The following is a 55,745-nucleotide window of genomic DNA, read 5'->3' as shown; positions in this document are numbered from 1 at the left end:
GGTCGCGGGTGAACAAGAGTGCCGTGCCCGAAGGCCGTCCCGAGTCGTAGATCTGCCGCAAGATCACGCCGTGCCTGCTCACACCCGCAGCTGCCCAGGTGGCGCGGTTGCCGGCGACCGCGACCGAGATCGACTCGATGCGTCGACGGAGCGGCATGCGCCGACGATACCGGCGCCGCGGTGCTCAGGCGCATCACGGTCACCCAGCTCGATCGCGGCGCGACAGGCAGGGCTCGGAGCCGCGAGCCGGTGGTGACTCCCGGTACTCGGAGATAGGGGGCGGTGACACGCCGTTACGAAGAGCAGGGGGTGACTGCGGCGGAAAGAATGAAGGCGTCTCGTTCGGATGCGCGCTGAATTTGACAACGATTTTCATTATCGGCAGGATGCATGACCGGCGGCGGGTGACCGTGGGGCGTCGCCGGACCTCTACCGTGAAGGAAACGCGCATGTCCGACCGACTGAACAGACGAGCGTTCCTGGGGGTGGCCGGTGGACTGGGTCTGGCGGCACTGACCGGGTGTGGATCCGACGGCCAGGCAGCGGCCCAGCCCACGCAGGGTGGTCGGCTGCGGGCCGTGTACGCGGGTGGCGGCGCCAAGGAGGTGCTCGACCCCCACGTCCAGAGCCTGTTCGTCGACATCGCCCGGCACAAGGCGATGTACGACAAGCTGGTCGAGCTCGGCCCCGACCTGAAGCCGGTGCCGCGGCTGGCGGAGAAGTGGGAGAGCGACAAGCAGGCGACGACCTGGCGGTTCACGCTCCGGGACGCGACCTTCCACGACGGCAACAAGCTCACCAGCGAGGACGTCCTCTACAACCTGGCCCGGATCGCCGACCCGAAGGCGCCCGAACGCGTCGCCCAGTCGTCGCTGGCCACCGTGGATCTGCGTCGCTCGAAGGCGATCGACCCGCGAACCGTCGAGCTGACACTCTCCGCGCCGAACGCCGAATTCCCTGCCCTGCTGGCCGGAATCGGCACCCAGATCGTCCGCGACGGCTTCACCGATCCCACCAAGCCGGTCGGCACCGGCCCGTTCCGCTTCGTCTCCTTCGAGGCCGGCCGGTCGATGGTTGCCAGCCGGTACGGCGACTACTGGGAGGACCCGGCCCGGATCGAGGAGCTGCACATCCTCTCGGCCGACTCCGAGGCCCGCGCGAACGCCGTACAGGGTGGACAGGCCGAGTACGCGAACGACATGACCGCGACCTTCGCGCGTACGGCGGAAGCCGGCAAGACGGTCCGCATTGTCGCCGCGAAGGCCAGCACCATGCAGGCGTTCGTGATGAAGTGCGACCAGCCGCCGTTCGACAACCCGGACGTCCGGCTGGCGTTCAAGCTGCTCGCCGACCGGCAACGGCTCGTCGACGTGGTGCTGGCCGGTCGTGGTGCCGTCGGCAACGACCTGTTCGGCAAGGGCTACCAGTACTATCCCGACGGTCTGCCGCAGCGGGAGCGTGACGTCGAGCAGGCGAAGGCGCTGCTGAAAAAGGCCGGTCTGGCGAACAAGGAGGTCGAGATCTTCACCGCCGACGCGTCGGCCGGGTTCGTCGAGGCGGCCACGCTGTTCGCCGAGCAGGTCGCCGAGGCCGGGGTCAAGCTCAAGGTCATCACCGGCAGCCCGTTGACCTACACCAAGGATCTGCTGACCAAGGGCGTGATCGGCTGTCACCGGTCCGGTGCGATGCCGATCCCGCAGTACATCACCGACCGGTTGCTGACGAAGTCGCCGTTCAACGTCACGCACTGGCGCCGGCCGGGGTTCGACGCAGAGTTCGCCGCCGCGCAGGTGCTGACCGACGAGGCGGCCAGGTCGGCGAAGTACGGCGTACTGCAGAAGACGCTCCGGGACGAGGGCGGCATCCTGGCCTGGGGCCTGCCGGACTACCTGGTCGCGGTGTCGTCCAAGGTGCAGGGTGTCGACGCGGTGCCGCCGAACACCCTGGACTTCGGCCGGTTCGACAAGGTGTGGCTGGCCTGAATGCGGTCGTACGCCGCGCACCGTGCTGCGCTCGCCGTCGTCCAGCTCGCCGTACTGTCCGTTCTCGTCTTCGTCCTCACCGCGTTGCTTCCGGGTGACGCGGCCGAGATGCGGTTCACCGAGACGCTGACGCCTGAGCAGGTCGATCGGATGCGGGCGCAGCTGGGGCTGGATCAGCCCGCGGTCGAGCGGTTCACGCACTGGTTCGGCAACGTGCTGACGGGTGATCTGGGTACGTCGCTGATCAGTGGCGGGCCGGTGATCGACATCGTCAAGGCTTCAGTCGGGGCGACGTTGGTGCTGACGTTGGCGACGCTGGCCGTAGTGGTCCCGCTGGCCGTTGCCTTGGGCATCGTGATGGGGACGCGGGAGAACGGGCGGCTGGATCGGGCGATCACGTCGGTGACCCTGGCCTTGAGCGCGATCCCGGACTTCGTGATCGCGGTGCTGTTGGTGGCGGTGTTCTCGCTCAAACTCGGCTGGTTGCCGGCCACGTGGATCGGCGGCGATCTGCTGGCGAGTCCGGTGTTGCTGGTGCTGCCTGTCGCTGTGCTGCTTGGGCGGACGGTTTGTCTGCTGTCGCGGCAGGTGCGGGCCGGCACGATCACGGCTCTGCAGGCGGAGTACGTCGTACAGGCTCGGCGGCTCGGGGTGCCGCGGCGGCGGTTGTTGTTGCGGCATGTGTTGCCGAACGCGGCTGTGCCTGGGGTGCAGGAGTTGGCGCGGACCGGGGACACCTTGCTGGGTGGGGTTTTGGTGGTGGAGGCGATCTTCGCGATCCCTGGGTTTGCTACGGCACTTGTGGATGGGGTTGAGACGCGGGATGTGCCGGTGGTGCAAGGGTTGACGCTGGTGCTGGCGGTGGCGGCGTTGGTGATCAACCTTGGCGCCGACTTGGTGTGCAACCGGTTGGTGCCGCGCACGGAGTTGCTGCGATGAGGCGGCTTGCTGCGCGATTGCCGTTGGGGGTGTCGGCGGCGCTTGTTGTCGCGCCGCTCGTCGTGGCCGTGTTCGGGCCGTTCATCGACGTGCGGGCGACGCCTGGGCTGCCGTATGACTCGCAGGGTGTGTTGGGCACGGACGGGCTTGGGCGGGACGTTCTGCAGTTGGTGCTGAGCGGTGGGCGGACGGCGCTTGGGATGGCATTTGGTGCTGTGGCGATTGCCTATCTGGTCGGGGGCTTGATTGGGCTCGTCGCGGCCTCGACTCGGCATCGTTGGTTGGATGAGGCGTTGATCCGGCCGCTCGACGTACTGCTGCCGTTGCCGTCGTTGCTGGTGATCAGCGTGGTCGCAGTCGGGTGGCGGGCGTCGGCGTTCGCGATCACGCTGGCTGTTGCCATGGTCAACGTTCCGACCGTCGCGCGGCTGGTGCGGGCGGCGGCGCTGGACGCGGCGAGCAGCCCGGTCGTCGAGGCGCTCCGGATGCAGCGCGAGAGCTGGGTCGGCATTCAGTTCGGGTACGTCGGCCGCGCAGTCCTCGGCCCGGTCGCCGCCGACATCGGCACCCGCATCACCCTCGCCGTCTTCCTGGTCGCGTCAGTCAACTTCCTGGGCCTAGGCCTGAGCCCCACCGCCCCCGACTGGGCCGTCAGCATCTCCCGCAACCGAGAAGGCCTCCTCCTACAACCCTGGTCAGTCCTGGCCCCAGCATTCCTACTGGTCTCCTTCACCCTAGGCTTCAACCTCCTAGCCGACCGCCTGGTCCACCACACCCGCCGCCTCGCGGAGTTGGCCACATGAGCCCGCGCTTGTTCCAGACCCCGCCCGCAGGGCGGGGGCTTGTCCGGGTTGCTGGGCTTGAGGCGACTGCTGGGTCGGCGATTCTTGTTGATGGGGTGTCGTTTGAGGTTTGGGCGGGGCGGGTGACGGCTCTTGTCGGGGCCTCGGGGTCTGGGAAGACGACGTCTGCGCTTGCGTTGCTTGGTGAGCACACCAGTGGGGTGCAGCTGTCGGGGTCCGTTGAGGTGGATGGGCAGTTGGTTGTTGACGGCGACGGGCCTACGGCGGCGGCATCCGGGGTGCGGGGGCGGGTGGTGGCGTACATGCCTCAGCATCCGGGGAGTGCGCTTAATCCGGCGCGGCGGGTGGGGGCGACGTTGCGGGAGTTGGAGGGGTTGCATCATCCGGGGGAAGGGGTTGTCCGGGAGGCGTTGCGGGCGGCTCAGTTGCCGGACGACAGGGAGACCTTGCGGCGGTTTCCGCATCAGTTTTCGGGTGGGCAGCGGCAGCGGGTTGCGTTGGCTCAGGCGTTGACGTGCCGGCCCAAGGTGCTCGTGCTGGACGAGCCCAGCACCGGGCTCGACTCGATCACCCGGCAGCAGTTGGTCAACGAGCTGGAAGAGCTGGCGGCGAGCGGGTTCGGGATCCTGCTGCTCAGCCACGACCTCGACCTCGTCCGCGCGCTCGCCAAGCAGGTCGTCGTACTGTCCGCCGGCCAGGTCGTCGACTCCGGCGGCCCCGAGGTGCTGTCCGCGAAGCTGGAGCTCCCGCGGCCAAGCACCCCCAGCCCCGGCAAGCCATTGCTCCAGGCAACAAGCCTGACGGCATCACTCAAACCCCGTGGCCGGGACCCGATCCTGCACGACGTCGACCTCGCCGTGCGCCCGGGCCAATGCGTCGGCGTGGTCGGACGATCCGGCAGCGGCAAGACCACGCTCGCCCGCACCCTGGCCGGCCTCCACGAACGCCACACCGGCCAGATCCTCCTGGACGGCGAAGACCTCCCCGTCCTCCGGAAGCGATCACTCGAGCAGAACCGCCGCGTCCAGTACGTCTGGCAGGAAGTCCGCGGCTCGTTCGACGAACGCCGTACCGTCGACCAGCAAGTCGCCCGGACCGCCCAACGCCTCCGCGGACTGCCAGCCAAAGAAGCCCACACCGAAGCAATAGAGACCCTGGCCCGCCTAGGCGTCTCGGCGATCACCGCGGCACGGCCCCCGAGCCGATTGTCAGGCGGCGAGCTCCAACGCGCCGCACTCGCCCGTGCCGTCCTCGCGCACCCCGACGTACTGATCTGCGACGAGATCACCACGGCCCTCGACGACCGAGGTACGACGCTCGTCGTCGAGCTCCTGAACGAGTTGAAGGACCGCGGCACCGCGCTGGTCTGGATCGGCCACGACCTCGGCGTGGTCGCGGCGGTGTCCGACCACGTGCTCGTGATCGACGCCGGCCGCGTCGTCGAGGAAGGCCCGCCGGCGACCGTGATGTCCGACCCCACGTCCGAGCTGACCCGGCGGCTGGTGAGCGCCGCCGGGCTCGGGCGCCCCGATTCTCCGCCCGTGCCGACCCCCGACATGAGGAGCGAATCGCGCCGATGACGCGACTGCACGACCACCTGGCGGAGGCGATCAAGGACCCGGACCCGATCCGGGTCGGCGACGACCTGATCTGCCTGCGGTTCGAGACGATGAAGGTGTACTCCGCGCTCGGCGCCGTACGCCACCTGCTGGAGACCGGCGCGGTCCGGCCCGGCGACACCCTGATCGACAGCTCGAGCGGGATCTACGCGCACGCGCTGGCGCTGGCCTGCCACCGGTACGGGATGCGGTGCCACATCGTCGGCTCCACCACGGTCGACCGGACGCTGAAGATCCAGCTCGAGATCCTCGGCGCGACCGTCGAGCAGGTGCCGTCGTCGAACAACCTGCAGCTCGACCAGAACCTGCGGGTCCGGCGGATCGGCGAGATCCTGCGCGAGAACCCGACGTACCACTGGATGCAGCAGTACCACGACGACATCCACTACCTCGGGTACGGCGCGGTCGCCGACCTGGTGAACGACCTCGTGCCGGACGGGCCGCTCTGCCTGGTCGGCGGCGTCGGGACCGGGGCGTCGACCGGCGCGATCGCGGAGTACCTGCGCAACCGCGGCCGGGACGTGAACCTGGTCGGGGTGCAGCCGTTCGGCAGCATCACGTTCGGGGCCGGGCACACCCAGGACCCGGAGATGATCATCGCCGGGATCGGCAGCTCGATCGAGTTCCGGAACGTGCGGCACGAGCTGTACGACCGGCTGCACTGGGTCTCGTTCGACTACGCGATGTCGGCGGCTGTGGACCTGCTCCGGACGTCTGGTGTCTTCGCGGGACTGTCGGCGGGAGCGGCGTACCTGTCGGCGCTGTGGGAACACAACTGCGACAGCGGCCGCAAGCATGTCTTCCTCGCCGCCGACACGGGCACCCGGTACGTCGAGTCCGCTTTTGCCCGTCATGCCGAGGCGCGGCCGATGGCGTCGATGCGGCCGCGGGAGATCGCCTCGCTGGAGGAGCTGGCGGTGCCGTGGTCGGCGATGTCCTGGGACCGGCGGGAGTCGGCGCTGCTCCGGCGCGAAGAGTTCCCATCTGCGACCCCGTCGCATTAAGCTGGGTATGTGACGGGGTATGTGGTCTTGCGGGAGTTGTTCACGGCAACGGAAGTGGACCGGCTGCGGGATGTGGTCGAGCAGGTGCACGCGGACGTCGTCGCGGCAGCCGAGGCCGGGGAGACCGAGGTGACGGTCTGGCCGGACGGGCACCGGCTGGAGAAGGTGCACGGGACAACGATCCACTGGGAGCCGGGGCTGACGGGCAAGGCGGTTCGCAGCCTGTCGCCGGTGTCGCAGCTGCATCCGGCGCTGGATGCGTTGTGGGACGAGCCGCGGCTGACCGAGCCGATGTCGTCGCTGATCGGTGCACCGGCCGGGCGGTTCGTGGCCAAGCTCAACTTCAAGCGGGCCGGGGTCGGGTCGGAGTTCGCGTGGCACCAGGACTTCCCGTACTGGTACGGGTGCGCCGGTACGGCGGCGTACGACATCGCGACCGCGATCTTGATGCTCGACGACAACACCGTGGCCAACGGTGCGATGACGTTGATTCCGGGCAGTCCCGCGGAAGGCCCGGTACGCCGGGACCCGCAGGACCCGACCGGTCTGCTGGTGGATCCACTGGTCGTCGACGCGTCCCGCGCGGTGACGGTGGAGGCGCCGGCCGGGTCGGTCCTCATGTTCCCCGGGCTGATGGTGCACCGCTCGGCGCCGAACCGGACCGCGTCCGATCGCCGCTCGCTGCTGTACTGCTTCCAGCCCGCGGGTCGTCCAGAGTTGTCCGCCCTGACCTACGACCCCGAAAGGCTGGCCGATCTGCCATGACCGCTTCCGTGGCTGCCCTGACCTCCGACGTACTTGCCGGTTCGCTTGGCGTGCCTCCTGCCGAGTTGTCCGTCACGTCCGCTTTCTGGCTGCACCACACCACTCGGCTGCCGGGGGCCGATGTCACCTATCGGAACTACTACGTGTTGCTGCGGGTCGGCGAGGTCTTCGGTGCTTGCTCGTTCGAGGCGGGGGAGCTGGATCCGTCGTACTGCGCTGATACTTCGGGGTTGACTGTCGCGGAGTTGCTGTCGTCGGAGGGTGTTGCGCTGCCGGTGCGGATCGCGGCGCTGGATGCCTATCTGGCAGCGGTCGAGCCGCATCACGTGTCGGCGGATGCTGAGGAGATCGTGCTTCCCGCTGGTACGCCGGATGTGCGGGCGCGGGCCCGGGATGCGGCGGTCGCCGGGCTGCTGGATGTTGCCGAGGGCACCAAGGTTGCGCTGATCGGGGTGGTGAATCCCCTGGTCGACGCCATCACCGCGCGGGGTGGGGTCTGTTTGCCCTGTGACTTCAACCTTCGTGAGACCGCGTCCGGGTTGCCGGTTTCCCGCGACATGACGGCGGTAATCGACGCTGCCGATGCTGTCGTGGCGACCGGGATGACCTTGTCCAACGGGACTTTCGACGTCCTCCTTGATCGTTGCCGTCAGCAAGAGAAGCCGCTGGCGGTCTATGCTCAGACCGGAAGCGCCGTGATCCGGTCCTTCCTCGGCTCCGGCGTCACAGCCCTCTCCGCCGAGCCCTTCCCCTTCTCCCAGTTCAGCTCCCGCCCGAGCAGCCTCTACCGCTACCCCAGGACGGACACATGAGCAGCAGCACCCCAAACCCGGCTCCTGCCCCGACAGTCGCACTGCAGGCCGGCTCCTCTTCATCCTCCACCTCCGTGGATGCGCGTGGCGCGGGCGCGGAGGTGCCGGGGGATTGGTGGATGGCTCGGCGGTTGTGGCCGTTTTTGGTGGCTTCGGCGGTGAGCTTGATTCCGTTCACGGTGTTCGGGATGTATCTGGTGCCTATTGCCGCGGCGGCGGGCGGGAATGTGGCTGAGATCGGTGGGCTGCGGGGGCTCGGTGGTCTGGCGGCGTTGGTGGTGGGGTTCTCGTTGGCGCCGTTGATCGACCGGATGGCGCGGGAGTTGGTGGCTGCCGGTGGGCTGGCCTTGCTGGGGATCTCGGCGGCGTTGGGTGCTGTGGGCAACGTGTTCGCGCTGGCCGCGTTCTGCCTGTTGATCGGTGCGTCGACGTCGATCCTGGCGCCGTCGATCGGCGCCGCCGCGGCCGACCGGTTCAAGACCCCGGCGGCGGCCGGACGGGCGGCGACGCTGGTGTCCGCGACCACGTCGGCGACGGCGATGCTGGCGGCCCCGGTTCTCGCCGTACCAGGAATGCTGTGGGGCTGGCGTGGCAACCTGCTTGCCGCGGCAGTCGTCTCGCTGGCGTTGTCGGCGGCGTTCTTCTGGCGTGGCCGTGGCCGAAAGGCTCCACTCAGGACCGGTCAGCGGATGAGCTACCTCGCGACCTACCGCGAGCTGGCCCGGATTCCCGGCGCGCTGCCACTGCTCGTGATCGCGATGCTGCGGACAGCCGCCTTCATGGGCTACCTCGCCTACCTCGCAGCGTTCTACGACGAGAAGTTCGACCTCGCGCCGGGATGGTTCGCGCTGGTGTGGTCGCTGAGCGGCGCGTCGTTCTTTCTCGGCAACCTGCTGGCCGGCCGCTACATCGCCCTCGAACGCCCCTGGATCGGCCCCGAGAAGATGCTCCTGGTCGGTCTCGCCGTCGCCCTGACCAGCGTCTCCGCCTTCTACTTCTCACCGAGCCTCCCGCTGACCCTGCTGCTCACCGCGCTGATGGGCGCGAGCCACGCGACGGTCGCCGCCTGCGTCACCACCTTGCTGGTCCGCCGCAGTGGCGACCTGCGTGGTTCGGCGCTCAGCGTCAACGCGGCCGGCATGAGCCTCGGCACCTTCCTCGGCGCCGCTCTCGGCGGCCTGGGCCTCGGGCTCGGTGGATACCCGGGCACTGCCCTGACTTTCGCGTCGATCACCCTGATCGCGCTCGGATTTGCGCTGCGGGTGCGACGCTGAGCGAGTTATCGTTCGGTGCTATGGAGAACCTGCCCGACCGCCAGCACCCGCACGCGCACCTGCGTGCTTCCGACACCGATCGTGACCGCGTGGTCGACGTACTGCGGGATGCGCTGATGTCGGGGCGGTTGACGCAGGACGAGCACGCCGAGCGGCTCGAGCAGACCTTGCAGGCGCGGACCCTGGGCGAGCTCGAGCCGATCACGCAGGACCTCGTCATCCCGGCGCAGGCGATGCCGGCCGCCGCACCGTCGAACAGCCCGGTGCCGATCGAGGAGCCGGCCAACCCGTCGGACAGCTTCGACACCCTGTTCGCGATCTTCGGCGGCGGCGAGCGGAAGGGCCGGTGGCGAGTCAAGCGCCGGACCAACGCGGTCGCGATCTTCGGCGGGCACGACCTGGACATGACCGACGCGGTGTTCGAGGGCCGCGAGGTGACGATCTACGCGTTCGCGGTGTTCGGCGGGATCGACCTGACCGTCCCGGACTCGGTCGAGGTCCGCAACCAGGGCGTCGGCATCTTCGGCGGTTTCGGCGCCCGCGGCGGCGACTCACCCGACCCGAACGCCCCCGTGGTCATCGTCAAGGGCCTGGCCCTGTTCGGCGGCGTCGGCGGCCAGGTCTCCTCCAAGCGGCACAAGAAACGCTTCAAGAACCACGGCGGCCACGGCCGGCTCGACCACTGACCTGGCTCAGATCCAGGTCTTGAACCACATTCTCTGCAGCCAGTCGGGGTGCGGCAGGACCTCGTCGGTCAGGATCGGCCAGATGTAGGCGAAGTTCAGGACGACCAGGACGACGAAGGCGCCGACGACCGCGCTGCCGATCAGGCGGCGGGGGGTGGCCTGGCCGAGCGCCGTCCGGGCGGGGCCGAGGATCTTGCCGAGCACGAGGGACAGCGCCATCACCGTGAACGGGATCATCGTCACGGCGTAGAAGAAGAAGATCGGTCTGTCGTCGAACGCGAACCACGGCACCCAGCAGGTGACGAACCCGACGATGGGTATGCCGAACCGCCAGTCCCGCTGGGCGACCCAGAGCACCAGCGAGGCGAGCAGCGCCAGCGCGCCGCCCCACCACAGCAGAGGTGTCCCGAGCGCGGAGATCACCGACAGGCAGTTCGTCCCCGCCGGCGCGGTGCAGCCGTTGGTGCCGGGCTTGATGTCGTTGACCGCGTCGAACCCGATCGGCCGGGCGATGATCGGCCAGCCGGCCGGGTTCGAGGCGTACGGGTGGGTGGCGTTCTTGATGTAGTCGCCGGTGTGGAACGCCAGCACTTCCTGGTGGTAGTGGATCAGTGACCGGAAGTCGTCCGGGACCACCTTCATCACGCCGTGCGCAGGGTTCTTGGACGCGTAGTCGTGGTCGTAGGCGTTGTCGTGCAGCAGCCAGCCGGTCCAGGTCGCGGTGTAGGTGACGAGCGCGACCAGCACCAGGCTGAAGAACGCCGGGATGCCGTCGACCAGCGCCGACTTCACGAAGGCGTGCCGGACGCCGAGCGCCCGCCGCGCGCCGAGGTCCCAGGCGAAGGTCAGGATGCCGAACCCGGCGATCACCCAGACCGCCGACCACTTGGTCCCGAGCGCGAGCCCGAAGCACACGCCGGCCGCGAGCCGCCACGGCCGGATCAGCAACCAGCGGCCGAGCGTACGGCGCTCGCCGTCGGCCACCGGCTTGTCGAGGGACTCGGCGTGCCGGCGCCGGGTCCAGTCCCGGTCCGCGACCAGGCAGGAGACCGCCGCGACCAGCCAGAACGCCAGGAAGATGTCGAGCAGCGCGACCCGGGACATCACGAAGTGCAGGCCGTCGACCGCGAGCAGCAGGCCGGCCACTGCCCCGATCAGGGTCGACCGGGTCATCCGCCGTACGGTCCGGATCAGCAGCAGCACGGTGAGCGTGCCGCACAGGGCCGGCATGAACCGCCAGCCGAACGTGTTCATCCCGAACAGCTGCTCGCCGGCCGCGATCATCCACTTGCCGACCTCGGGGTGCACGGTCAGGCTCGGGGTGTCCTTGAAGACGTCCAGGTTGCCGGCCAGGATCGCCTTGTCCGCGGCGCCCTCCGGCTGGTCGATGAACTGCCGCGCGTAGCCGAACTTGAGCAGGCTGAACGCGTCCTTGGCGTAGTACGTCTCGTCGAAGACGAACTTCACCGGGTTGCCGAGGTCCCAGAACCGCAGGAACCCGGCCAGCGCGGTGATCGCCAGGGTCGCGATCCAGCCGCCGTCGAAGTCCCTCGGCATCGGCGGGTACAGCCGCTCCTTGAGCGGTGGCAGCCGCCTCCCGAGCACGTCCCGCCCGAGCGTTTCCCGCCCCTCGGCAGCGTCTCCCCGCCGAGCGGTACCGTCCTCGATCACAGCAGTCACGACCGCCATGGTACGGAGCCCCCAGTAGCACTGCGCCCCGCCGTGCGTCCCGGGACTGCGATGATGGGGCCCGTGACCGGGCGATTGGTACTGGCGGGGAGTCCTATCGGCGACGTTCTGGACGCGTCGCCCCGGCTCGGGAGAGTGCTCGGAGAGGCCGACGTGGTGGCCGCCGAGGACACCCGCCGGTTGCGGCGGCTGACCTCGGACTTGGGCGTCGTGGTCGCCGGCCGGGTGGTCAGCTACTTCGAGGGCAACGAGCGGGAGCGGACCCCGGAGCTCCTGGACGCGCTGACCGCGGGGCAGACCGTGGTCGTGGTCACGGACGCGGGCATGCCGAGCGTCTCGGATCCGGGCTACCGGCTGGTGGCCGCCGCGATCGAGGCCGGCGTCGACGTCACCGCCGTACCCGGGCCGTCTGCGGTGCTGACCGCGCTGGCGCTGTCCGGGCTGCCGGTGGACCGGTTCACGTTCGAGGGGTTCCTGCCGCGGAAGCCGGGGGAGCGGGCCCGGCGGCTGGGCGAGCTGGCCGACGAGCCGCGGACGATGGTGTTCTTCGAGGCGCCGCACCGGCTGGCCGCGTCCCTCGAGGCGATGGCGGAGGCCTTCGGCGCGGAGCGTCGTACGGCGGTCTGCCGCGAGCTCACCAAGACGTACGAGGAGGTCAAGCGCGGCCCGCTCTCGGAGCTGGCCGAGTGGGCGGCGGACGGCGTCCGCGGCGAGATCACCGTCGTCGTCGCCGGCGCGGATCCGCACAAGGTGCTCACCCCGGAGGACCTCGCCCGGGAGGTCGCGACGGACGAGGACGCCGGAACACCCCGTAAACAGGCCATCGCGGATGTGGCCAAGCGCTTCAACGTTCCCAAACGGACCGTGTACGACGCTGTGCTCGCCGCCCGGGACCCTGGTAAATAGCGCTGGCGCGCGGCACTACCCTTTTCCTATGTCCGAGAAGGCCTATTACGTCACCACCCCGATCTACTACGTCACGGCGGCGCCGCACATCGGCAGCGCGTACACCACCGTGGCCGGGGACGTCCTCACCCGTTGGCACGCGCAGCGCGGCGAGCGGAAGTGGTACCTGACCGGTACCGACGAGCACGGCGAGAAGGTGATGCGCAGCGCGCAGGCCCAGGGCATGTCGCCGAAGGAGTGGACCGACAAGCTCGTCGAGGAGGCCTGGAAGCCGGCCTGGGTCGACGTCGACATCGCGTACGACGACTTCATCCGGACCACCGAGCAGCGGCACACCGAGCGGGTCCGCGAGTTCTGGCAGACGCTGTACGACAAGGGCGACGTCTACCAGGGGCAGTACGAGGGCCTGTACTGCGTCGGCTGCGAGGAGTTCAAGCTGCCCGCGGACATCCGGGTCGACGAGGACGGCACCCAGCGGTGCATGATCCACGGCACCGAGCTGGAGACGGTCGCGGAGACGAACTACTTCTTCCGGCTCTCGGCGTACGCCGACAAGCTGATCGAGCTGTACGAGTCGCAGCCCGACTTCGTGGCGCCGGCGAGCGCCCGCAACGAGGTGATCGCGTTCGTCAAGCAGGGCCTGCAGGACCTGTCGATCACCCGGTCGACCTTCGACTGGGGCATCCCGGTCCCGTGGGACGAGGACCACGTCCTCTACGTCTGGATCGACGCGCTGCTCAACTACGTGACGGCCGCGGGCTACGGCACCGACCCGGAGCGGTTCGAGGAGCTGTGGCCGGTCGACGTGCACCTGGTCGGCAAGGACATCCTGCGGTTCCATGCGGTGATCTGGCCGGCGATGCTGATGGCCGCCGGCGTCGCGGTGCCGAAGCAGGTGTTCGCGCACGGCTGGCTGCTGGTCGGCGGCGAGAAGATGAGCAAGTCCAAGCTGACCGCGATCGCGCCGCACGAGATCACCGACCACTTCGGCTCGGACGCGTTCCGGTACTACTTCCTGCGCACGATCCAGTTCGGCTCGGACGGCTCGTTCTCGTGGGAGCACCTGAGCGCGGTCTACACCTCCGAGCTCGCCAACGGCCTGGGCAACCTGGCCAGCCGGATCGCGGCGATGGTCGGCAAGTACTTCGACGGCGCCCTGCCCGAGCCGACCGACCACGGCCCGGCCGAGCAGGCGCTGGCCGACAAGCTGACCCAGACCGTGGCGACCGCGGACAAGGCGATCGACACGCTGGCGTTCCACGACGCGCTGGCCGCGATCAACGACCTGGTCGGCGCGATCAACGGCTACGTCACCGAGCAGGAGCCGTGGAAGGTCGCCAAGGACGACTCGAAGCGCGACCGCCTCGCCACCATCCTGTACACGTCCGCGGAGGCGCTGCGCGCGGTCGCCGTACTGCACAACCCGACCATGCCCAAGACGTCGGCCAAGCTGTGGACCCTGCTCGGCGCCGAGGAGAAGCTCGGCTCGCTCAACGACCAGCGCGTCCAGGACGCGGCGACCTGGGGTCAGCTCCCGGCCGGCGCCACCCTCACGAAGGGCGACCCGCTGTTCCCGCGTCTCGAGGAGTCGTGACGTCCGGCCGCAGCCGCAGCACGGGGATCGTGCGGTCGGCCGCCCACCGGCGGTACCGGGTGAATCCGGCGAACACCTCTTCGCCGCGCCGGTAGTCCCGCTCGCGCTCCGCGCCATGGAGCTCGTACGCGACAACCTCCTGGCGCCGGCCGTCGACGACGATCGTGGCGTGCTGGTCGGCCCGGAGGTTGTAGTACCAGGCCGGGTGGCCGGGGCGGCCGTAGTTCGAGGCGATCAGGATGAACTCCTGGCCGTCCGGCAGCCCCAGCAACGGCGTCGTCCGGGGCAGGCCGCTGCGTGCGCCCGTCGTGGTCAGCAGGATGATCGGCAGCCCGGCCAGCCAGGACGTCGCGCTCGCCCGGCCGTGGCTCAAGCGATAGACAAGCCGGTCGAGAGGCGGCTGGATGATCCCGTAGAACCTGGCCATCGGCAGGCTGGCCGCCGACCGTTGCACGATCCGGTGGAGGCGTCTGGGTCGCCGATCGGGCCTCACCCCGGCCACGCTAACAAACGGCGGGCGTCCTAGAGCGCGGTTGCGTGGTAGAGGGCGGCGGCCTGGGTCCGGGAGGTGACGGACAGCTTGGTGAGGATGTTGGCCACGTGGAATTTGACCGTGGACTCGCTGATGTGAAGATCGTCGGCGATGGAGCGGTTGCGGTGCCCCTGAGCCAGCCGTTCGAGGACTTCGAGTTCGCGGGTGCCGAGCGGGGCCAGCGGGTCGGAGGTGACGGTCTGCGGCGCCGAGCCGGCGTGCAGGGTGATGCGAGCGGTGAGGCCCCAGCCAGGGACGGCGTCCAGGTCCAGGTCGCCCTCGTGCAGGCGGAGGCGTTCCGCCAGTTGGCCTAGGTCGAGCACGTCCTCGAGCCGGCCGGGGCCGTCGTCGCGGACGGTCGCCTCGAGGTCCGTGCCGTTCCACCGCCAGCCGACACGGATCCGCCGTACGGCGTCCTGCGTCAGCATCGCCAGCACGACCGAGCGGACCGCGACCCGGGCCCGGTGCGCGACCCCGGCCGGGATCAGCTTGTCGTTGCCCGGGGTGTCGAGCTCGAGCTCCACCGGACCGTGCCGGAGCAGCGCGCGCAGCGAGTCGGCGAGCCGGTCGAACGCCTTCCCGACCGGCTCCTCGCCACTGCACACCCGGTCCCGCTGGGTGTCGTTGCGCAGGTCGGACAGGCCGTTCAGCGCAATCTCGACCGCCATCGTCCGGGCCGAGGCGTCGTCGATCCGCTGGTTCCGCAGTACGCCGAGAATCGTGGCGAGCGTGGCCGCGTGCGCCTCACCGAGCTCGGCGGTGACGTCGTTCCGGGCTGCCGCGACCGCGCGATTCTGGGCAAGCGCACCGGGCTCGCGTTCGAGCGTGAGCCGGTACATGTGGATCGTGACCAGGTCCCACAGCTCCTGCAGGACCGCGGCCGCGGCGGTCGGCGTCTCGTCGTACCGGATGAAGACGACCACGGATCCGCGCGGCGCCCGGTCGCTGGACACGGCCAGGACCGGATACTCCGCGCCCGCGATCGGTACGACGCCCTGCCACGGCTGACCGGCCGTGACCGTGCCGAGCAACGCGGCCAGGTCGGCGCCGGTGATCGCCTCCGCGAGCGCGGGCTCGCCGTGCGCGGCGATCGGGGTCGACGCGCACTGGGAGGCTAGCTGCGCGACGGCGCGATGCGGAACGAGCTCCGCGGTCGCCGCCGACAGCCGCTCGAGAATCTCGTTCGGCGGTCCGTCGATGATCTGCGCCACCGCCGCGAGCACCTCCGCCGCGTCGACCACCTCGTCAGTCGTCAGCATGTCCTTCAGAGTACGTCGGTTGACGCGTCCACCCGAGTCCGTCCAGCCGGCGAAGCGTGCGACTGCGTGATCCGCCGCCGCCGAACCGGCATCCCGAGCATCGGGTTGACGACGCCCCAGGCCGCGCCCTTGCAGACCAGCTCCTTGTAAACGGCGGCCTTGCGACCCCGGAGCGAGAAGTTGAGGGTCTGGTCGTCCGCGGTCACGTACTGGATCAGGCCCTGCTTGCGGCCGAGGCTGATGCACTGGTTGAAGTAGCGCAGCGGCGCGTTCGGGCGCTTCGCGCCGGTCAGCCGCGCCACGATCGCTCCGGCGGCCTGCCACGCGGCCGGGGTGCCGGAGGCGCACGACATCCGCAGCGGCTTCCCGGTGTCGCCCATCGCGTAGGCGGCGTCGCCGATCGCGTAGACGTCCGGGTGCGAGACCGAGGCCATCATGTCGTCCACGACGATCTGGCCGGTCGCGGTGGTCTCGAGCGAAGTCGCCGCCGCGATCGGGTGCACCGCGAACCCGGCGGTCCAGACCGTGGTCCCCGACGGGATGACCGTGCCGTCCTTGGTGACGACCGCACTCGGCTCGACCCGGGCGACCGCGGAGTGCTCGTGGACAGTGATGCCGAGGTCCGCGAACACCTTCCGCAGGTGTTCCTGGCCCTTCGGCGAGACCCAATCGCCCAGGCCGCCGTCGGTCACGAGCGCCACGTTCAGGTCCGGCCGGGCCTCGGCGAACTCGGTCGCCGCCTCGATCCCGGTCAGCCCGCCGCCGACGACCGTGACCGTCTGCCCGGCTTCCAGGCCGGCCAGGCGTTCGCGCAGTTCCAGCGCTCCCGGCCGGCTCGCGATCTGGTACGCGTGCTCGGCGGCTCCGGGGACGCCGTGGTCGTTCCAGCGGCTGCCGAGCGCGTAGACCAAGGTGTCGTAGGTCAGCTCGTCCGAGCCGTCGGCGAGGGTGACGGTCTTGCGGTCGGGGTCGACACCGGTCACCCGGGCGAGTCGCAGTTCGACGCCGGTGCCCGCGAACATCTCGTCGAGCGGGCGCGGCGGCAGGTCCTGACCGCTGGCGAGCTGGTGCATTCGGACCCGCTCGACGAAATCCGGTTCGGCGTTGACGAGCGTGAGGTGGACGTCGTCACCGTGCAGCCGCCGGGCGAGCCGGCCCGCGGCGATGGCACCGGAGTAGCCGGCGCCGAGGACGACGATGTGGTGCTTCATATCGGTGCTCCTGTCTGCGTGGGTTCGCCTCCTGAACCGGACGGCGCACGCATTCCTGACAGGTCTGCGGTATGAAGCAGGTCACACCTGACTACCAGGCGGTCAGCAGCGGTTCCCCGTGCTCGGTAGCGTTCCACCGGGCGGTCGCGCGCTCGAGCTTGTCCGGGTTGGCTGCGCTGCGGACGGCGGTGATGCCCGCGGCGGTCACCTCGAGGTGCATGACCCCGACGACCCGGCCGTCCACCACGGCCACGATCGAGGGTTCGCCGTTGGCGAGCTCGGCGTACAGGCCGGGACTGCCGCCGAGGTAGCCGCGCTTGTTCTCGGACGGCTTGAACAGGCCGCGCAGGAACTTCGAGACCGCCACGGCGCCGGTGAACGGGCTGGTGCGGGCCGGGACCTTGCCGCCGCCGTCGCCGATCGCGATGGCGTCGTCCGTCAGCAGTTTCAGCAGCGGCTCGGTCTGGCCGGTGACGGCCGCGGCCAGGAACTCCTCGACGATGCGACGGGCCGCAGCTTCGTCGACCTCGATCCGGGCCTTGCCGCCGGCCAGGTGCTGCTTGGCCCGGTGGTAGGTCTGCTGACTGGACGCCTCGGTGATGTCGAGGATCTCGGCGACCTCGCGGTGCGGGTAGTCGAACGCCTCCCGCAGTACGTAGACCGCCCGCTCGTTCGGAGACAGCCGCTCCATCAGCGTGAGTACGGCGATCGACACGGACTCACGTTGCTCGACGGTGTCGGCCGGACCGAGGAGTGGGTCGCCGGCGAGCAGCGGCTCGGGCAGCCACTGGCCGACGTACGTCTCGCGGCGGGCCCGTGCCGAGGTGAGCTGGTTGAGGCACAGGTTGGTGAGCACTTTGGTCAACCACGCCTCGGGGACGTCGATCCGCTCGCGGTCGGCGGCCTGCCAGCGCAGGAAGGTCTCCTGTACGGCGTCCTCGGCCTCGGTCGCCGAACCGAGCATGCGGTAGGCGATGGCGCCGAGGCGGGGCCTGGAAGCCTCGAACAGGTCGACCTCGCTCACAGTCAGGGACACGCGACCACGGTAACCAGAATCCGGCGGCCGCCGCGCACCCTGGCCATCGGACGGGTGCACAACTGTCCGAACGGCCAGTACGGATCCGGCGCCGGGCCGGGACCATCGATTGAAGGATCAACCAATCGATGGAGGCACGATATGCAAGCGGTGGTGTTCGAGGAGTTCGGCGGCCCCGGGGTGTTGCGGACCCAGGACGTGGCCGAACCGCACGCCGGGCCGGGCGAGGTGCGGGTCCGGGTGCGGGCCGCCGGCGTGAACCCGATCGACTTCAAGATCCGCCGCGGCTGGACCCGGGGGTTCATCGACGTGACCTTCCCGGCCACGCCGGGGCTCGAGGTCGCCGGGGTGGTCGACCAGGCCGGCGAGGGCGCGAGTTTCGCGGTCGGTGACGAGGTCGTCGGCTGGGCCAAGACCGGGGCGTACGCCGAGTACGCGATCGTCGGGAACGTCGTACTCAAGCCGGCCGGGGTGAGCTGGGAGCAGGCGGTCGGCTTGCCGGTCGCGGGTGAGACAGCGCAGCGCGTGCTCGACGAGCTGAAGGTGAAGTCAGGCGAGACTCTGCTCCTGCATGGCGCCGCGGGTGCTGTGGGGTCGATCGCCGTACAGCTCGCCAAGGCGGCCGGCGTGACGGTCATCGGTACGGCGTCGCCCGCGAACCACCCGTATCTGCGGGAGCTCGGCGCGATCCCGGTCGCGTACGGCGAGGGGTTGCTCGACCGGGTCCGGGAGGCGGCGCCGCAGGGGGTCGACGCGGTGTTCGACGCCGCCGGTCAGGGTGGGCTGGAGGAGTCGATCGAGCTCCGCGGCGGCACCGACCGGATCGTCACCATCGCCGCGATGAACGCCGGTGAGCTCGGTGTCGCGGCGTCGATGGCCGCCTCGGCCAAGCCGGAAGAGATCGCCGCCGCCCTGTCCAAGCAGCTCCGGGCAGCGGCCGACGGCAACCTCCGCGTCCGGGTCGCCGAGACGTTTCCGCTGACCGACGCCCCCAAGGCCCAGGAGCTCAGCGAATCCGGCCACGCCCAGGGCAAGGTCGTCGTACTGCCGTAGCAGCGTCGGCCGAAAAACCTCGGGAATTCTCCGCCCGGCTGTCGAGAACAGCCGGGCGGCTCCGATGACGGGGCGAAGTCCACACCTCGAGAATCGGAGCAAGACCATGACTCAGATCGACATCCGGCCGACCGACCGCCCCGCGACGGCCGGCCGCGCGGCGCGAGCCCGGAGGGTGGCCGTGCTGGTCACCCGGGTGGCCTTGGCGCTGGGCATCCCGCCGGTCATGCCGTTGGCCTTCGGAGCCCTGGCGGCCGTCGTGGCCGCCAGCCGCCGGGTGCAGCTCGCCGCCGTCGTCCGTCGCCTCGTCCGCCGCTGACCGCCACGGCTCACTGGTCAGGAGAACTCTCATGTCCGAAAACACCCCCGCCACCGACCGGTCACCGGCCGAGGCACTGCAGGTCCTGGCACCGCTCATCGGCCACTGGAACGTCAGCGGCCCCGGCCACACCGGAACCGTCCACCTGGTCCCAGGAGCAGGTGGACGCTACCGGTTGGCCGCGGTGCGGGCGCATCTCCTCGAGCAGTCGGGTGACTTGCCGGCGGCGCTGGAGGCGTACGCCGAGGCCGCGAAGCGCACCACGAGTGCTCCAGAGCAGCGGTATCTCCGCAACCGCGCCGCCCGGCTGCAGTAAACCGATGGTCGTGCCGTCGGCTCGCTTCTACAGTCGGCAGCATGACCAGCATCCTGTCTGCCGTGGCCTGGCCGTACGCGAACGGTCCCAGGCATATCGGCCATGTCTCCGGCTTCGGTGTTCCCTCCGACGTGTTCAGCCGGTACCTGCGGATGGCTGGTCATGACGTGCTGATGGTGTCGGGGACGGACGAGCACGGGACGCCGATCCTGGTGCAGGCCGAGCGGGAAGGCGTCAGCCCGCGGGAGCTCGCGGATCGGTACAACCGGGTGATCGTCGAGGACCTGCAGGGGCTCGGGTTGTCGTACGACCTGTTCACCCGGACCACCACGCGCAACCACTACGCGGTCGCGCAGGAGCTGTTCAGAACCGTTCACCGCAACGGATATCTGGTCCCGAAGACCACGATGGGCGCGATCTCGCCGTCCACCGGACGCACTCTGCCGGACCGCTACATCGAGGGCACCTGCCCGATCTGCGGGTACGACGCCGCGCGCGGGGACCAGTGTGACAACTGCGGCAACCAGCTCGACGCGATCGACCTGCGCAACCCGCGCAGCCGGATCAACGGCGAGACACCGGTGTTCGTCGAGACCGAGCACTTCTTCCTCGATCTCCCGGCCCTGGCCGACGCACTCGGATCCTGGCTGCAGACCCGCACCGGCTGGCGGCCGAACGTGCTGAAGTTCGCAACCAACCTGCTCGACGACGTCCGGCCGCGCGCGATGACCCGCGACATCGACTGGGGCATCCCGGTCCCGCTGCCCGGCTGGGAGGACAACCCGAACAAGCGGCTGTACGTGTGGTTCGACGCCGTCATCGGCTACCTGTCGGCCAGTGTCGAGTGGGCGCGGCGGTCCGGCGACCCGGACGCGTGGCGCAAGTGGTGGTGCGATCCCGAGGCGCAGTCCTACTACTTCATGGGCAAGGACAACATCACCTTCCACGCCCAGATCTGGCCGGCCGAGCTGCTCGGCCACAACGCGTCGCCCGGGCGGTACGGCGTACTGAACCTGCCGACCGAGGTGGTGAGCAGCGAGTTCCTCACCATGGAGGGCCGGAAGTTCTCGTCGTCCCGGGCGGTGGTGATCTACGTCCGCGACGTGCTCGAACGGTACGGTCCGGACGCGCTGCGGTACTTCATCTCGGTGGCCGGGCCGGAGACCCAGGACACCGACTTCACCTGGGCGGAGTTCGTCCGCCGGAACAACGACGAGCTGGTGAGCACCTGGGGCAACCTGGTGAACCGGACCGCGTCGATGATCGCGAAGAACTTCGGCGCGATCCCGGCGGCCGGTGACCTCGCGCCGGCCGACCGCGCACTGCTTGCCGCCAGCAAGGAGGCGTTCGGGGCGGTCGGCGACCACCTGCGGCACCAGCGGCTGAAGCTCGCGATCGGCGAGGCGATGCGGAACGCGACCGAGGCCAACCAGTACCTCTCTCAGCAGGCGCCCTGGAAGGAGTCCGATCCGGAGCGCAAGGGCACGATCCTGCACGTCGCCGCCCAGGTGGTGGCCGACAGCAACCGCCTGCTCGCGCCCTTCCTGCCGCACTCGGCGCAACGCGTCCACGAGGCGCTCGGCGGCACCGGGGCCTTCCTGCCGCAGCCGGAGATCCACGAGGTGGACGACCTCGACGGCGGGCCGCCGTACCCGATCATCACCGGTGACTACTCAAACCAACCGCGGTGGGCCCAGGAGCCCGTCGTACCGGGCACTCCGGTGCGCGCACCGACCCCGATCTTCACCAAGCTCGCTCCGGAAGTAGTCGACGAGGAGCTTGCGCGACTCGGTTGACGCTTTTGTACAAGCGCGTAAGGCGGGGGCGTCGTACGGTCGGGGGAGAAAGGAGTTGAGGATGATGGCGAACTTCCTGGCCACGGCGGAGACCGATATCGAGGCCTCGCCCGCACGGGTGTGGGAGGTGCTGACCGACCCGGATCAGCTGAAGGCGATCTGGTTCGGGGCCGACGTGAAGACCGACTGGAAGCCGGGCAGCCCGGTCACCTGGAGCGGTGAGTTCGAGGGCAAGGCGTACGAGGACAAGGGCGAGATCCTCGAGGTCGACCCCGGCCGGCTGCTGAAGGTGACGCACTACAGCCCGTTGAGCGGGCAGCCCGACGTCCCCGAGAACTACCACACCCTCACCTACGAACTGGACGACCACGGCACGTCCACCCACCTGTCCCTGACCCAAGACAACAACGCCTCCGAAGAAGAAGCCACCCACTCCCAAGGCATGTGGGAGATGCTCGTCGCAAAGGTCAAAGAAACAGCTGAGAAGTAGTCAGTAACCTTGGGCGTATGTCTGGTGATGGTGTGGAGGTTGGCCGGCCTACTCGGGAGCGGGCCGCGGTGGGGGAGGACGGGCGGTCGCGGGACCGGACTCGGCCGGCGGTGCCTGATCCGTTGCCGATGAGTGTGGTCGACGCGCACTGTCATCTGGACATCGCCGACGGCGAGGACGGGGCCTGGTTGAGCCCGGCCGAGGCGATCAAGCTGGCGTCGTCGGTCGGGGTCACCCGGATCGTCCAGGTCGGCTGTGACCTGCCGGGCGCGCTCTGGGCGGTCGAGGCCGCGCAGCAGTACAAGAACGTCGTCGCGGGCGTCGCCCTGCACCCGAACGAGGCACCGAAGCTGAAGGCCGTCGGCGAACTGGACAGCGCACTGGCCGAGATCGAGCGGCTGGCGAAGAGCTCGGACAAGGTCCGGGTGATCGGCGAGACCGGGCTGGACTACTTCCGCACCGGCGAGGACGGCCGGGCCGCGCAGCACGAGTCGTTCGCCGCGCACATCGAGCTGGCCAAGCGCCTGGACAAGGCGCTGATGATCCACGACCGGGACGCGCACGACGACATCCTGAAGATCCTCGACCGCGAGGGCGTGCCGGACCGGCTGGTGATGCACTGCTTCTCCGGCGACACCGAGTTCGCCCGCGAGTGCGTGAACCGCGGCGCGTACCTGAGCTTCGCCGGCGTGGTCACGTTCAAGAACGCCCAGTCGCTCCGGGACGCGCTCGCCGTGACCCCCCTCGACCACGTGCTGGTCGAGACGGATGCGCCGTACCTGACCCCGTCACCGCACCGCGGCCAGCCGAACGCGTCGTACCTGATCCCGCACACCGTGCGGAAGATGGCCGGCGTCCTGAACATCTCGGTCCCCGAGCTCTGCGACGCCCTGAACACCAACGCGAACAAGGTCTTCGGCGGCGCCTGGTGAGAGTCGTCACGGATGCGGACATCCGTGCGCACCTGACCGCGGCCGACGCGGTCGGGTGGATGCGGGAGGCGATCCTCGCCGCGCACGACGGGCGGCTGCACACCCCGCCGCGCGTGCACGCCGAGCTCGGCGACGGCAACCTGATCTTCACCACCGGCGCTCTGACGGGGGAGTGGTACGGGTACCGCTCGTACGACACGTTCGACACCGACCCGGGCAGCCAGTTGGTCGTCGTCCACGACTGGCACACCGGCAACGTCCGAGGTGTTGCTGTGGGCAACGAGCTCGGTCCGCGCCGGGTCGGCGCGATCGGTGGCGTCGCGGTCGACGCATCGGCCCGGAAGGACGCGACCACGCTCGGTCTGGTCGGCACCGGCAAGCAGGCCTGGACCCAGCTGTGGGCGATCTCCGCGGTCCGCCCGCTGTCGTTCGTCGCTGTCTTCAGCCGGGACCCCGATCGCCGGAACGCCTTTGCCGCAAGGGTTTCCGAGGAGCTCGGGCTGCCTACGACCGCGGTCGGGTCGGCCCAGGAGGCGGTCGAGGGCCGGGATCTCGTCGTACTCGCGACCAGCAGTCCGGTGCCCGTGATCGAGTCCGACTGGATTGCGCCGGGCGCCTTCGTGACGACGCTCGGGCCGAAGGTGGTCGGGCGGGCCGAGTTCGGTCCGGACCTGATCGACCGGGCGGACCTGGTGGTGACGGACTCGGTCGCCCAGACCCACGCCTACGACCCGCCCTTCGTGCTGGCCGGCACCCCGCAGCACGACCGCCTGATCGGCCTGGGCGAGGTGCTGACGGGTACGGCGTCGGGCCGGACCGTCGTGTTCTGCTCGGTCGGCCTGGCCGGGACCGAGGCGTACCTGTTGGCGCGGCTGGTAGACAGTGCCCCATGGAGTTCAGTGAGGTAGTCCGGCGACGCCGGATGGTGCGTAACTACGACGCCGATCGGCCGGTGCCGGCGGAGATCCGGGAACGCATCCTGGAGAACGGGCTGCACGCGCCGTCCGGCGGGTTCAGCCAGGGCTGGGCGTTCCTGACCCTCGAGGGCGACGACCGGGAGCGGTACTGGGGAATCGCGGCCGAACAGGTCGACGACAAGTATGTGGAATGGATCACAGGCCTGCGCCGCGCGCCGCTGCTGATCCTGGCCTTCGCGCACAAGGACGCGTACCTCGATCGCTACACCGAGCCGGACAAGGGCTGGACCGACCGCGACGAGTCCCGCTGGACGGCGCCGTACTGGTACGTCGACACCGGGATGGCGGTGCTGCTGATGCTGCAGACGGTCGTCGACGAAGGCCTGGGAGCGTGCTTTTTCGGGCCTCCCGCGGACAAGGTGGGCAAGCTCTACCAGGAGTTCGGGGTGCCGGACGGGTTCGACCTGATCGGCCTGCTGTCGGTCGGCTACCGGGCCCCGGACAAGCGGTCGCCGTCGCTCGAACGAGGACGCCGGAGTACGGCGGAAGTCGTGCATCGGGGGCAGTGGGGCCGTCACGACGTGTGATCGCTCCACTACACCTTTTTGCGACTCGCCGACGAGGGGATTGGCGCTTCTGCTACTTCTTCGTTATGGTCCCGTGATGTTGGCCGGGATCGGGGAAGGTTCCGGAGAGCACGCCCCTCGGCGTTCACCGTGATAGCCAGCCCTCCAGTCTGGAGCTCGCGGTCGGTGCCTGTGCTGTCCTGCCCCGTGCCCGGGTAGCCCTACCTGGGAGCGTTAGTGCGTAAGTCCATCATCGTGGCCGTCGGTGCGACGGCCGCGTTCGCCGTCGCGGGCGGCTCCGTGGCATATGCCAGCAAGAGCAAGACGGTCAGTCTTTCCGTCGACGGCCAGGTGCAGAAGGTTCACACCTTCGGCTCCACCGTGGCGGACGCCCTCAAGGCCGAGAAAGTTCAGGTCGGCGAGCACGATGTCGTGGCGCCGGGCCTGGACGCGAAGCTGAAGGACGGCCAGGAGATCGCGGTGCAGTACGGTCGCCAGCTGACCGTCACCGCGGACGGCACCAAGAAGACCTTCTGGACCACCGCCGACAGCGTCAACGAGGCGCTGGCGGACCTGGGCCTGCGGTACGACACCGCGGCCGTGTTCTCGACCAGCCGGAGCGCGCCGATCGGGCGCGAGGGGCTGAACCTCGTGGTCCAGACCCCGAAGACCGTGCAGATCGTGCGGCAGGGCAAGGTCGCGACCATCAAGTCGATGGCCGCGACCGTCGGTGAGGCCCTGACCGGGGCGAAGATCGTGTGGGACCAGGACGACCGGATCAGCCCGGCGGCCGCCACCGCGCTCAAGCCCGGGGTCAACAAGATCGGCTACGTCAAGGTCGACCAGAAGAAGGTCACCAAGACCGAGGCGATCGCGTTCGGCACCGACGAGACCGAGTCGGCCACCCTGCTCGAGGGGACGAAGAAGACCACCGCCGCCGGCAAGGCCGGCGCGAAGTCGATCACGTACCTGTACACCTACCTGGACGGCAAGCTGTCGGCCACCAAGGTGGTCTCGAGCAAGGTCGTCACCGCGCCGGTCGACGCCAAGGTCACCGTCGGCACCAAGCCGAAGCCCGAGGAGCCGACCACCGACGTCGACCCGCCGGTCGGCGACACCAGCGCGTGGGACCGGATCGCCGAGTGCGAGTCGGGCGGCAACTGGGCCACGAACACCGGCAACGGGTACTACGGCGGCCTGCAGTTCAGCCACCAGACCTGGGTCGCGTACGGCGGCGACGCCTACGCGGAGAACGCCCACCTGGCCAGCAAGGCGCAGCAGATCGCGATCGCCGAGAAGGTTCGGGCGGCGCGTGGCGGCTACGGCGACTGGCCGGTCTGCGGGAAGCGCGCGTAGTGCAAGACTGTGCTGTGTGAGCAGCGCTGATTCATCCACATCAGCCGGACCGAGGCTTCTCGGTCCGGCTGATGTGCGTTCACTGGCCGCCTCGCTCGGGGTCCGCCCCACCAAGCAGCGCGGCCAGAACTTCGTCATCGACCCGAACACGGTCCGCCGGATCGTCAAGGCCGCTTCGCTGGCCCCCGGCGAGACCGTCCTCGAGGTCGGCCCCGGGCTCGGGTCACTGACCCTGGCGCTGCTGGCCGCGGGCCACCAGGTCACCGCGGTCGAGATCGACCCGCTGCTCGCGGCCGCGCTGCCGTCGACGATCGCGTCGTACGCGCCGGGTCAGGCCGGCGCCTTCACGGTGATCGAGGCCGACGCGATGACGGTCGGCCCGGACGAGATCGGCGCGCCGACGGCGTGTGTGGCGAATCTGCCGTACAACGTCGCCGTACCGGTGCTGCTGCATCTGCTGGAGGTCTCCGACTCGCTTCGGCACGGGCTGGTGATGGTGCAGTCCGAGGTCGCCGACCGGCTCGCGGCCGGGCCCGGTTCGCGCACGTACGGCGTGCCGTCCGCGAAGGCGGCCTGGTACGCCGAGGTCCGCCGCGCCGGTCCGATCGGGCGGAACGTGTTCTGGCCGGCGCCGAACGTCGACTCGGGCCTGGTCGCCTTCGAGCGCCGCGAACCGCCTGCCACGGCAGCGAGTCGCGAGGAGGTGTTCGCGGTCATCGAGGCCGCGTTCTCGCAGCGCCGGAAGACGATCCGGTCCGCGCTGGCCCGCTGGCTGCCGGACCGCGACCGGCTGGACGAGGTGTTCCGCCGTACCGGGATCGACCCGAAGCTCCGCGGAGAGATGCTCGGCATCACCGAGTTCGCAGCCTTGGCCGACGCTGCAATGCCCTAGCCTGTGCGAGTGCCACCTTCTGCTGAGGTCACGGTGCGAGCGCCGGCCAAGATCAATCTCGGTCTGTCGGTCGGTCCGCCGCGCCCGGACGGGTTCCATCCCGTCGCCACGGTCTACCAGGCCGTCGCCCTGTACGACGACGTCACCGCGGTACTGCGGGACGACGACTCGTCGATCTCGGTCGAGGTGCTCGGGGACTTCGCGGCCGACGTGCCGACAGACGAGACCAACCTCGCGGTCAAGGCGGCCCGCTTGCTGCAGGCGGAGTACGACGTCGAGGAAGGCGTCGACCTGACCATCCGCAAGACCATTCCGGTCGCGGGTGGGATGGCAGGCGGTTCGACTGACGCGGCAGCGACTTTGGTGGCGTGCAACCGGTTGTGGGGACTGCAGCTGTCACAGACCGAGCTGCAGCACCTCGCCGGCGAGTTGGGCAGCGACGTACCGTTCTGCCTGGTCGGCCACACCGCGCTCGGACGTGGGCGGGGCGAGCAGGTCACCGAGGTGATGTCGCGCGGGACCTTCCACTGGGTCTTCGCGATCGCCGACGGCGGCCTGTCCACACCGGCCGTGTACGGCGAACTGGACCGCCTCCGCCCGCTCCGCCGGGTCGAGGCACCACAGATCCGCCCGGAGCTCCTCTCGGCGCTGTTGTCCGGTCAGCCCGGCGCCCTCGCGGTTGCTCTCAGCAACGATCTTCAGGTGGCCGCGCTGTCGCTGCGCCCTGAGCTCGGCGAGACGCTCCAGTTCGGCCTCGACCAGGGCGCCCTGGCCGCGCTGGTCTCCGGCTCCGGTCCCACCTGCCTCTTCCTGGCCGCCGACAGCCGCAGTGCCGTGGACCTGGCCGTCGAGCTCGCCGAGTCCGGCCTCTGCCGCATGGTCCGCCAAGCCGAAGGCCCGGTCCCCGGCGCCCGGATCCTGCCCGCGCACGTCAACCGCTGAGGAGCTGGTGGGCCAGCGCCGGGTTGAAGCTCTGCGGACGCAGGGCGGTCGCGGCTCGCACCGGATCCGACGGCCCGCCCGGGACCTGTGCCTTGAAGTCCTGGTACGTCGACAGCGTGAAGCCGGCCGGCCAACGCCAGGCGGCGTACCTGCGCAGGATGTCGGCGTCCTCGCCATGGAGGACGATCGGCTGGTCCGGGGAGGGCTCGTTGAGGTGTGCACCGCCGATGGACTCTGGTGGCACTCCGCAGGCGAGGTAGATGGCCGGCCAGAACAACGTGACCAGGAAGCCGTTGCCGATCCCGTCGAAATGCCACGCCGAGCTGATCTCGGACCACGCCTGTGCGGTTTCCTCCAGTCCGCTCGCTCCCGGCCGGATCGCCTGCGCGACGCCGTACGCGGTGGACAACGCGAGCTCGACGTCGGCGGCCAGTCGCAGTCCTTCGTGCGGACCGGTGCCTTCGAGGCCCCAGTTGGCCGGGTAAGCGATCGGCACGTCGGGCAGGCGTCGTTCGAGGTGATGCGTGACCAGTTGACGGGCGCTGTGCGAGAGCTCGGCGCGCAGCCAGATCTCGGTCAGCTCCTGCCGGTAGTCCTCCATCGACAGCACCGGCACCTTCGCCCGGAAGGGGGTCCGCCGGCGCAGCGGAACGCGTCCGGCCTCGGTGAGGTCGGCGGCGAGGGTGGTGACGCCGCGCAGGTACGCCTGGTCCAGCGGGTCGAGGAAGACGTCGTGCTGGATTCTGGCGGCCTCCAGCACGTCGAGGAGCTCGTCCCGCCGGGCAGCGGCCAGCTTCTCGGCCTCGACGCCTTCGTCCTCGGCGCAGGCAAGCACCGAGTCCCGATGTACGTCGACGCCGGCGGTCGTCACCACCTGCTCACCCCGCTCCCGTGCCGCCCGGGCCGCGATGTCCGCGGCCAGGTAGGGACCGCACAGCTGACCCACCGGCAGCGGCCTGTCGGCCGTGGCGCGCGGAAGGATCACAACGGTCACGCCAGTGGTCATGCGGTGGCTCCTACCGAGGGCGGCGGTGGGGCCAGTCCGATTACGCTACTCACCGAACCGGTCGCAGTCCGCGACGATACTCCGTCGCCGCCGGTCTGGAAAGCGTTGGAAACAAGGCCTCCGCGACCAGCTCGGCAAGCGATCGTTTGACAAGCCGGGCGCCCGGAAAATCGGTCGCCGGCGGATCCGGGGCGGCGTTAGCATCCAAGCGTTTGCCCCTTGGAATTCCTCGTGATCGGAGAACGGGATGCGCGGCACTGTGATCGACCTCGACAGGACGAATCACTTCGACGCATTCGCGAGGACCCTTGAACTCTCTGACGATGGGCATTGTGGCGCATGTCGACGCCGGTAAGACCAGCCTGACCGAGCGGCTGCTGCACGCCGCCGGTGTGATCGACCGGGTCGGCCGAGTCGACGACGGGAACACCCAGACCGACTCGATGGAGCTCGAACGCCGGCGTGGCATCACGATCCGCTCCGCGGTGGTGTCGTTCGAGCTGGGCGACCTGACCGTCAACCTGATCGACACCCCGGGACACTCGGACTTCATCGCCGAGGTCGAGCGCGCGTTGTCCGTGCTGGACGGCGCCGTACTGGTGATCTCCGCGGTAGAAGGTGTGCAGGTGCAGACCCGGCTGCTGATGCGCACCCTGCAGCGCCTCGGCATCCCCACCTTGCTGTTCGTGAACAAGATCGACCGGCTCGGCGCCCGGTACGACGACTTGCTGGCCGACATCTCGCGGTTGCTGACCCCGGCCGGTGTGCCGATGGGATCGGTCGCGGACCTGGGCTCCCGGTCGGCGCGTTTCTCGTTGTTCGACCTGCAGAACAAGGCGCTGAGCGAACTGCTTGCCGAGCGCAACGATGACTTCCTGGCGCGCTACCTCGACGACTCGCTGGGGCTTCCCGACGTCGAGGCGGAGCTGCGCCGGCAGGTAGGGGTGGCGCAGGTGTATCCGGTCTATTTCGGCTCCGCGATGACCGGCATCGGTGTGCCGGAACTGGTCTGCGGCATCCGGACGTGGTTGCCGCGCGCAACGGGATCGGCGGCGGACTCCTTGCAGGCAAGGGTTTTCAAGGTCGAGCGCGGCGCGGCCGGCCAGAAGCTCGCGTCGGCGCGGGTGCTGTCCGGTTCGCTGTCGCCGCGTGCGCACATCGACGTGCACCCGGCGGCAGGTCCGTCGTACCAGGCTCGTCCGAGTGCTGTCGAACTGTTCGAGCGTGGCTCCCGTCGTGCGGTCGAGCGGGCCGAGGCCGGGCAGATCGTCGCGTTGCGGGGGCTGAAGGACATCCGGATCGGCGATCAGCTCGGCGTCCGGGGTGACGGGGTCGGGCGGTTGTTCGCGCCGCCGACGCTCGAGACGGTCGTGCGGGCGCGGGACCGGGTGAAGCTCTTCCAGGCGCTGACCCAGCTCGCCGAGCAGGACCCGCTGATCCGCGTCCGCAAGGCCGACGACATCACGGTCAGCCTGTACGGCGAGGTGCAGAAGGAAGTGATCGCGTCGCTGCTGGAGTCCGAGTACGGCCTGGCCGTCGACTTCAGCGAGACCACGCCGATCCATGTCGAGCGGCTCAACGGCGTCGGAACGGCGTACCGGGAGATCGGTGCCCCCGACAACCCGTGGGTCGCGACCGTCGGCTTCCGGGTGTCACCGGGGGAGTCAGGTGTCGACTACCGGGTCGAGTCCGAGGTCGGCGCGCTGCCGCGGGCCTTCCACACCGCGATCGAGGAGACCGTCCGGCTGACCCTGCAGCAGGGCCTGTACGGCTGGGAGATCCCCGACCTCGAGGTTACCGTCACCCACACCGGCTACTCGTCCCCAACCACCGTCGCCTCCGACTTTCGCCGCCTGGTGCCGTTGGTCCTCATGCAAGCCCTGGCCGAGGCCGGCGCCACAGTCCTCGAACCCGTCCACCACTTCGAGCTCGACATCCCACCCGACTCGATCTCCCGAGTCCTCGCCCTGCTCGCCGAATCCCGAGCCGTAGTGGACCAAACCACCCTCTCCGACCAATCTGCCCAGCTCACCGGCACCCTCCCCGCCGCGACCACCCACTCCTTCGAAACCCACCTCCCCAGCCTCACCCACGGCGAAGGCATCCTCACCCCCACAACCACCACCTACACGCCCGCCCCCTCCCCAACCCCCACCCACCCCCGAACCGACGGCAACCCCCTGAACCAAAAGCAGTACCTCCTCCACCTCAACCAGACGTGACGGATCAGCTGAAGTGATCGAGGGTTTGGCGGATCTTGGTGGCTGCGTCGTGGGAGTTGTCGAAGTGGGCGAGGACCGCCAGGTGTTCTCGGAGGTGGAGGAGGGGCATGCGGGCTTGCCAGCCTTCGGTCAGCGGGTGGAGCTCCTCGTAGGCGGTGTAGAAGTCGTCCGGGATGTTGCCGCAGCCGATGAGCATGGAGAGTTCGGCTTCGGGCCAGCCGTAGTAGACCGCGGGGTCGATCAGGGCGGGAGCGGGGAGGAGGTTGCCGTGCCAGAGGTCGCCGTGGAGGAGGGACGGGGGTTGGTCCGGCACCAGGTCGGGGAGGCGGGTGGCGAGGCGTTCCAGGCGGTGGCGGTCTTCGGGGGAGAGCGCGTTGTAGCAGCGGGGGACTTCGAGGAAGCGGAGCAGGCGGTGTTCGGCGAAGAAGGCGTGGCCGTCGGAGGTCCACGGGTTTCGCTGCGGGATGAGGCCCAGGTAGTTGTCCTGGTGGTAGCCGAACTTGTCCGACGTCTGCTGGTGCTGAATCGCCAGGCGATGCCCGGCGTCCCGCCAGAAGTCCGGGGACTGGTCGGCCAGCACAGCACTCCCGAGGTCCGACAGGACAAGGAAGTCCGCCGCCACCCGCAACACGTCCGGTACGGCGAACCCGCCAGGCACCCGCAGTGCGTTGAGCCCGTCGGCCTCGAGCTCGTACAGGCCGGGCGGCGGATCGTCGTGCGTCTTCACGATCGCCGACCGGCCGAGCGTCGTACGCACCCGGTAGGTCTTGCTGGCGTAGCCGCCTTCCAGCAGATCGCAGGAAACCGGGTCGCCCAGGTCGAGGCCGTCCAGCCAGGAAGCAGTCAGCACGTGGACGATCCTGGCACGCGGACAGGCGTCGGATACTCTGGTCCGCGATATGGCGGCACCTAACTTGGTCAATCTGGAAGCTGTTTCCAAGGGCTTCGGGACTCGGACACTCCTCGACGCGGTGAGCCTCGGCATCGGCCGGGGTGAACGAGTCGGCGTGGTCGGGCGCAACGGCGACGGCAAGTCGACGCTGCTCCAGCTCCTGGCCCGGCGCGAGGTTCCGGACAGCGGCCGGATCGTCCACAACCGCGACCTCCGGCTCGGGTACCTCGGCCAGACCGACGACCTCGACCCCCGGCACACCGTCCTGCACGCGGTGCTCGGCAACGCCGAGACCTACACCTGGGCGGCGGATCCGCGGACGCGCTCGGTGATGGAGCACCTGCTCGGCGGAGTCGACCACCAAGCGCTGGTCGGCACCCTGAGCGGTGGCGAACGCCGTCGCGCCTCGCTGGCCAGGCTCCTGCTCATCGAGGTCGACCTGCTGATCCTGGACGAGCCGACCAACCACCTCGACATCGAGGCGGTCGACTGGCTCGCCAAGCATGTGGTCGACCGGGCCGGCGCCCTGATCGTGGTCACCCACGACCGCTGGTTCCTCGACGCCGTCTGCACCGACACGTGGGAGGTACAGGGCGGCCGCGTCACGTCGTACGACGGCGGGTACGCCGCCTACGTCCTCGCCAAGGCGGAGCGCGCCCGGACGGCCCAGGTCACGGAGACCAAGCGGCAGAACCTCCTGAAGAAGGAGCTCGCCTGGCTGCGCCGCGGCGCACCGGCCCGGACCAGCAAGCCCAAGTTCCGCATCGACGCCGCCAACGCCCTGATCGAGAACGAGCCGCCCCCACGCGACCAGCTCGCCCTGTCGCAGCTGGCGACCGCGCGGCTTGGCAAGGACGTGTTCGACGCCGAGGACGTCAGCCTGAGCTTCGGCGACCGGGTGATGCTCGACCACGTCACGTTCCGCCTCGGCCCGGCCGACCGGATCGGACTGCTCGGCCCGAACGGCGCCGGCAAGACGACGTTCCTCAGGGTCCTCACCGGCCAGCTCGCGCCGGACCGCGGTCGCGTGAAGCAGGGCAAGACCGTCCGCGTCGCCAGCCTGACGCAGAACCTCGAGGAGATCGACGGCACGGCGACCGTCCTGCAGCACATCACCGACATTCGCCGTACGGCGGCCCTGGCCGGCCGAGGCGGCGAGCTGACGTCGTCGCAGCTGCTGGAGCGGTTCGGGTTCAGCGGGGACAAGCTGACGACGCGGATCTCCGACCTGTCCGGTGGTGAACGCCGGCGGCTGCAACTCCTGCGCATCCTGCTCGACGAGCCGAACGTGCTGATCCTCGACGAGCCGACCAACGACCTGGACGTCGAGACGCTGACGGTCCTGGAGGACTTCCTCGACAGCTGGCCGGGCGTGGTCGTCACGGTGACGCACGACCGCTACTTCCTGGAGCGGGTCAGCGAGATGGTCTACGCGATCATGGGCGACGGCCGGGTCCGGCACCTGCCGCGCGGCGTCGACCAGTACATCGACGAGCTCGGCGGCGCCGCTCCCCGCCGTACGACGGTCAGCGACAGCCCGGTCGTGGACACGAAGCCCGACGAGGCCGAGCCGGTGGTTGACGCGGCAGCGGCACGGGCGGCGAAGAAGGAGCTGAACCGGATCGAGCGCCAGCTCGCCAAGCTGACCGAGACCGAGGCGAAGCTGCACGACCAGCTGGCCACCAACGCCAGCAACTACGAGCGGCTGTCCGAGCTGGACACCGAGCTACGCAAACTGGCCGAGGAACGGGCCGAACTCGAAACTGCCTGGTTCGACGCCGCCGAGCGCGCGGAATGAGCTGCGTCCTGTTGAACATTTAATGCTTGATCAATTCCCGAGGTTGTGAACCGAAGCACGACCACGACCGGTGAGTAATATTGCATCGGCGCCTGTGGAAAACGTGTGGAAAACAGAACTGAGTCGCGGCGCACCCTCCGATCCCCTGTGATTCGGAGGGCGCGCCGCGCCTCCGGGTGAGCGGGCCCCGTGCCGGCCGGCGTTGTTCGGGCCCCGAGCCCCGGACACCGCGCGGCCACTTTCGGCGGACCACCTCTTGCCGCCGAAGTCACCGTATTCTTGACGTTTCGTGGTCGGTCAACCACCGACAGTGAGGACCCTAGTGCGCCTGCTCACTCAGTGTCGATAGTCGACCGCTACAGCAGTCTCACGATCTCGTTGCAACTAGCAACGATCGGAACCGGGGTGAAGTGACGGGTCGTCTTTTCGGATAATTCCGGCACAATTCCCGGGGGTTTGTCGGGGGCCGGAATTCAGTGCTTTTCGAGGTCGAACGGCCGGACCAGTTCGCGCAGGACGCGCGCGATCCTCGCCTGGTCGCGGTCGCTGATCGACCCCAGCAACTGCCGCTCGTGGGCCAGCAGATCGGCCATCGCGGCATCGACTGCGTCGCGCCCGGCGTCGGTCAGTTGCACCAGGACCCCGCGTCGGTCGGCGGGATCGGGAAGGCGCTCGACCAGGCCGCGAGCGGTGAGCCGGTCGACCCGGTTCGTCATCGTGCCCGAGGTGACCAGTGTTTCCTTCAGCAGCTTGCCGGGGGACAGTTGGTACGGCGCTCCCGCCCGCCGCAGCGCCGCGAGCACATCGAACTCCCAGGACTCCAGCCCATGCGCCGAGAATGCCTGGCTGCGTGCGCGGTCCAGGTGCCGCGCCAGCCGGCTGACCCGGGACAGCACCTCCATCGGCGCGACGTCGAGGTCGGGGCGCTCCCGCCGCCAGGCCTCGAGCAGCCGATCGACCTCGTCTTCCATGCTGTTGAGATTACGCCATCAAGACTCTTGACATCAAGACAACTCCCGTGCCTAGAGTATCTCGATATCAAGATAAATCCTGGGAGAGGCGGCAGCATGCGAACGTCACCGGTCTGGAGTCCGCGGCAGTACGGCACCTACGCCGAGGAACGCGGCCGCCCGTTCGCCGACCTGGTCGGCCGGGTGCGCGCCGACAACGTCCACACCGTCGTCGACCTCGGCTGCGGTCCGGGCAGCCTGACGGCGACGCTACGGGAGCTGTGGCCGGAGGCCACCATCCGCGGGATCGACAGCTCACCCGAGATGATCGAGGCCGCGCAGAAGTACGCCGACGACAAGCTCACGTTCGAGCTCGGCGACCTGCTCGAGTGGACCGCCGAGCCTGGTTCGCTGGACGTGATCGTCACCAACGCCGTCCTGCAGTGGATCCCGGAGCAGCTCGACCTGCTGCCCGGCTTCGTCAAGGCGCTGCGACCGGGCGGCTGGCTGGCGATCCAGATCCCCGGCAACGGCAACGCCCCGTCGCACTCGATCCTGCGCGACCTCGCCGCGTCCGAGCCCTACGCGCAGTACGCGAAGAACGCGTCGCTGCGGGCAGAGGTCCCCGGCCCGGACACGTACGTCGATGCGCTCACGGCCGAGGGGTGTGTCGTCGACGCGTGGGAGACGACCTACTACCACCTGCTGCAGGGCGACAACGCCGTCCTGGAGTGGGTGAAGGGGACGGGCGCGCGGCCGGTGCTGCAGTCGTTGCCGGACGACATGCGGCAGCGGTTCGAGGACGAGTACGGCGCCCGGCTGGCGGATGTGTACCAGCAGAAGGACTACGGGACGCTGCTGCCGTTCCGGCGGATCTTCGCGGTCGCCCAGAAGCGGGAGGCCTGAGCGATGCGGCTCGATCATGTGCAGGTGTCGTGCCCGCCCGGTGGGGAGGACGTCGCGCGCGCCTTCTACCGCGATGCGCTCGGCATGACCGAGGTGGAGAAGCCGCCGTTGCTGAAGGCTCGCGGCGGCTGCTGGTTCCGCGAGGGGGCGGCGGAGGTGCACATCGGAGTCGAGCAGGACTTCCAGCCGGCGAAGAAGGCGCATCCCGCGCTGGCCGTCGACGACCTGGACGCGCTGGCCGAGAAGCTCGAGAAGCTCGGTTATCCGGTGACCTGGGACAACGAGACGATCCCGGGCCGCCGGCGGTTCCATACCGCCGACGGCCACGGGAACAGGGTGGAGATCGTCTGAGCTATTCGGTCGCCAGGGCTCCGGCAGGCGCCACCTTGGCGGCCCGGCGAGCCGGGAGGACCGAGGCCAGCAGGCCGGCCACGGCGGCGACCGCTGCGATGATCACCAGCAGACTCACGGGTACGGCGTACTCGACGCTGCCGTCGACCGTCTGGCCGCCCATCAACGCGCTGGTACCCGTCCAGCCGTAGATCAGGCCGAGCGCGATCCCCAGGCCCGCGGCGACAAGTGCCATCAGCAACGACTCGACCGCGAGCATGCTGCGCAACTGGCGGCGGGTCAGACCCATGGCCCGCAGCAAGGCGTTCTCCCGGGTACGTTCGAGCACCGACAGGCTGAGCGTGTTGCCGACACCGACCAGTGCGATCAGCACGGACACTCCGAGCAGGCCCACACCGACGATCAGCAGGACGTCGAAGACCTGGGTGTAGCTGTTCCGTTCGGCCAGACCACCCTCGACCCCGAGCTCCTTGACCGTCGGGATGGACTGCTCCACCGAGTCGATGACCGCCGACCCGTCGGCCTTCGGGTCGGACGCCAGCCAGAAGCCGGTGACCGGCGCCGCGGGCGCCAACTTGCGGAGGTCCGTCGAGGTGACGGTGATCGGGTCCAGCCCGGTGGCCCGGTAGGCGGTGAGCGTGAGCTTCTTCCCGGCGGCCACGACGGTCAGCCGGGCGCCGTCCTTCAGGTCGAGCATGGTCATCGTCGGCGAGTCCAGCAGCGCCGTACCCGGCTTGAGCTGCGCGGCGAGCGACGGGTTGTGGATGACGGATCCGGCCGCGGCCTGGTCGATCCCGGTCACCGGGAGCTCCTGGCCGCCGGTCTTCGCGGTCACTTCGCTGACCGGGACGACCTGGGTGACACCCTTGATGTCGCGCAGTTGCTGCTCGGCGCCGGCCGGCATCTTCTCGTTGTACGCGGTCACCATGATGTCGACCGGGTACTGCCCGTCCATCGACACGTCGAACGTCTTCCGCACCGACGCGATCCCGACGCACGTGAGGCTGATCAGCGTGACGCCGATCAACAGCGCCGAGGTGGTGGCCGCTGTACGCTTCGGATTCCGAATCGCGTTCGCGACCGCGATCCGGGCCGGGACTCCGCCGCCGCGGGTCGGCAGTGCGCCGATCAGCCGGATCAACGCCGGCACCAGCAGCGAGCCGATGGCCAGTACGCCGAGGAACGAGAGCACACCGCCGGCCACACCGATCAGCACCTGGTGGCCCGCCGCGCCGGTGGCCAGCAGCAGCCCGCCGCCGGCCAGCAGCAGGAAGCCGAGGATCAGCCGCACGACACCGGCCTTCGACGCGGCAGCCGGAGCAACCTCGGGCCGAAGCGCGGCCAGCGGAGCCACCTTGGTCGCCCGCCGAGCCGGTACGACGGCCGCGACGACGGTGGCCACGGTGCCGAGCGCGAGCGGGATGAACACCGACCACACGTCGAGGTGGAGCGCGATCGGCGGGAGACCCCAGTCGAACTCACGGGCCAACGTGAGGGCGAGCGCGGACAGCGCGACACCGAAGACGACACCGACCGCGGACGCGATCACCCCGACCACGGACGCCTCTGCGAGGACGGAGGAGAAAACCTGCTTGCGGGACGCGCCGACGCAGCGCAGCAACGCCATCTCCCTCGTGCGCTGGGCGATCACGATGGTGAAGGTGTTGCTGATCACCAGGCACGCGACGAACAGCGCGATCACGGCGAACATGCCGAACACCCCGCCGAGTACGTCGATGCCGTTCGTGTAGCTCTTCACCTCGTGGTCGATCCACGCCTCGCCGGTGAAGACCCTCAGGTCGCTGGAGACGACGCCCTGCGCCGCGGACGCGAGCATCTGCTGGTCGACCCCAGGCTTCGCGGCGAGCCCGACCGACTGGATGAACGCGTCGGGTTCGAAGGTCTGCACCGCGGCCGCGGTCGCCACCGCGGACGCGGATCCGATCGCCTTCGAGTCGTCGAGCAGGCCCACCACGGTGACGTTGAAGGACTTGCCGGTGTAGGCGTTCAGCCGCAGCGTCTGGCCGATCGCGACCTTGTGCTTGGCGGCCAGTTTGGCCGGCAGGGCGATCTCGTTCGTCGCGGTCGGCAGGCGGCCGGACGACGTACCCGGACCAGCGATCCGGGTCGTGTCGTACAGGGCGTCGACGGCGAGGCCGTCGGGCCGGACCAGGTCAGGGAAGGCAGCCGTCATGTACGCCGTGGTGCGCACGACGACCGAGCCGGCCTGCGGGAGTTTCTGGAGCTTGGCCACGTCGGCGGCGGTGATCTGCGCGTTCTCCGGGTAGACGACCGCGTCGACCCCGCGGTACTGCGCGCCGATCGACTCGTCGATGCCGTTCGACGCGGAGGCGTGCGCGGTCAGTGCCAGGGTGCCGAAACCGACCCCGAGCACGATCGCCAGGCAGGCGGCGACCAGGCGGCCGAGGTGGGCGCGCAGTGAGGAGAGGATGGAGCGTCGCACCTCAGGCTCCCAGCTGCCGCAGCGCGTCGAGCACGGTCTCCGGAGTGGGCTCGTGCAGCTCGCCGGCAAGTTTGCCGTCGGCAAGCATCACGACGCGGTCGGCGTACGACGCGGCCAGCGGGTCGTGGGTCACCATGACCACCGTCTGGCCGAACTCGCGGACCGAGCGGCGCAGGAAGCCGAGCACCTCCGCGCCGGACCGGGAGTCCAGGTTGCCGGTCGGCTCGTCAGCGAACACGACCTCGGGCCGCCCGACCAGCGCACGGGCCACCGCGACCCGCTGCTGCTGTCCGCCGGACAGCTCCGACGGCCGGTGCGTGAGCCGGTCCTGCAGCCCGAGTACGTCGACTAGTGTCGACAGCCACTGCTGGTCGGGCTTGCGGTTGCCGAGCTCGAGCGGGAGCAGGATGTTGTCCTTCGCGGACAGCATCGGCAGCAGGTTGAAGGACTGGAAGACGAACCCGACCCGGTCCCGGCGGATCCGGGTCAGCTCGGCGTCCGGGAGCTGAGTGAGCTCGGTCTCGCCGAGCAGCACCTGGCCGCCGGTCGGGGTGTCCAGGCCCGCGAGGCAGTGCATCAGCGTCGACTTGCCCGAGCCGGACGGGCCCATGATCGCGGTGAACCGGCCGACCCCGAAGTCGACCGAGACGCCGTCGAGCGCGGCCACGGCGGTGTCGCCCTGCCCGTACACCTTGCGCAGCTCGTGCGCCCGGATCGCGGTCCGCGGCGCGCCGTCCTGCGGCAGCCGCCCCACCGGTAGCTGACCGGTCTGCAAGCTCATGTCACTCCTCAGCTCAGAAAACTGTCGTTGGCCAAGAAGTTAGTGAAACCGCGCGCCGATCTCGTCGGACCGCAGACTGCAGTTCGCGTAGTACCTGGGTATTACTTGTTCGGCCGCACCAGGCCGGTCTCGTACCCGAGGACGACCAGCGCGACCCGGTCGCGCAGCCCGGTCTTGGCCAGGATCCGGCCGATATGCGTCTTGACCGTTGCCTCGGACAACGTGAAGAGCTTGGCGATCTCGGTGTTCGACAGCCCGCGGGCCACCTCGACCAGGACCTCGCGTTCCCGGGCGGTCAGCTCGGCCAGGTCCGGCCGTTCCACCTCGCCGTCCGGGAGTGATCCGGCGAAGTGTTCCAGCAGGCGTTTCGTCGTACTGGGGGAGACCACCGCGTCACCGGAGTGCACCTGCCGGATCGCCGACAGCAGGTCGGCCGGCGGCGTGTTCTTGAGCAGGAAGCCGGCCGCGCCGGCCTTGATCGCGGCGAACGCGTACTCGTCCAGGTCGAACGTGGTCAGCACGATCACCTTCGGTGCCTGCGGCAACGACTGGAGCAGGCGGGTGGCCTCGACCCCGTCCAGCCGCGGCATCCGGACGTCCATCAGCACGACGTCGCAGCCGGTCACCTGGATCTTCTCGATCGCCTCGCCGCCGTCGCCGGCCTGGCCGACGACCCGCATGTCCGCCTGCGAGTCCACGAGCATCGTGAATCCGGCCCTGACCAGCTCCTGATCGTCCACCAGGAAGACCCTGATCACGTCGTCGCTCACTGCTCGCCTCCAGTGGGAAGGTGGTACGGGAGCTTGGCGATCACCTCGTAACCGCCACCCGCCTTCGGTCCGGCGTTCACCGTACCGCCGGAGATCGAGGCTCGCTGCCGCATCCCCACCAGGCCGTGACCCGGGTCGGAGCTCGGCGCGACCCCGGCGCCCCGGCCGTCGTCGGTGACCACCACGGTCAGCATCTCGCGGCCGAAGTCCAGCGTGACGGAGGTCCGGGCTCCCGGCCCGGCGTGTTTCAGCGTGTTGGTCAGGCCCTCCTGCACGATCCGGTACGCCGTCAGGCCGAGCACCGAAGGCAGGTCCCGCGGCTCGCCGGTCACCTGGTAGTCGACGGTGAGCCCGGCTTCGCGGACGTTCTCGATCAGCTCGGGCAGGCTGGAGACACCGGGTTGCGGGCGCGGCTGGTTCGGGTCGAGCTCGAGCTGCTCCTCCTGCTTGAGCAGGCCGAGCATCTTGCGCATCTCGGTCAGCGACGCGCGACCGGTGTCGCCGATCGTCGCGAGCGCTTTCTTCGCCGCCTCCGGTGACTGGTCCGCGGCGTACAGGCCGCCGTCGGCCTGGACGATCATGATCGACAGGCCGTGCGCGACCACGTCGTGGATCTCCCGGGCGATTCTGGTGCGTTCGTTGGACACGGCCAGCTTGGCCTCGCGGTCGCGGTCCCGTTCGAGTTGGGCGGCCCGCTCTTCGAGCTGAGCGACGTACAGACCTCTCGTACGGCGGCGTTCGCCGAAGGCCCACACTCCGAAGACGAGGGCGCCGAGGGCGACCATCATCGTGACCTGCTGGCGCCAGTCGGAGTTCGACCAGTAGCGCGAGACCGCCATCAGCACGCCGAGGCCGCCGACGCCGAGGGCGATCCGGCTGAACGGCACAGCGCCGTACACGGAGATCGTGTAGAGGGCGACCAGCAGGCCGGCGTTGCCGGGCATCAGGTCGACGCCGACCAGCCACTGCAGGACCGCGACCGCCGAGACGGCGAAGAAGACCGGTTCAGGGTACGTACGGCGCCAGATCAGCGGGACCAGCATGCCGAAGGCGAGGATGCCGCCGTACCCGGCCTGTGCGAGCGACAGGAAGCCGCAGAACATGCACAGACCGCCGGCCAGCAGCAGGTCGAACGCCTTGCTGCGGGCAGGCACGGGCCGCGCGGTCAGGATCCCCGTCATGCGGGCCAGGGTACGGGGATCAGTTGCCCCGGAGGTCATTCCGTGGGCGGATGTCGACGTACGACCGGGGACCTAACGACAGGACGTAGTGGTGTCGCAACCGGGTCGGCGCGGGTGGCTCACGCTCGGCGGCCGGCCGGAGATCGCCGTACCTCCTGTCGTTCGGACCTACTTGTGCGGTCTCGTCGACAGGGTGGGCTTGGCCTCGAGGCCGGACAGGCCGTTCCAGGCGAGGTTGACCAGGTGGGCGGCGACGTCCGGCTTCTTCGGCTTGCGGGCGTCCAGCCACCACTGGCCGGTGAGCGCGACCATGCCGACCAGCATCTGCGCGTACATCGGGGCGTTCTTCGGGTCCAGGCCGCGGCGCTTGAACTCCTCGGCCAGGATGTGCTCGACCCGGGTCCCGACGTCGCTCAGGATCGAGATGAACGAGCCGCTCGACGACCCGACCGGCGAGTCCCGGACCAGGATCCGGAAGCCGTCGGAGTTGTTCTCGATGTAGTCCAGCAGCGCGAGCGCCGCCTGTTCGACCAGTTCGTGCGCGCGGCCGGCGGTCAGTGCCCCGGTGACACCGTCGAGCAGGGCACGGACCTCGCGGTCCACTACGACGGCGTACAGGCCTTCCTTGCCGCCGAAGTGTTCGTACACGACCGGCTTGGAGACCTCGGCGCGGGCCGCGATCTCCTCCACCGACGTCGCCTCGTACCCGCGCTGGGCGAACAGGCCGCGGGCGATGGTGATGAGTTGTTCGCGACGCTCGGCACTCGTCATCCGGATCCGGCCGGACCGCCGCGGTTTGGGTTCCGTCACGTCGAGATCACGTCAGCATCATGCCGTACTTCGGTGTTGCAAGGAGGAGGTTTACGCTCAGGCAGCCTTCAGAGTACGACCGGCGGCATCCGTGCGGCGCGCCTCCAGGCGCTCCTTGACCGGCCAGCGGACGTCGCTCACCCAGCCCATCTTCTCGAAGAACCAGATGCACCGGGCCGACGTGTCGAGCTGTCCCTTGAGGACGCCGTGCCGCGCGCAGGTCGGGTCCGAGTGGTGCAGGTTGTGCCACGACTCGCCCTGGCTCAGGATCGCCAGCCACCACACGTTGCCGGACTTGTCCCGGCTCTTGAACGGCCGGTCGCCGATCGTGTGGCAGATCGAGTTGATCGACCAGGTGACGTGGTGCAGCAGCGCGATCCGGACCAGGCTGGCCCAGAAGAACGCGGTCAGCGCGCCCCCGATCGACCACGACCACAGCCCGCCGATCACGGCCGGCGCGAGCAGCGAGATCGTCACCAGCAGCGGGAACATCCGGGACACCTTGACGATGTCCTTGTCCTTCAGCAGATCCGGCGCGTACTGCCGCTGCGGGGTCTGCTCGGTGTCGAACAGCCAGCCGACGTGCGCGTGCACGAAACCCTTGGTCAGCGCGCCGAGGCTGGTGCCGTACTTCCACGGGCTGTGCGGGTCGCCGTCGCGGTCGGAGAACTTGTGGTGCTTGCGGTGGTCGGCCACCCAGCGGATCACCGGACCCTCGATCGCCAGCGAGCCGGCGATGGCGAGCGCGTACTTCATCGGCCGGTTCGGCTTGAACGACTTGTGCGTGAACAGCCGGTGGAAACCGATCGAGATGCCGTGCCCGGCGACGGTGTAGAACACCACGGCCAGAATCACGTCCCGCCAGCCCAGGAACCCGCCCCAGGCGATCGGTACGGCGGCCAGCACGGCGAGGAACGGGATCCCGATGAACAACGCCAGCGCCACCTGCTCCCAGGGGCGTTTCTGCTCGCCTCCGAGCGTCCCGGTGTGCACGTCGAGCTCGTCGGCCTGCGCGGCGCGGGCGGGCGCCTCCGGTGCGGCAACGGCGGGTGGAGTCATGGCGTATTTCCCTCAGCTGGAGGACGGCTTACCTACGCTACCGTAACCTACGGAGGCGTAGGTTAGGAACCCCTCAGCGTGTTGCTCACCCCACTCCATGGCAGACTGTCCCGGCGACCACGATCCCCCGTGGGGTACTCGGCAGCCCGCGAGACTTTGAATCTCGAAGACCTGGATCGAAACCAGGCGGGGGAGCTTTCTTGCGTTGGCCCCCGCGCGGGTGCGCGGGGTCCTTCCCACCGCGACGCCACACCCGGCTCCTCCGTCGCCGTGCTCGCCACCGCTCCCGCCACCCGAAAACGGTGCGTGCGACCGCGCTCCTTGCCGCTGATCGCGCGAGGTGTTGCGGGCCGCCGCCCGCTGTTGCGCCCGTGACCGCCGCGTGGTGCCGCCGACTCGTGGTGCGTTGTCGGCCTGTGGTCGGGTGATGCCTCCACGCACGCACAGGCCGCGTCCCGCTCCTTGCGCTGTCACCTGGCGGACGGGTGTCGTACATCTGTCGACGGAGGACACACCGCCTGACCCGCTGTGATCCGACAACTGATCCGCGACACATGTCCGTCGGCTGATATGCGACAGGCTAGACGTTTGGCGACCAGTTGAGGCGGACGACCAACGCACGGATCTGTCGATGCGCGTATGCGGAGGCCCACCGGATCTCCCTGGCAGGGGTTGTCGGATCCGGAACGTAGTGTTCGTGGAACAGGTGAAGGGCGGCCAGTTGAGGGTGTCACAGGGCAAGACAAGGAGTCAGGCGATGACACGTCCGCGGTGCCTACGCCACACGAATCCGTCGCACTCAGCTCGGGAGACGATGTGAAGCTCCTTCTCACATCCGGAGGCGTCACGAACGAGAGCATCCGCGATGCGCTGGTCGGTCTGCTGGGCAAGCCGATCTCCGAGTCCCGTGCGCTCTGCATCCCCACAGCGCAGTGGGGCCACCCGATGCTCGGGCCCGCCTCGGTGCGAAGCTCCGTCGCCGGCGAGCCTCCGTTTCACATGATGACCAGCCTGGGCTGGGCGACCCTGGGCGTCCTGGAGCTCACCGCGCTGCCCAGCATCGGCGAGGAGCGGTGGGTGCCGTGGGTCCGCGAGGCCGACGTGCTGCTGGTGGACGGCGGCGAGACGACGTACCTGTGTCACTGGATACGGGAGTCAGGGCTGTCGCGGGTCATGCCGTCGATTCCCGAGGCGGTCTGGGTAGGGATGAGTGCCGGCAGCATGGTGATGACACCGCGGATCGGGGACGACTTCGTCTCGTGGCCGTCTGCCCTGGACGACCGCACGCTCGGGGTCGTCGACTTCTCGATCTACCCGCACCTGGACCACGAGCAGATGCCGGACAACACCATGGCCGATGCGGAGAGATGGGCCGCCGACATCGCAGGTCCGGCGTACGCGATCGACGACCAGACCGCCATCAAGGTGACCGACGGGACCGTCGAGGTCATCTCCGAAGGACACTGGAGGGCCTTCCCCGCATAGCCGCCGGCCTGACCGAACATCATCACGTCATGGTCGTCTCGCGACGTGCTGGCTATCCGTTCGTGCCCAAGTCGAACGCTCGCCTCCTGCCAGGTCACATCTGGGGGATCCCGCTACGGGACGGGCGCTTCGCCTGCGGCGTGGTCGTCGCGATCCCTACCGCTGGGGTTACGGGCACATCAAGATGATCGACGAGAACGGCGGGTCAATCCTCGGTCGACGTTCCCCGGTGCACGACCGAGATGGTGCTCTATCCGGCGTTTCTCACCGCGTCGGCGGAACAGTCGGCCTCTACCGCGACGGCCGGATGGTCCGTGTCGCCACAGCCGACGAGGCGCGAGATCTCCCCATCATCGGTACGTGGGGCTTGCGCTACATCGCGGAAATGGCCGAGCGCGTGTTCGTCGACGGGAAGCCGATTGTTCGATGACCGGAAGGACCGGCCGGATTGGCTCACGGACGGACCTACCGCCGCAGGCCCTATCCAAGCGGGGCTACGCGGATCGCCGCAGGATGCTTGCTGGCGGTCAGGCGCAGTGGCCTGTTTGGAAGTCGGTGAGTGGGGTGGTCACGTTGCTTGTGCCTGGATCTGCGAACGCGCCGCCTATGCGGACCTCGCCGTACCTCAGTTTCTGCAGGCCGGCCAGCGTGAATGTTGCGTGGCCCGTTCGTGGGTCGCCTTTGTTGCTCCAGGCGTGCAGGGAGTACTGCGTGCTGGCCTGCAGCGGCTTGCGGTCGCCCTGGAGTTTCCAGTCGCCGCCTCCGGACAGCGGGAACTGTACGAAGCCGGAAGGCGCCGGCGTGATGGTCCAGGTCGCCACCGGGGTTCGGTTGGTTGATTGACCAGGCGGGGGCTCGGCATAGATCGTGACGCCGTCGACGTGTTCGCAGATCTGCATCACCGCGACGGGTTGGCCGGCCGCGTCCACGGTCAGGCCCATGAATCCGTCGAGCCGGGGGCCGCAGCCGGCCACGAGCCCACTCGCGCAAAGCATCAGGGCAGCCACCAACGCGCGTCCGCCCCCAGATGGCATGCGAGCACGCTAGTCGACCGTGCCCGCAACGCGGTTCAGCCGTAAGCGCCTTGATGCCCGACCGTTATCCGCTCGTAGGGTGACCGATGGGCCTGTGGCGTCACTAGGGTTATCTGCTCGACCAACAGACGAGGTGGGATATGTCCGTCGATGCGATCAGTGTCATCGTTCCGGATGTTCCGGGGGCGGCGCGGTTTCTGGCTGGGGCGTTTGGGTGGAAGCTGGGCGACGTGTTCGACAACTTCGCTGAAGTTGACACGGGGAGGCTGCGGCTGTGGTTGAGCGGGAACGCGGCCGTCGAGACCGGAGTCGTCGACGGCTTGACGTTGCACCACGTTGTGGAGGACGTGGACGCCGCGGCTGAGGTTGCCAAGGCCAACGGTGCGCAGCTCGTCTTCGGTCCGGTCGACACGGACTACGGCATGCGCTCCGCCGTGTTCAAGGGCCCCGGGATGCTGCTCGTCGACGTCTGCTCGTACGCCGTACCGGACCCGACCGAGGCCTGAGCAATTGGTCTGCGGGGGTTGTCGGTGGGGCGTGGAACGATGTTGGCGGTCGGCGATGAAGGGGAGAGGTCATGGCGCGGTTCGGTAAGGGTGATGAGCTTCGTGGGGCGGAGTTTGTGGGGGTGGATCTGCGGGGGGCCCGGTTCGTCGAGGCTGATCTGTCGGGGCTGGTGATGCGTGGGGTGGAGATTCGGGACGCGGATATTGATGCGCCTTGGTTGGCTGAGGGGGACTCGTTCTTCCGGGTGAACGGGGTTGATGTGACCTCGTTCGTCGAGGCTGAGCTTGATCGGCGGTTTCCGGGGCGGGCTGATCGGCGGGCTCAGGATCCGGACGGGTTGCGGGCGGCTTGGGCCGCGGTCGAGAGGGCCTGGGCGGCGGTGCTTGAGCGGGCCGCAGGGCTGCCGGACGGGGCGGTTGATGTGTCGGTGGACGGCGAGTGGTCGTTTGCGCAGACGTTGCGGCATTTGGTGCATGCCACGGATATCTGGCTGGGGAAGGCGGTTCTGGAGATCGAGGATCCGTTCCATCCGATCGGTCAGCCGTACGACGATCGGGAGGTCGGAGGCTCGGTCGTCGCTACGAGCACGCCGCCGTACGCCGAGGTGCTGGAGGTCCGCGCGGGTCGGGTCGCGATGGTGCGCGATTTCCTTGCCACGGTGACGCCGGAGGTGCTGGATGAGGCGCGGCGGAATCCTCACAACCCTGACCATCCTGAGACCGTTCGGTCCTGTCTGCACGTGATCCTCCAGGAGGAGTGGGAGCACCAACGGTTCGCCCTGCGCGACCTCGACGCGATCGCGGCGGGTAGCTGAGCGCTGTCAGCTATTGGGTGGTTTCCAGCGCGATGTGGTCGGCGAACCATTTGCGCGGCGACCTGGGCCACGGCGACCGTTCTGGCCTCGAGCCACTCCCGCGGCGCGAGCAGTTGCTGCTAGGGCAGCTTCGGTCGGGCCAGGCTGAGGCTGTCGGGTGGGGTGGTGTCGACGTGGGTTGCCGTACGCGCGGACTCCGTTGTCCCAGTTGAGGTACGCCCACCGCTGAGCGTGTCGCCGTCGCAGTCGGCGCCGAGGGTTTGCTCTGACGCGTTGTCCGGTACCCGCGGGACATGTGTGTGCTGGATCGTCATCGAATGCGGACGAAGTGTGGGGCTTCGGGGGTGGTGTTGTCGATGACCACTGTGGCGCGCGTTTGAGGACTGCAGGTCTTGGTGTAGAGGTGTTGGGCGGCGATGTAGCGCTGGATGCTGGGGTGGTTCGGGTCCGGGTTGGTGCCGTCTCGGGTGGCCATTCTTTGGGTGGTTACGGCGAAGGGGACGGTGAGGAGGATCGAGAAGTCCCAGCAGGTGGCGAGTTCGTCGCGGTGGAGGAAGAGGCCGTCGGTGATGAGGAATGCGTTGGGTGGAGCGGTCTCGTACGGCGGGGTGAGGACGCGATCCGTGGTCAGGTCGTGGGCGGCTCGGCGGAAACGGCGGGACCCGGCCGGGCCTAGGGGCTCGAGCACGTCGGACCGGAGACGGTCGTAGTTGAAGGCGTCCAGCCAGAAGCCTTCGGGGGAGAGGCGACCGCGGCGGTACCTGATGTCGCGGACGTTGTGGAAGTCGTCGACCGAGACACGGATGACGTGACGTCCAAGAGAGCGCAGTACGTCGGCCAGTTCGTCGGCAAAGGTGGTCTTGCCGGAGGCGTCGGGACCGTCGATCCCCACCCGCACGCAGTCCTCGCCGACCGCGTCGGGCACGAGCTGAGCCACGCGGCGGAGAAGGTCCATTCGGTACGTCATGCCTGGTTCAGCCCTTCGATGAGGATGATGAGGCCGATGGCGATCAGGACGATCGGGAGGAGGATGTGGCCCCAGCGGGAGAGGGTTTGAGCTACAAGCGGGCGGGTGGCGAAGTAGCGGCCGGCTGAGCACCACGCTGCTACGCCGACCAGGAACACCGCGACGAAGATCGTCGTACGGCCAGGTTGCCGCGGTCGTGCCGGACGGACCAGGCGGCGCGCAGGCCGAGTGCCAGCGGGAGCAGGCCTAGGTACGGGATCGTGGCTTCTGGCAATAGCCCGGTGCCCAGCGCGGCGAGGATGGAGGCCGCGAGGATGGCTGTGAATCCCAGGTACTGTCCGGCCACGATCCGTACGGCGCCGGTCCGGCCGGCGCGCTGTGCTTGTCCGAAGAACAACGCGAGGATCACGAGGTCGTCGACGTTGGTGATCGCGAACATTCCGATCGCCTGCCCCACCAACCCGAGCTCCACAACACTCCCAACCGCGGCGAACAGACCCGGCACAGCCTATTGGCTGGATGCTGGCGCGGTGAGCCGTCGGGGTTGAGCAAGGCGACCTGGACGGATGCCGACTTTGCGGTGACGGGCTGGCACGACTGCCGGATCCACGCGATGAGCATCGGCGAGTACGACGACGGCACACTGCCGCCGGCGCGTGTGTTGCTCGATGTGGACTGCGTCGTTCGGTGGGTGGATGGTCAGCCGTTCAGCTTCTGGATCGCGCGCCAGACACGACTCCGGAATCCGTTGTGGCACCTCGAGGGCCACACCTTCGACCTCCACCTTCGCGCCGGCGGCTTCACGCAGTACCTCCGCCGACCGCCCCAGCACGTACGCCGCCAACTGCTCACGGCAGCCGAACGTGGCGGTCTGAGCTTCGACGAGCAGTCATTCGTCTGACTCCTCGTAGCTGTCGCGGCCGGGGAGACCGAATAGCACCGGCCGGCCGGACTCACCGCACTGTGGGCATCGGTGGGCGTCCACGTGGTCAGCCGATGATGCAGAAGGTGGTGCCGTCGGGGGCTTCCATGACTATGAAGTCGGCGTCGGGTGGGTAGGTCCAGCCTTCTACTCGGCGGGCGCCGAGGGCGATCAGGCGCTCGACCTCGGCCTCGGGGGTGGAGGTGGATTTGTCGACCCAGAGATCCAGGTGGGTGCGGTCGGTTTCGTCGAGGTGGATGCGGGACCCGTGTCCGTTTCTGGGGCCGAGGAAGTCGGGGTTGCCCGGGTCGGAGTCGTACTCGAGGGCCTGGCTCCAGAACGCCGCCGAGCGCACTCTGTCCGGGACGTTCAACACGATCGCTCCGAGCGACAAACTCATGAAAGCTCCTTGCCTGGTGGCCGGACTCTGATCCACCCAGCTTGACAGCCGGGGGTGCTACCGCAGGCGCGCCGGAAGGCGGCGACGTACGCCGACGCGCTCGACCCCCGCCAAACGGCGGGCCGGTGCGCGGGCTTAGACGGGCTGGATGAGGAGGGTGATCAGGATGCTGGACAGGAGGCCGCGGTGAAGAAGAGGAGGTTGGCGTCGGCGGCTTTGCGGTCGGCGGCTTTGGTGGCGGCGGCGAGTTCGGCGCGGAGAGCCGTGATGATGGCGGCCTGTTGGGCGGGGGTGAGGGTGGCGAGGGGTCGGTGTGCTGGGGGTGCGCTGCCGGCGGTTGGAGTTGGGGCAGCGCTGCCGGGGGTTGGGGCGCGGCGGCGCTCGGTCGGGGGTTGCCGGCCTTGTTGGGATTGGTCCGAGGGGGCTGGCTGGGGCGGGGTGAGGAGGGGGAGGTTGCGGGTGCGGCGGGACTGGGGGGTGAGGGTTATTGCGGTGGTCAGGGCGGCCGTGAGGGTGGTGAGGGCGGCGGCGAGGTCCACAGGGTGCTCGTAGGGAAGATACCGAGAGTCAGCAGCGCGTGAGGCGGGTCACGGTGTTCGGGTGGGGCCGGTCGGGGGTGCGTGGGGGAGCAAGTAGGCTTGCGCGGGCACCGTTTCGAGTGCCCATGCTGATACTGGCTCCAGAAACTCGCAGGGAACTCGAGGAGAAGACCGCGTGACTTCCCATCGTCCCGCGGCGGTCGTGATCATGGCCGCCGGTCTGGGAACCCGGATGAAATCGGCGACCCCGAAGGTGTTGCACGAGATCGGCGGGCGCAGTCTCGTCGGGCACGCCGTGGTCACCGCCCGTGCACTCGCCCCGGAGCACCTGGTGGTCGTGGTCGGCAACGGCCGTGAACTGGTCGAGGCGCACCTCGCCACCGTGGACCCCGAGGTCAAGACCGCCGTCCAGGAGCAGCAGCTGGGCACCGGCGACGCGGTCCGTTGCGGGCTGGCCGCCGTACCGCAGGACTTCGCCGGCTCGGTCATCGTCACGTCCGGTGACGTGCCGCTGCTGGAGTCCGAGACGCTGCAGGAACTGGTCGCCGCGCACGACAAGCAGGGCAACGCGGTGACCGTGCTGACCGCGCGGGTGCCTGACCCGACCGGCTACGGCCGGATCATCCCGGGTGACGACGGCACCGTCGCCGGCATCGTCGAGCACAAGGACGCGACCCCGGCGCAGCGCCAGATCGACGAGATCAACGCCGGGATCTACGTCTTCGACGCGGCCACGCTGCGCGACGGTCTGAGCCGGATCACCACCGACAACGCGCAGGGCGAGCTGTACCTGACCGACGTCCTGGCGATCGCGAAGGCGGACGGCAAGCGGGTCGGCGCGTACGTCACCGAGGACGCGATGCAGACCGAGGGCGTGAACGACCGCGTCCAACTGGCCGCGCTCCGCGCCGAGCTGAACCGCCGTACGCTCGAGAAGCTGATGCGCGACGGGGTCACGATCGTGGACCCGAACACCACCTGGGTCGACCAGACCGTCCAGCTGGCCCCCGACGTCACCCTGCTGCCGAACACCCAGCTGCACGGCGCGACCACGGTCGACGAGGGCGCCACGATCGGCCCGGACACCACGCTGACCGACGTGAAGGTCGGGGCCCAGGCGACCATCATCCGGGCGCACGGCTCGCAGTCCGAGATCGGCCCCCAGGCATCCGTCGGCCCGTTCGCCTACCTCCGCCCGGGCACCAGCGTCGGCGTGAAGGGCAAGATCGGCACCTTCGTCGAGACCAAGAACACCAGCATCGGCGACGGCGCCAAGGTGCCGCACCTGACGTACGCCGGTGACGCGACGATCGGCGAGGGCGCGAACATCGGCGCCGGCACGATCTTCGCCAACTACGACGGGGTCAAGAAGCACCCGACCCACGTCGGCAAGCACTCCTTCATCGGCAGCAACTCCGTGCTGGTCGCGCCGCGGACGATCGCGGACGGCGCGTACCTGGCCGCCGGCACGGCGCTGACCGAGGACGTCGGCCCGGGCGAGATCGCGGTCGCGCGCGGCCGGCAGCGCAACATCAAGGGCTGGGTGGCTCGCAAGCGGGCGGGCACCAAGACGGCGAAGGCGGCCGAAGAGGCGTTGGCCGCACAGCAGACGGACGACGCTGCTGTGGGCGACACTGGCGAGAAGGCGTAACGGGAGGCCGGCCATGAGCGGGATGAAGCGAACCACCGAGAAGAACCTGATGGTGTTCTCCGGCCGGGCTCACCCCGGTCTGGCCGAGGAGGTCGCCGAGCAGCTCGGCGCCGGCCTGGTCCCGACGTCGGCGTACGACTTCGCCAACGGCGAGATCTACGTCCGGTTCGAGGAGTCGGTCCGGGGCAGCGACGCGTTCGTGATCCAGAGCCACACCTCGCCGATCAACGAGTGGATCATGGAGCAGCTGATCATGGTCGACGCGCTGAAGCGGGCGTCGGCCAAGCGGATCACCGTGGTGCTGCCGTTCTACGGGTACGCGCGGCAGGACAAGAAGCACCGTGGCCGGGAGCCGATCTCGGCCCGGCTGATGGCCGACCTGTTCAAGACCGCCGGCGCGAACCGGCTGATCTGCGTCGACCTGCACACCTCGCAGATCCAGGGCTTCTTCGACGGCCCGGTGGACCACCTGATGGCGCTGCCGATCCTGAGCGAGTACGTGCAGAACAAGTACGGCGACCAGGAGCTGGCCGTGGTCTCGCCGGACGCCGGCCGGATCAAGGTGGCCGAGCAGTGGTCGGCCCGGCTGAACGGCGTGCCGCTGGCCTTCATCCACAAGACCCGCGACATCGACCGGCCGAACGAGACGGTCGCGAACCGGGTCGTCGGTGAGGTCAAGGACCGGGTCTGCATCCTGGTCGACGACATGATCGACACCGCCGGCACGATCACCAAAGCGGCCGACGCGCTGTACGCCGACGGCGCCGCCGGGGTCGTGATCGCGGCGACGCACGCGATCCTGTCCGGTCCGGCCGTGGACCGGCTGAAGAACTGCCAGGCCAGCGAGGTGATCGTCACCAACACGCTGCCGATCGCGGAGGACCGCCGGTTCGACAAGCTGACCGAGCTGTCGATCGCGCCGCTGATCAGCCGGGCCATCCGCGAGGTCTTCGAGGACGGCTCGGTGACCAGCCTGTTCGACGGCCGCGCCTGATCGTCAGGCGCGCCGCCACGCGTAGTACGCCGTACCCAGCGACGCTGCCGTCATCGGCAGCGCGGTGATCAGGCCTGCCACGCCGTTCCCGGGTACGACGAACGTCGCGACGATCGTCAGCCACAGCAGCGGGATCCACCGCGGCACGGCCCGGGAACGCCACAGGCCGACCGCCTGGATGACCGTGCCGACGGCAACGAGCAGCGCGCCGGGCACCAGCAGGCCGAACAGGTGGGCGGAGTCGTCGTTGATCCGCTCGATCACGCTTGGGTCGACACCGGGTGCTGTCGCGAAGTAGTAGGCGGCCGCCCAGCCCGCGCCGCCGACGGCGTACAGCGCGGTGCCGATCCACAGCACGACGGCGCCCACGGTCGCCCAGGCCGCGCCGCGGCCCCGCACGAGCAGCGTGGTCAGCAACGCCTGGGCCGGCACGTTGAGGACGAGCGCGGCACTGAGAAAGACCAGCAGCCCCCACCAGAGGTCCCGGACCGGCTGGATGTCGGTGTAGGCGTACGTCTCGCCACCCGCGGCCGGCTCGGGCCACAGCAGCCCGCCGGGGACAGCCGCAAGGGCAGTCAGCGCCAACAGCAGGGCAACGATCGAGACCCGGCGCCGAAGCACAGGATCGGCACTGACTGGACTGGAAACGGTCTGAGTCGCCATGGTGAACCTCCGAGAGCGCGAGTTGACGCTCTCAGGGAACGCCGGAGCCCACCGCCGGCACATCGGAGCCGACACGGACCGCGGTCTCCGTGCTGACTCGGAGTCGTCCGGCGTACGGCGGTCTTACTCTGACGACATGCGGTGGCCGCGGTGGGTCGCGCTCGGTACCTTCCTGCTCGTCCTGGTGATGGTGGCGGGGAGCGCCTGGCTGCTGCTCGCGTACCGCACCGGCCCGCACACGCTCCGGAACTTCATCGGCATCGCCACGATCGGTATGGCGGTCAGCCTGCTCGGACTCGTGGTCAGCAGACGCGAGGCAGTGGTCGGCGCCCTGCTCGGCTGGATCGGCGCGATCACGGTCTACCTGGCCGCCCGCGACGTCTACTACAACGCCGAGGGCCTCACAGTGGACAGCCGGGTGGTCAGAGCGCTCGAGGAGAGCGGCTGGTGGCTGCTGGCCGCGATCAGCCTGCTACTGCTCTACTTCCCGAACGGCCGAGCCTTCTGGCGACCGCTGCCGCCCGCCGTCGTGTTGCTCTGCCTTGCCCAGCAGGTCCTGGCTGCGTTCGATCTGCCGCTACCGCTACAGGTGATCAGCGAGGTCGTGTTCGTCGCCTTCCTGGCCGTGTGCCTGGCCTCAGCGGTCTCCGTGCTGGTCCGGTACCGCCGATCGACCGGCACAGCCAGGGCTCAGCTCAAGTGGCTCGCCCTTGCCGGACTGGCCGTCGTCCTCTACCCGTTCGTCTGCCTCGCCGAGATCCTCATCTCCGGCGACTCCGGCATCGTGGCCACGGTCTTCGGCCTCGCCACACTGATATCCCTGCCGGCCTCCGTCGCCGTGGCGATGCTCCGGCACGACCTCTACGACGTCGACCGCGTGCTGGCTGACACCGTCACCTACGGCATCGTGATGGTCGTCCTGCTCGGCACCTACGCCGTGGCCGCCGTGTCACTGGGCCTAGTACTCGGTCGCGACTCCGCAGTCGTGGCCGCGGCCGCCACAGCCGTCTGCGCACTCGTCCTGTCGCCACTGCGAACCCGCCTGCAGCGCACAGTCGATCGCCGCCTCTATCCACCCCGCCGTGCCGCCCTGCTGGCCATCGAGGACCTCCAGCAGCGCATCCACACCGAGCAGGCCCAGCCGGAGGAGCTGGAGTCCGCACTACGCACCGCACTCCGCGATCCCGGTCTCCGCGTCGGTCTGCTCGTCCCCGGCGCGTCCGGCTTCGTCGACGCCGCTGGTATGGCGGTTGCCGGGCCACAGCTCGTTCCGGTGACGCTGGGTGGTGCGCAGATCGGCGTACTCGCGTCGGATCGCACCAGTCCCGCCGTACTGAAGGCTGTGGCGGCTGCGGCGGCCAGTCTGGTCGAGGTGACGCGGTTGCGGGCCGAGCTGGCCGGGGCGTTGCGTGAGGTGGGGGCGAGCCGGGCGCGACTCGTGCAGGCTGGTGATGCCGAGCGCAGGCGACTCGAGCGGGACCTCCACGACGGAGCGCAGCAACGGCTCGTCTCGCTGGGCATGGCGATGCGGCTCGCGCAGCGGCACCTGGACGACGGCTCCGTGGACATCGACGGATTGCTCGACCAAGGCGTCGCAGAGCTCGCCACAGCGGTCGCCGAACTGCGGCAGATCGCGCACGGGCTGCGACCGACCAGCCTGGACGACGGCCTGCACGCCGCGTTGAGCGCGATCACGCAGTCGCTGCCGATTCCGGTCCGGCTGCAGATCCCGGCGGACCTGCCCGAGGAGCTGGCAACGACGGCGTACTTCGTCGCCGCCGAGGCAGTGACGAACGCGGCCAAGTACGCGAACGCGTCGTCGATCGCTGTCCGGGTCGACCGCTCGGCCGAGCACGTCACTGTGGTGATCGAGGACGACGGCTGCGGTGGTGCGACGCCGCGCCCAGGCTCAGGACTCAGCGGGCTGCTGGACCGAGTGGCGGCCGTCGGTGGGTCGCTGCAGCTGCAGAGCCCGGCGGGCCGGGGTACGACGGTGGAGGCGGTGCTGCCGTGCGGATAGTGATCGGGGAGGACTCAGCACTGTTCCGGGAAGGGCTGGCGCGCTTGCTGGCCGACGCCGGCCACGAGATCGTCGGCCTCGCACCGGACGCCCCGACTCTGATGACCGTTGTCGCGGAGACCGCACCGGACCTGGCCGTCATCGACATCCGGATGCCGCCCGACCAGACCGACGACGGCGCCCGGGCCGCGCGACGACTCCGGATGCTGCACCCCGCGCTGGCCATCGTGCTGCTGTCCCAGCACATCGAGACCCGGCACTCGGTCGAGCTCGTGGCGACCGGCCGGTTCGGCTACCTGCTGAAGGATCGCGTGCTCGCCGTCGACGAGTTCCTGGACGCGCTGGACCGGGTCGCGGCCGGCGGATCGGCCCTCGATCCCGAGGTGGTCGGCCGCCTGCTCGGCCGGCAGCGGTCCGACGACCGGCTCGCGCCGCTGACGCCGCGGGAGCGTGACGTGCTGGCGTTGATGGCCGAGGGCTGCACCAACGTCGGGATCGGCCGCCGGCTGTTCCTGACCGAACGCACCGTGGAGACCCACGTCGGCAGCATCCTGGCCAAGCTCGGCCTGCTCACGAACGACGAGCAGCATCGCCGGGTGCTCGCCGTACTGGCATATCTTGGGGAGCACTGACCGCTCACCCGTGAGGATCACTCCATGCGGATCGCTGTGTTCCACCCCGGCGCGATGGGTTCGAAGCTGGCCGCGCAGCTGGTTGCCGCGGGCCACGAAGTGCACTGGGTGCCGGAGGGCCGCAGCCCGGAGAGTACGGCGCGCGCCGCCGACGCCGGCCTGATCGGCACACCGTTCGCCGAGGCCGTCGGCCAGGCCGAGGCGGTGCTGTGCTCGTGCGCGCCCCAGGGCGCGGTG

56 protein-coding genes (1 of these 56 running past the window's edge) are annotated in these 55,745 nt (G+C 69.3%); 36 read left to right on the top strand and 20 right to left on the bottom strand.

The genetic code is table 11. From position 1 onward, the window contains the following. Positions 1-157: the 5' end (the start) of a hypothetical protein gene (locus ACWCOV_RS32440; protein ID WP_449833152.1), read on the bottom strand. The gene continues 815 nt to the left of window position 1, outside the view; 157 of the gene's 972 nt are visible here — the first part of the coding sequence; the start codon lies at positions 155-157; the stop codon falls past the left edge of the window. A gap of 292 nt (positions 158-449) precedes the next feature. On the opposite strand from ACWCOV_RS32440, the gene ACWCOV_RS32435 reads away from it, so the two are divergent. From ACWCOV_RS32435 to ACWCOV_RS32395, 9 genes are all read left to right on the top strand, one after another. Further along, positions 450-1,982 carry an ABC transporter substrate-binding protein gene (locus ACWCOV_RS32435; protein WP_449833151.1) on the top strand — a complete coding sequence of 511 codons (1,533 nt, stop codon included), beginning with the start codon at positions 450-452 and terminating at the stop codon, positions 1,980-1,982. Then, positions 1,983-2,921, top strand: a complete 939-nt coding sequence (locus ACWCOV_RS32430) for an ABC transporter permease (protein WP_449833150.1) — start codon at positions 1,983-1,985, stop codon at positions 2,919-2,921. Beyond that, on the top strand, positions 2,918-3,724 hold the full coding sequence (locus ACWCOV_RS32425) for an ABC transporter permease (protein ID WP_449833149.1): 807 nt from the start codon (positions 2,918-2,920) through the stop codon (positions 3,722-3,724). Before ACWCOV_RS32430 ends, ACWCOV_RS32425 begins: the two co-directional genes overlap by 4 nt. Continuing rightward, entirely contained in the window at positions 3,721-5,304 is a 1,584-nt protein-coding gene (locus tag ACWCOV_RS32420; RefSeq protein ID WP_449833148.1) for an ABC transporter ATP-binding protein, read from the top strand. The genes ACWCOV_RS32425 and ACWCOV_RS32420 overlap by 4 nt, the downstream gene beginning before the upstream one ends. After that, entirely contained in the window at positions 5,301-6,347 is a 1,047-nt protein-coding gene (locus tag ACWCOV_RS32415; protein WP_449833147.1) for a pyridoxal-phosphate dependent enzyme, read from the top strand. Before ACWCOV_RS32420 ends, ACWCOV_RS32415 begins: the two co-directional genes overlap by 4 nt. A gap of 9 nt (positions 6,348-6,356) precedes the next feature. Next, positions 6,357-7,112: a phytanoyl-CoA dioxygenase family protein gene (locus tag ACWCOV_RS32410; protein WP_449833146.1), complete on the top strand. Its 756-nt coding sequence runs from the start codon at positions 6,357-6,359 to the stop codon at positions 7,110-7,112. Beyond that, positions 7,109-7,924 (top strand): Rossmann-like domain-containing protein, encoded by an 816-nt coding sequence (locus ACWCOV_RS32405; protein WP_449833145.1) that lies wholly within the window; start codon positions 7,109-7,111, stop codon positions 7,922-7,924. Before ACWCOV_RS32410 ends, ACWCOV_RS32405 begins: the two co-directional genes overlap by 4 nt. A gap of 119 nt (positions 7,925-8,043) precedes the next feature. Continuing rightward, entirely contained in the window at positions 8,044-9,198 is a 1,155-nt protein-coding gene (locus ACWCOV_RS32400) for an MFS transporter (protein ID WP_449833144.1), read from the top strand. 20 nt (positions 9,199-9,218) lie between these two features. Then, complete coding sequence (locus ACWCOV_RS32395) at positions 9,219-9,884, top strand: DUF1707 SHOCT-like domain-containing protein (protein ID WP_449833143.1); 666 nt, start codon at positions 9,219-9,221, stop codon at positions 9,882-9,884. A gap of 6 nt (positions 9,885-9,890) precedes the next feature. On the opposite strand, the gene ACWCOV_RS32390 is transcribed toward ACWCOV_RS32395, so the two are convergent. Further along, positions 9,891-11,573 carry a dolichyl-phosphate-mannose--protein mannosyltransferase gene (locus ACWCOV_RS32390; protein ID WP_449833142.1) on the bottom strand — a complete coding sequence of 561 codons (1,683 nt, stop codon included), beginning with the start codon at positions 11,571-11,573 and terminating at the stop codon, positions 9,891-9,893. Positions 11,574-11,624: 51 nt separating this feature from the next. Here ACWCOV_RS32390 and rsmI point away from each other — a divergent pair, with 51 nt between their 5' ends. Together rsmI and metG (ACWCOV_RS32380) are read left to right on the top strand one after the other, a co-directional pair. Further along, positions 11,625-12,479, top strand: a complete 855-nt coding sequence (gene rsmI, locus ACWCOV_RS32385) for a 16S rRNA (cytidine(1402)-2'-O)-methyltransferase (protein ID WP_449833141.1) — start codon at positions 11,625-11,627, stop codon at positions 12,477-12,479. 28 nt (positions 12,480-12,507) lie between these two features. Beyond that, positions 12,508-14,073 (top strand): methionine--tRNA ligase, encoded by a 1,566-nt coding sequence (gene metG / locus ACWCOV_RS32380; RefSeq protein WP_449833140.1) that lies wholly within the window; start codon positions 12,508-12,510, stop codon positions 14,071-14,073. Here the strand turns inward: metG (ACWCOV_RS32380) and ACWCOV_RS32375 are convergent. From ACWCOV_RS32375 to sigJ, 4 genes are all read right to left on the bottom strand, one after another. After that, positions 14,030-14,500 carry a nitroreductase/quinone reductase family protein gene (locus ACWCOV_RS32375; protein WP_449833139.1) on the bottom strand — a complete coding sequence of 157 codons (471 nt, stop codon included), beginning with the start codon at positions 14,498-14,500 and terminating at the stop codon, positions 14,030-14,032. The genes metG (ACWCOV_RS32380) and ACWCOV_RS32375 overlap by 44 nt on opposite strands. A gap of 95 nt (positions 14,501-14,595) precedes the next feature. After that, positions 14,596-15,864: a helix-turn-helix transcriptional regulator gene (locus ACWCOV_RS32370; protein WP_449833138.1), complete on the bottom strand. Its 1,269-nt coding sequence runs from the start codon at positions 15,862-15,864 to the stop codon at positions 14,596-14,598. Between the two features lie 5 nt (positions 15,865-15,869). Continuing rightward, positions 15,870-17,075: an NAD(P)/FAD-dependent oxidoreductase gene (locus ACWCOV_RS32365; protein WP_449833137.1), complete on the bottom strand. Its 1,206-nt coding sequence runs from the start codon at positions 17,073-17,075 to the stop codon at positions 15,870-15,872. 91 nt (positions 17,076-17,166) lie between these two features. After that, entirely contained in the window at positions 17,167-18,111 is a 945-nt protein-coding gene (gene sigJ / locus ACWCOV_RS32360; RefSeq protein ID WP_449833136.1) for an RNA polymerase sigma factor SigJ, read from the bottom strand. A gap of 141 nt (positions 18,112-18,252) precedes the next feature. Between sigJ and ACWCOV_RS32355 the strand changes: the two genes are divergently transcribed. The 11 genes from ACWCOV_RS32355 to ACWCOV_RS32305 all read left to right on the top strand — a co-directional run bounded on the left by ACWCOV_RS32355 (position 18,253) and on the right by ACWCOV_RS32305 (position 27,690). Further along, on the top strand, positions 18,253-19,164 hold the full coding sequence (locus tag ACWCOV_RS32355; protein WP_449833135.1) for an NADP-dependent oxidoreductase: 912 nt from the start codon (positions 18,253-18,255) through the stop codon (positions 19,162-19,164). Between the two features lie 106 nt (positions 19,165-19,270). After that, positions 19,271-19,483 (top strand): hypothetical protein, encoded by a 213-nt coding sequence (locus ACWCOV_RS32350; protein ID WP_449833134.1) that lies wholly within the window; start codon positions 19,271-19,273, stop codon positions 19,481-19,483. 31 nt (positions 19,484-19,514) lie between these two features. Then, a complete protein-coding gene (locus tag ACWCOV_RS32345) occupies positions 19,515-19,799 on the top strand; it encodes a hypothetical protein (RefSeq protein WP_449833133.1) in 285 nt (94 codons plus the stop codon). A gap of 41 nt (positions 19,800-19,840) precedes the next feature. Beyond that, positions 19,841-21,595 (top strand): methionine--tRNA ligase, encoded by a 1,755-nt coding sequence (gene metG, locus ACWCOV_RS32340; protein ID WP_449833132.1) that lies wholly within the window; start codon positions 19,841-19,843, stop codon positions 21,593-21,595. 61 nt (positions 21,596-21,656) lie between these two features. Beyond that, on the top strand, positions 21,657-22,085 hold the full coding sequence (locus ACWCOV_RS32335; RefSeq protein ID WP_449833131.1) for an SRPBCC family protein: 429 nt from the start codon (positions 21,657-21,659) through the stop codon (positions 22,083-22,085). Positions 22,086-22,102: 17 nt separating this feature from the next. Further along, positions 22,103-23,017 (top strand): TatD family hydrolase, encoded by a 915-nt coding sequence (locus ACWCOV_RS32330; RefSeq protein ID WP_449833130.1) that lies wholly within the window; start codon positions 22,103-22,105, stop codon positions 23,015-23,017. Beyond that, the gene (locus ACWCOV_RS32325) at positions 23,014-23,925 is read left to right on the top strand and encodes an ornithine cyclodeaminase family protein (protein WP_449833129.1); all 912 of its coding nucleotides are present in this window, start codon (positions 23,014-23,016) and stop codon (positions 23,923-23,925) included. Before ACWCOV_RS32330 ends, ACWCOV_RS32325 begins: the two co-directional genes overlap by 4 nt. Continuing rightward, on the top strand, positions 23,907-24,521 hold the full coding sequence (locus ACWCOV_RS32320) for a nitroreductase family protein (protein WP_449833128.1): 615 nt from the start codon (positions 23,907-23,909) through the stop codon (positions 24,519-24,521). The genes ACWCOV_RS32325 and ACWCOV_RS32320 overlap by 19 nt, the downstream gene beginning before the upstream one ends. A gap of 216 nt (positions 24,522-24,737) precedes the next feature. Then, entirely contained in the window at positions 24,738-25,856 is a 1,119-nt protein-coding gene (locus tag ACWCOV_RS32315; protein WP_449833127.1) for a ubiquitin-like domain-containing protein, read from the top strand. A 73-nt stretch (positions 25,857-25,929) separates the two neighbouring features. Then, complete coding sequence (gene rsmA / locus ACWCOV_RS32310) at positions 25,930-26,748, top strand: 16S rRNA (adenine(1518)-N(6)/adenine(1519)-N(6))-dimethyltransferase RsmA (protein ID WP_449833126.1); 819 nt, start codon at positions 25,930-25,932, stop codon at positions 26,746-26,748. Between the two features lie 3 nt (positions 26,749-26,751). Further along, positions 26,752-27,690: a 4-(cytidine 5'-diphospho)-2-C-methyl-D-erythritol kinase gene (locus tag ACWCOV_RS32305; RefSeq protein ID WP_449833125.1), complete on the top strand. Its 939-nt coding sequence runs from the start codon at positions 26,752-26,754 to the stop codon at positions 27,688-27,690. On the opposite strand, the gene ACWCOV_RS32300 is transcribed toward ACWCOV_RS32305, so the two are convergent. Continuing rightward, positions 27,680-28,696, bottom strand: coding sequence for a class I tRNA ligase family protein (locus tag ACWCOV_RS32300; protein WP_449833124.1), 1,017 nt, complete (start codon positions 28,694-28,696; stop codon positions 27,680-27,682). The genes ACWCOV_RS32305 and ACWCOV_RS32300 overlap by 11 nt on opposite strands. A gap of 323 nt (positions 28,697-29,019) precedes the next feature. On the opposite strand from ACWCOV_RS32300, the gene ACWCOV_RS32295 reads away from it, so the two are divergent. Continuing rightward, positions 29,020-30,918, top strand: coding sequence for a GTP-binding protein (locus ACWCOV_RS32295; RefSeq protein ID WP_449833123.1), 1,899 nt, complete (start codon positions 29,020-29,022; stop codon positions 30,916-30,918). Positions 30,919-30,922: 4 nt separating this feature from the next. Here ACWCOV_RS32295 and ACWCOV_RS32290 read toward each other — a convergent pair whose 3' ends face one another. After that, a complete protein-coding gene (locus ACWCOV_RS32290) occupies positions 30,923-31,768 on the bottom strand; it encodes a fructosamine kinase family protein (protein ID WP_449833122.1) in 846 nt (281 codons plus the stop codon). A gap of 49 nt (positions 31,769-31,817) precedes the next feature. Here ACWCOV_RS32290 and ACWCOV_RS32285 point away from each other — a divergent pair, with 49 nt between their 5' ends. Further along, the gene (locus ACWCOV_RS32285) at positions 31,818-33,608 is read left to right on the top strand and encodes an ABC-F family ATP-binding cassette domain-containing protein (protein WP_449833121.1); all 1,791 of its coding nucleotides are present in this window, start codon (positions 31,818-31,820) and stop codon (positions 33,606-33,608) included. A gap of 473 nt (positions 33,609-34,081) precedes the next feature. On the opposite strand, the gene ACWCOV_RS32280 is transcribed toward ACWCOV_RS32285, so the two are convergent. Next, complete coding sequence (locus ACWCOV_RS32280) at positions 34,082-34,579, bottom strand: MarR family winged helix-turn-helix transcriptional regulator (protein WP_449833120.1); 498 nt, start codon at positions 34,577-34,579, stop codon at positions 34,082-34,084. Between the two features lie 96 nt (positions 34,580-34,675). Here ACWCOV_RS32280 and ACWCOV_RS32275 point away from each other — a divergent pair, with 96 nt between their 5' ends. Together ACWCOV_RS32275 and ACWCOV_RS32270 are read left to right on the top strand one after the other, a co-directional pair. Next, the gene (locus tag ACWCOV_RS32275) at positions 34,676-35,464 is read left to right on the top strand and encodes a methyltransferase domain-containing protein (protein ID WP_449833119.1); all 789 of its coding nucleotides are present in this window, start codon (positions 34,676-34,678) and stop codon (positions 35,462-35,464) included. A 3-nt stretch (positions 35,465-35,467) separates the two neighbouring features. Beyond that, the gene (locus ACWCOV_RS32270) at positions 35,468-35,815 is read left to right on the top strand and encodes a VOC family protein (RefSeq protein WP_449833118.1); all 348 of its coding nucleotides are present in this window, start codon (positions 35,468-35,470) and stop codon (positions 35,813-35,815) included. Between the two features lies 1 nt (position 35,816). Here the strand turns inward: ACWCOV_RS32270 and ACWCOV_RS32265 are convergent, their stop codons facing one another. From ACWCOV_RS32265 to ACWCOV_RS32240, 6 genes are all read right to left on the bottom strand, one after another. Then, entirely contained in the window at positions 35,817-38,279 is a 2,463-nt protein-coding gene (locus ACWCOV_RS32265) for an ABC transporter permease (protein WP_449833117.1), read from the bottom strand. Between the two features lies 1 nt (position 38,280). Next, complete coding sequence (locus ACWCOV_RS32260; RefSeq protein ID WP_360525282.1) at positions 38,281-39,060, bottom strand: ABC transporter ATP-binding protein; 780 nt, start codon at positions 39,058-39,060, stop codon at positions 38,281-38,283. Positions 39,061-39,161: 101 nt separating this feature from the next. Next, positions 39,162-39,830, bottom strand: coding sequence for a response regulator transcription factor (locus ACWCOV_RS32255; RefSeq protein ID WP_449833116.1), 669 nt, complete (start codon positions 39,828-39,830; stop codon positions 39,162-39,164). Beyond that, entirely contained in the window at positions 39,827-41,011 is a 1,185-nt protein-coding gene (locus ACWCOV_RS32250) for a sensor histidine kinase (RefSeq protein ID WP_449833115.1), read from the bottom strand. The genes ACWCOV_RS32255 and ACWCOV_RS32250 overlap by 4 nt, the downstream gene beginning before the upstream one ends. A 168-nt stretch (positions 41,012-41,179) precedes the next feature. Further along, on the bottom strand, positions 41,180-41,821 hold the full coding sequence (locus ACWCOV_RS32245) for a TetR/AcrR family transcriptional regulator (protein WP_449833114.1): 642 nt from the start codon (positions 41,819-41,821) through the stop codon (positions 41,180-41,182). Between the two features lie 57 nt (positions 41,822-41,878). Next, entirely contained in the window at positions 41,879-42,880 is a 1,002-nt protein-coding gene (locus tag ACWCOV_RS32240) for an acyl-CoA desaturase (protein WP_449833113.1), read from the bottom strand. A gap of 816 nt (positions 42,881-43,696) precedes the next feature. On the opposite strand from ACWCOV_RS32240, the gene ACWCOV_RS32235 reads away from it, so the two are divergent. Continuing rightward, positions 43,697-44,365, top strand: a complete 669-nt coding sequence (locus tag ACWCOV_RS32235; protein WP_449833112.1) for a Type 1 glutamine amidotransferase-like domain-containing protein — start codon at positions 43,697-43,699, stop codon at positions 44,363-44,365. A 184-nt stretch (positions 44,366-44,549) separates the two neighbouring features. Next, positions 44,550-44,795, top strand: a complete 246-nt coding sequence (locus tag ACWCOV_RS32230) for a hypothetical protein (RefSeq protein ID WP_449833111.1) — start codon at positions 44,550-44,552, stop codon at positions 44,793-44,795. 97 nt (positions 44,796-44,892) lie between these two features. Here the strand turns inward: ACWCOV_RS32230 and ACWCOV_RS32225 are convergent, their stop codons facing one another. Continuing rightward, entirely contained in the window at positions 44,893-45,399 is a 507-nt protein-coding gene (locus ACWCOV_RS32225) for a hypothetical protein (protein WP_449833110.1), read from the bottom strand. A gap of 140 nt (positions 45,400-45,539) precedes the next feature. Between ACWCOV_RS32225 and ACWCOV_RS32220 the strand changes: the two genes are divergently transcribed. Continuing rightward, positions 45,540-45,905 carry a VOC family protein gene (locus ACWCOV_RS32220; RefSeq protein ID WP_449833109.1) on the top strand — a complete coding sequence of 122 codons (366 nt, stop codon included), beginning with the start codon at positions 45,540-45,542 and terminating at the stop codon, positions 45,903-45,905. 71 nt (positions 45,906-45,976) lie between these two features. Further along, positions 45,977-46,720: a DinB family protein gene (locus tag ACWCOV_RS32215; RefSeq protein ID WP_449833108.1), complete on the top strand. Its 744-nt coding sequence runs from the start codon at positions 45,977-45,979 to the stop codon at positions 46,718-46,720. Positions 46,721-47,030: 310 nt separating this feature from the next. On the opposite strand, the gene ACWCOV_RS32210 is transcribed toward ACWCOV_RS32215, so the two are convergent. Both ACWCOV_RS32210 and ACWCOV_RS32205 read right to left on the bottom strand, forming a co-directional pair. Further along, positions 47,031-47,657: a uridine kinase gene (locus tag ACWCOV_RS32210; RefSeq protein WP_449833107.1), complete on the bottom strand. Its 627-nt coding sequence runs from the start codon at positions 47,655-47,657 to the stop codon at positions 47,031-47,033. A gap of 169 nt (positions 47,658-47,826) precedes the next feature. Further along, the gene (locus ACWCOV_RS32205) at positions 47,827-48,144 is read right to left on the bottom strand and encodes a cadmium resistance transporter (RefSeq protein WP_449833106.1); all 318 of its coding nucleotides are present in this window, start codon (positions 48,142-48,144) and stop codon (positions 47,827-47,829) included. 87 nt (positions 48,145-48,231) lie between these two features. On the opposite strand from ACWCOV_RS32205, the gene ACWCOV_RS32200 reads away from it, so the two are divergent. After that, on the top strand, positions 48,232-48,588 hold the full coding sequence (locus ACWCOV_RS32200) for a hypothetical protein (protein ID WP_449833105.1): 357 nt from the start codon (positions 48,232-48,234) through the stop codon (positions 48,586-48,588). An 88-nt stretch (positions 48,589-48,676) separates the two neighbouring features. On the opposite strand, the gene ACWCOV_RS32195 is transcribed toward ACWCOV_RS32200, so the two are convergent. Continuing rightward, positions 48,677-49,009: a VOC family protein gene (locus ACWCOV_RS32195; protein ID WP_449833104.1), complete on the bottom strand. Its 333-nt coding sequence runs from the start codon at positions 49,007-49,009 to the stop codon at positions 48,677-48,679. A 714-nt stretch (positions 49,010-49,723) separates the two neighbouring features. On the opposite strand from ACWCOV_RS32195, the gene glmU reads away from it, so the two are divergent. Continuing rightward, positions 49,724-51,199 carry a bifunctional UDP-N-acetylglucosamine diphosphorylase/glucosamine-1-phosphate N-acetyltransferase GlmU gene (glmU, locus tag ACWCOV_RS32190; protein ID WP_449833103.1) on the top strand — a complete coding sequence of 492 codons (1,476 nt, stop codon included), beginning with the start codon at positions 49,724-49,726 and terminating at the stop codon, positions 51,197-51,199. Positions 51,200-51,212: 13 nt separating this feature from the next. Next, complete coding sequence (locus tag ACWCOV_RS32185) at positions 51,213-52,193, top strand: ribose-phosphate diphosphokinase (protein WP_449833102.1); 981 nt, start codon at positions 51,213-51,215, stop codon at positions 52,191-52,193. Between the two features lie 3 nt (positions 52,194-52,196). Here the strand turns inward: ACWCOV_RS32185 and ACWCOV_RS32180 are convergent, their stop codons facing one another. Beyond that, positions 52,197-52,856, bottom strand: coding sequence for a hypothetical protein (locus ACWCOV_RS32180; protein WP_449833101.1), 660 nt, complete (start codon positions 52,854-52,856; stop codon positions 52,197-52,199). Positions 52,857-52,992: 136 nt separating this feature from the next. On the opposite strand from ACWCOV_RS32180, the gene ACWCOV_RS32175 reads away from it, so the two are divergent. The 3 genes from ACWCOV_RS32175 to ACWCOV_RS32165 all read left to right on the top strand — a co-directional run. Continuing rightward, on the top strand, positions 52,993-54,876 hold the full coding sequence (locus ACWCOV_RS32175; protein WP_449833100.1) for a sensor histidine kinase: 1,884 nt from the start codon (positions 52,993-52,995) through the stop codon (positions 54,874-54,876). Beyond that, positions 54,867-55,508 carry a response regulator transcription factor gene (locus ACWCOV_RS32170; RefSeq protein WP_449833099.1) on the top strand — a complete coding sequence of 214 codons (642 nt, stop codon included), beginning with the start codon at positions 54,867-54,869 and terminating at the stop codon, positions 55,506-55,508. Before ACWCOV_RS32175 ends, ACWCOV_RS32170 begins: the two co-directional genes overlap by 10 nt. A gap of 24 nt (positions 55,509-55,532) precedes the next feature. Next, positions 55,533-55,745: NAD(P)-binding domain-containing protein (locus ACWCOV_RS32165; RefSeq protein WP_449833098.1), on the top strand; the 213-nt coding region annotated here is incomplete at its 3' end.

Source organism: Kribbella sp. NPDC002412, assembly GCF_053592935.1.
Note: the sequence above shows the minus strand (reverse complement) of the source record. Positions and strands in the feature narration are given on the sequence as shown.

Excerpts from the sequence above, each read along its gene's own strand:
- ACWCOV_RS32435 (WP_449833151.1), top strand. The coding sequence starts at position 450 with ATGTCCGACCGACTGAACAGACGAGCGTTCCTGGGGGTGGCCGGTGGA.
- ACWCOV_RS32430 (WP_449833150.1), top strand. The coding sequence starts at position 1,983 with ATGCGGTCGTACGCCGCGCACCGTGCTGCGCTCGCCGTCGTCCAGCTC.
- ACWCOV_RS32425 (WP_449833149.1), top strand. The coding sequence starts at position 2,918 with ATGAGGCGGCTTGCTGCGCGATTGCCGTTGGGGGTGTCGGCGGCGCTT.
- ACWCOV_RS32420 (WP_449833148.1), top strand. The coding sequence starts at position 3,721 with ATGAGCCCGCGCTTGTTCCAGACCCCGCCCGCAGGGCGGGGGCTTGTC.
- ACWCOV_RS32415 (WP_449833147.1), top strand. The coding sequence starts at position 5,301 with ATGACGCGACTGCACGACCACCTGGCGGAGGCGATCAAGGACCCGGAC.
- ACWCOV_RS32405 (WP_449833145.1), top strand. The coding sequence starts at position 7,109 with ATGACCGCTTCCGTGGCTGCCCTGACCTCCGACGTACTTGCCGGTTCG.
- ACWCOV_RS32400 (WP_449833144.1), top strand. The coding sequence starts at position 8,044 with ATGGCTCGGCGGTTGTGGCCGTTTTTGGTGGCTTCGGCGGTGAGCTTG.
- ACWCOV_RS32395 (WP_449833143.1), top strand. The coding sequence starts at position 9,219 with ATGGAGAACCTGCCCGACCGCCAGCACCCGCACGCGCACCTGCGTGCT.
- ACWCOV_RS32390 (WP_449833142.1), bottom strand. The coding sequence starts at position 11,573 with ATGGCGGTCGTGACTGCTGTGATCGAGGACGGTACCGCTCGGCGGGGA.
- rsmI (WP_449833141.1), top strand. The coding sequence starts at position 11,625 with ATGATGGGGCCCGTGACCGGGCGATTGGTACTGGCGGGGAGTCCTATC.
- metG (WP_449833140.1), top strand. The coding sequence starts at position 12,508 with ATGTCCGAGAAGGCCTATTACGTCACCACCCCGATCTACTACGTCACG.
- ACWCOV_RS32375 (WP_449833139.1), bottom strand. The coding sequence starts at position 14,500 with ATGGCCAGGTTCTACGGGATCATCCAGCCGCCTCTCGACCGGCTTGTC.
- ACWCOV_RS32370 (WP_449833138.1), bottom strand. The coding sequence starts at position 15,864 with ATGCTGACGACTGACGAGGTGGTCGACGCGGCGGAGGTGCTCGCGGCG.
- ACWCOV_RS32365 (WP_449833137.1), bottom strand. The coding sequence starts at position 17,075 with ATGAAGCACCACATCGTCGTCCTCGGCGCCGGCTACTCCGGTGCCATC.
- ACWCOV_RS32355 (WP_449833135.1), top strand. The coding sequence starts at position 18,253 with ATGCAAGCGGTGGTGTTCGAGGAGTTCGGCGGCCCCGGGGTGTTGCGG.
- ACWCOV_RS32350 (WP_449833134.1), top strand. The coding sequence starts at position 19,271 with ATGACTCAGATCGACATCCGGCCGACCGACCGCCCCGCGACGGCCGGC.
- ACWCOV_RS32345 (WP_449833133.1), top strand. The coding sequence starts at position 19,515 with ATGTCCGAAAACACCCCCGCCACCGACCGGTCACCGGCCGAGGCACTG.
- metG (WP_449833132.1), top strand. The coding sequence starts at position 19,841 with ATGACCAGCATCCTGTCTGCCGTGGCCTGGCCGTACGCGAACGGTCCC.
- ACWCOV_RS32335 (WP_449833131.1), top strand. The coding sequence starts at position 21,657 with ATGATGGCGAACTTCCTGGCCACGGCGGAGACCGATATCGAGGCCTCG.
- ACWCOV_RS32330 (WP_449833130.1), top strand. The coding sequence starts at position 22,103 with ATGTCTGGTGATGGTGTGGAGGTTGGCCGGCCTACTCGGGAGCGGGCC.
- ACWCOV_RS32320 (WP_449833128.1), top strand. The coding sequence starts at position 23,907 with ATGGAGTTCAGTGAGGTAGTCCGGCGACGCCGGATGGTGCGTAACTAC.
- ACWCOV_RS32300 (WP_449833124.1), bottom strand. The coding sequence starts at position 28,696 with ATGACCACTGGCGTGACCGTTGTGATCCTTCCGCGCGCCACGGCCGAC.
- ACWCOV_RS32295 (WP_449833123.1), top strand. The coding sequence starts at position 29,020 with ATGGGCATTGTGGCGCATGTCGACGCCGGTAAGACCAGCCTGACCGAG.
- ACWCOV_RS32285 (WP_449833121.1), top strand. The coding sequence starts at position 31,818 with ATGGCGGCACCTAACTTGGTCAATCTGGAAGCTGTTTCCAAGGGCTTC.
- ACWCOV_RS32280 (WP_449833120.1), bottom strand. The coding sequence starts at position 34,579 with ATGGAAGACGAGGTCGATCGGCTGCTCGAGGCCTGGCGGCGGGAGCGC.
- ACWCOV_RS32275 (WP_449833119.1), top strand. The coding sequence starts at position 34,676 with ATGCGAACGTCACCGGTCTGGAGTCCGCGGCAGTACGGCACCTACGCC.
- ACWCOV_RS32270 (WP_449833118.1), top strand. The coding sequence starts at position 35,468 with ATGCGGCTCGATCATGTGCAGGTGTCGTGCCCGCCCGGTGGGGAGGAC.
- ACWCOV_RS32260 (WP_360525282.1), bottom strand. The coding sequence starts at position 39,060 with ATGAGCTTGCAGACCGGTCAGCTACCGGTGGGGCGGCTGCCGCAGGAC.
- ACWCOV_RS32250 (WP_449833115.1), bottom strand. The coding sequence starts at position 41,011 with ATGACGGGGATCCTGACCGCGCGGCCCGTGCCTGCCCGCAGCAAGGCG.
- ACWCOV_RS32240 (WP_449833113.1), bottom strand. The coding sequence starts at position 42,880 with ATGACTCCACCCGCCGTTGCCGCACCGGAGGCGCCCGCCCGCGCCGCG.
- ACWCOV_RS32230 (WP_449833111.1), top strand. The coding sequence starts at position 44,550 with ATGATCGACGAGAACGGCGGGTCAATCCTCGGTCGACGTTCCCCGGTG.
- ACWCOV_RS32225 (WP_449833110.1), bottom strand. The coding sequence starts at position 45,399 with ATGCCATCTGGGGGCGGACGCGCGTTGGTGGCTGCCCTGATGCTTTGC.
- ACWCOV_RS32220 (WP_449833109.1), top strand. The coding sequence starts at position 45,540 with ATGTCCGTCGATGCGATCAGTGTCATCGTTCCGGATGTTCCGGGGGCG.
- ACWCOV_RS32215 (WP_449833108.1), top strand. The coding sequence starts at position 45,977 with ATGGCGCGGTTCGGTAAGGGTGATGAGCTTCGTGGGGCGGAGTTTGTG.
- ACWCOV_RS32195 (WP_449833104.1), bottom strand. The coding sequence starts at position 49,009 with ATGAGTTTGTCGCTCGGAGCGATCGTGTTGAACGTCCCGGACAGAGTG.
- ACWCOV_RS32185 (WP_449833102.1), top strand. The coding sequence starts at position 51,213 with ATGAGCGGGATGAAGCGAACCACCGAGAAGAACCTGATGGTGTTCTCC.
- ACWCOV_RS32180 (WP_449833101.1), bottom strand. The coding sequence starts at position 52,856 with ATGGCGACTCAGACCGTTTCCAGTCCAGTCAGTGCCGATCCTGTGCTT.
- ACWCOV_RS32175 (WP_449833100.1), top strand. The coding sequence starts at position 52,993 with ATGCGGTGGCCGCGGTGGGTCGCGCTCGGTACCTTCCTGCTCGTCCTG.